The organism is Streptomyces sp. NPDC047974 (assembly GCF_040653375.1).
GTDB lineage: Bacteria > Actinomycetota > Actinomycetes > Streptomycetales > Streptomycetaceae > Streptomyces.
This window is the reverse complement of sequence record NZ_JBEZNU010000011.1, coordinates 120,687-176,379: the sequence shown is the minus strand read 5'-3', so window position 1 is coordinate 176,379 and position 55,693 is coordinate 120,687. Positions and strand designations below refer to the sequence as shown.

Here is a 55,693-nt window from a genome sequence, read left to right as displayed (position 1 = left end):
GCCCCGGACGATTCGGCGGGGGACGTGACGGGCGAGGAGCTGAGCGCCCCCTCGGACACGCCGGCGCACGCCGCCCCGGCGCGCCCGCTGGACGCGATAGACCGGGACATCCTGCGACTGCTCCAGACGGACGGCCGCGCCTCGGTGCGCTCCGTGGCCGAGCGGGTGCACGTCTCCCGTGCCAACGCGTACGCGCGGATCAACCGGCTCATCGACGACGGCGTGATCCGCGGCTTCAGCGCCCGCGTCAACCACGAGCGGGCCGGCCACGGCGCCTCCGCCTACATCACGCTCAAGATCGTCCAGAACTCCTGGCGCACGGTCCGCGAGCAGCTCAAGGCGCTCCCGGGGGCCGCGCACATCGCGCTGGTCAGCGGGGACTTCGACGTCCTGCTGCTGGTCCACACCCCGGACAACAGGACCCTGCGCGAACTGGTCCTCACCCGCCTCCAGGCGATCCCGGAGGTCCTGTCCACCCGCACCCTGCTGGTCTTCGACGAGATGGACCTGAACGCCGACCCGAGGCCCTGAGGACCGAACCGGGCCCCTGAGGACCGACCCGGGGCCCCGGAGGACCGACCCGAGCCCCTGAACGCCGACTCAGGGCCCCGAGGACCGACGCAGGCCCGGAGGACCGATCCGAGGCCCGGAGGACCGGCCCGGGGCCCCGAAGACCTACGCAGGCCCCGAAGACCGACCCGAGGCCCGGAGGACCGGCCCGGCGCCCTGAACGCCGGCTCAGGGCGCCGAACGCCGCCCCGGGGCCCCGCGGGCCGCGCACGGGCACACGAAAGGGGGCCCCGGGGCACGTGGGACCCCGAAGCCCCCTTCCAGGGCCTCTCAGGACGCCTCAGCGGGCCTTCCGCAGCCCGTCGAAGGCGAGGTGGACGACGGTCTCGGCGAGCTGCTCGCGCTCCGTCTGGTCCGGATGCGGCCGGTACCACTCCACCAGCGAGTTGATCATGCCGAAGAGGAGCCGGGTCGCGAGCCGGATGTCCACGTCGGACCGCAGGTCGCCCTCGGCGGCGGCCGCCCCGAGCAGCTCGGCCACCCGGTGGTCGAACTCCCTGCGCCGCTCCATCGCCCACCGCTCGGTCGCGGTGTTGCCCCGCACCCGCAGCAGCAGCGTCACGTACGGCAGCTCCGCTATCAGCACCTCGACGGTCCGCCGGGTCACGTACTCGACCCGCTCCACCGCCCGCCCGCGCACCGCGCCCGGCTCCTCCAGGATCCCGAAGAGCCCGTCGAGCGCCCGGCTGACCGCCCGCCGCAGCAGCTCCTCCTTGCCCGTGACGTGGTGGTAGATCGAGGACTTCGAGATCCCCGCCGCCTTGGACAGGTGCTCCATGGAGGTGCCGTCGTAGCCGCGCTCGTTGAAGACCCGCACGGCGACCGAGAGCAGCGTCTCGGGGGTGTAGGTGTCGCGTCTGGCGGTGGTCATGTCACTCGCCACCCATCTCGTCGTAGGTCCGGCGGAAGAGCGCCAGGGAGGGTGCGTAGCGCCCCGTGGGCACGCGCGCGTGCAGCTCGTCGAGGACTTCGTGCGCCCACGCGGCGCCGAGCCGGCGCCGCCATTCGAAAGGCCCGGCCGGGTAGTTGACGCCCAGCCGCATCGCGGTGTCGATGTCCTCGGCGGTGGCGACGCCCTTGGCGACGGCGTCGGCGGCGAGGTCGATCAGCATGGCCACCGTGCGGGCGACGATCATGCCGGGGACGTCCCCGATGACGCTGACCTGCTTCCCGAGCGCCTGGAACAGGCCGATCGCCCCGCGCAGCGTCTCCCAGCCGGTGGCCTCGGAGGTCGAGAGCGCCATCCTGGTCGCCGCCCGGTAGTCGAGGGCGAGGTCGAAGTAGACGACGTCGCGGAACTCGATCGAGGTCTGGCCGTCGGCGAGCACCAGCTGCCCCCCGCTCGGGAGCAGGATGCGGGTGCCGTTGTCCTCCTCCGTCTCGTGGACGGTGATCCCGGCCTCGCGGGCCAGGGCGATCAGCTCGCGGGCGGGGCCGAGGTCGCCCTCCACGGTGATCTCGGCGGGCGCCTCGGCCGGCGGGGCCAGATGGGGCGACGGACGCTCCACGCCCTCCGCGTACGAGAACCAGCCGTGGCCCGTCTTCCGCCCGAGGCGCCCCGACTCGACCAGCCTGCGCTGCGACAGCGACGGCGTGAACTTCGGGTCCTGGAAGAAGGAGTCCCACACGGACCGGGTCACGGCCTCGTTGACGTCCTGCCCGATCAGGTCGGTGAGCTCGAACGGGCCCATCCGGAAGCCGCCGCACTCGCGCAGCACCGCGTCGATGGTCGCCGGATCGGCGCCGCCCTCCTCGTACACGCGGAAGGCCTCCGCGTAGAAGGGCCGGGCGATCCGGTTGACGATGAAGCCGGGGGTGTCGGCGCAGCGCACCGGCGTCTTGCCCCAGGCCGTCATGGTCCGGTACGCGCGCGTGGCGGCGGTCTCGTCGGTGGCGAAGCCGCGGACGACCTCGACGAGGGGGAGCAGCGGCGCCGGGTTGAAGAAGTGCAGGCCGACGAAGCGGCCGGGCAGCCGCAGGCGCCCGGCGATGGCGGTGACGGAGAGCGAGGAGGTGTTGGTGGCGAGGACGGTGTCGTCGCCGACGGCCTCCTCCAGGTCGGCGAAGAGCCGCTGCTTGACCGCCAGGTCCTCGACGATCGCCTCGACGACGAGGGCCGCGTCGGCGAGCTCCGCCAGGTCGGCGGCGGCGTGCAGACGCCCGGCGGCGGCCTCGCGGTCGGCGGCGTCCATCCGCCCCTTCTCGACCAGCCGGTCCAGGCGGGCGCCGATCGCGGCGACGGCCTCGGCGGCGCGTCCGGGCGCGCTGTCGTAGAGCCGCACGGGATGGCCGGCGGCCAGCGCCACCTGCGCGATGCCCTGACCCATGGTGCCGGTGCCGACGACGGCGACGGTCCGGTCCCGTCCGATCGCCTCGCCCGCGGTCCTCGTGTCGTCCATCGTGGCGCTCCCCCTGACGGTCCCGTTGGCCTGCGCTGCGGTGCCCGTGCCGGCGCCGCGCTCGGTGCTCGTGCCGGCGTCCGTGCCGGCACCCGTGTCGGCGCTCGTGTCCGCGCCCGTGTCGGCGCTCGTGTGGGCGCTCATAGGAGTGATCCTCCCCGATGGGTTTTCCACAGGATCGGCGGACCCCCTTGTCCCGACCGATCGTTCGGTTACTCTAACTCCGTACGCGTCTCCCTGCCCAGCTCGACGAGGAGTTGGTCCATCCATGGCCACCGCCCAGCCGACCACCGACGTTCTGGCCGAGAAGCACCGGTCCACACTCGATCAGGCCCTCGCCACCATTCGCACCCGCGCCTACTGGTCGCCGTACCCCGAGCATCCGAAGGCGTACGGCGCGGACGGCTCGCTGGACGCGGCCGCCGGACTCGCCGCCCACGAGGCGGTGCTGAACGGCCGCTTCGAGCTCGACCAGCCCGGCACCGACGGCTGGACGGGCGGCGAGATCTCGCCGTACGGCCCCGCGCTCGGCATCGAGTACCCGCACGCGGACGTCGACGTCCTGCTGCCCGCGATGCGCGCCGGCCTGCCCGCCTGGCGCGACGCCGGGCCGGAGACGCGCGCCCTGGTCTGCCTGGAGATCCTGGCCCGGATCTCGGCCCGTACCCACGAGTTCGCCCACGCGGTCATGCACACCAGCGGCCAGGCGTTCATGATGGCGTTCCAGGCCGGCGGCCCGCACGCGCAGGACCGCGGCCTGGAGGCGGTGGCGTACGCGTACGAGGAGCAGACCCGCACGCCCGCCGGCCGGGCCGCCTGGTCCAAGCCGCAGGGCAAGCGGGACCCGCTGGAGCTGTCCAAGGAGTTCACCCCGGTCGGCCGCGGCGTCGCCCTGGTCATCGGCTGCAACACCTTCCCGACGTGGAACGGCTACCCGGGCCTCTTCGCCTCCCTGGCGACGGGCAACGCGGTCCTGGTGAAGCCCCACCCGCGCGCGGTCCTCCCGCTGGCGCTGACCGTGAAGGTCGCCCGCGAGGTCCTCGCCGAGTCCGGCTTCGACCCGAACCTCGTGGCGCTGGCCACCGAGCGTCCGGGCGAGGGCATCGCCAAGGCCCTCGCGGTCCGCCCGGAGATCCGGATCATCGACTACACCGGCTCCACCGAGTTCGGCGACTGGCTGGAGGCCAACGCCCGCCAGGCGCAGGTCTACACCGAGAAGGCCGGCGTCAACACCGTCCTGATCGACTCCACCGACGACTACAAGGGCATGCTGTCCAACCTGGCGTTCTCGCTGTCCCTGTACAGCGGCCAGATGTGCACCACCCCGCAGAACCTGCTGATCCCCCGCGACGGCATCGCCACCGACCAGGGCGCCAAGTCCTACGACGAGGTGGTGGCCGACCTGGCCGCCGCCGTCGGCGGCCTCCTCGGCGACGACGCCCGGGCCAACGCCCTGCTCGGCGCCCTGGTGAACCCGGACGTGAAGGCCCGCCTGGAGGCGGCCGCCGGTCTCGGCGAGGTCGCCCTGGCCTCCCGCGAGGTCGCCAACCCGGACTTCCCGGAGGCGGTCGTCCGCACCCCCGTCATGGTCAAGCTGGACGGCTCCAAGCCGGACGCGGAGGCCGCGTACCTCTCCGAGTGCTTCGGCCCGGTCTCCTTCGCCGTCTCGGTCGACTCCACGGCCGACGGCCTGGAGCTGCTGCGGCGCACGATCCGCGACAAGGGCGCGATGACGGTCGGCGCGTACACCACCTCCGCCGACACCGAGCGGGCCGTCGAGGAGATCTGCCTGGACGAGTCGGCGCAGCTCTCGCTCAACCTCACGGGCGGGGTGTACGTGAACCAGACGGCCGCCTTCTCCGACTTCCACGGCTCGGGCGGCAACCCGGCGGCGAACGCGGCGCTGTGCGACGGCGCCTTCGTCTCCAACCGCTTCCGGGTGGTCGAGGTGCGCCGCCAGGCCTGATCCGGCGGCCCGCCCGGGGTGCCGGTCCCTACTCGGGGGCCGGCACGTCGGCGTAGCGCTGGACCCAGGCGTGCATGGCGATCGCGGCGGCCGCCCCGGCGTTGATCGACCGGGTGGAGCCGAACTGGGCGATCGAGCAGACCTTCGCCACGTGACGGCGGGCCTCCTCGGTCAGCCCGGGCCCCTCCTGCCCGAAGAGCAGCACACAGCGGCGGGGCAGCACGGTCCGCTCCAGCGGCACCGAGCCCGGCAGGTTGTCGATGCCGATGATCGGCAGGTCCTCGGCCGCCGCCCAGGCGGTGAGCGCCTCGGTGTCGGGGTGGTGCCGCACGTGCTGGTAGCGGTCGGTGACCATGGCGCCGCGCCGGTTCCAGCGGCGGCGGCCCACGATGTGCACCTCCTTGGCCAGGAAGGCGTTGGCGGTGCGCACCACGGACCCGATGTTGAAGTCGTGGCCCCAGTTCTCCACGGCCACGTGGAAGTCGTGCCGGCGGGTGTCGAGGTCGGCGACGATCGCCTCCCGCGTCCAGTACCGGTAGGCGTCGACGACGTTGCGCCGGTCGCCCCCGGCCAGCAGTTCGCGGTCGAGGCGAGGGTCCTCGGGCCACGGCTCGGGGTGCGGGCCGACGCCGACCTCGGGGCCGTACCCCTCGTCGTACTGGAGCGGCTCGGCCCCGGCCGGGACGGGGTGTTCTTCGGTGGTGCTCACCCGACGAGGGTACGGGGAGCGGCCTCGCCGCCCGTCTCCCCGCCCGGCTCCCCACCCGGCTCCTCGTCCCGCGCGGGGCGCTGCGGGGGCAGCTCCGCCGCGGCGGGCCTCCGCCGCAGCAGCCGGTCCCGGCCCCGGGTCACGCGCGCGCCCAGCCACACCAGGAAGACGGTGGGCAGGAAGACGGCGTCGGCGGCGATCATCGCCAGCGAGAAGGCCGGCAGCCCGAGCAGGAGCGCGATGCCCGCGTGCTCCAGCATCATCGCGACGAGCAGGACGTTCTTCACCTTGCGCTTGAACAGCGTGAACGGGAAGGCGACCTGCACGATCACCGTTCCGTAGCTGAGCAGCATGACCATGATCCCGCTGGAGGCGAGGAGCTCGGAGAGCCCCGGCCAGGGCGTGAAGTAGTCCAGGTGCAGCGGGTAGTAGAGCGCGGTGCCGTCCTGCCAGCGCGAGCCCTGGATCTTGTACCAGCCGGCGGTGGCGTAGATCAGGCAGACCTCGGCCATGAGGACCACGAGGGCCGCGTTGTGGGCGAGGTTCGCGAGCACGTCCAGGAGGACGCGGGGCTCGCCGGGCGCGTACTGCTCGACCAGCCACCACAGGCCCTGCCCGAGCCAGAGCACCCAGAGCAGCACGTACAGCCACCACTCGCCGGTGACCGGGCTGAACCAGGTCGCGGCGACCAGGAACCCGCCGAGGACGATCCACAGGACGGGGCCCGCGAGCTCGGTCCGCCGGCCGCCCTCCTCGCCCCGGGCCGCCCCGCGGGCGGCCCGCCGGGCGTCCAGCGACCACACCTGGCCGCAGCGCAGCAGCGTGAGGTAGATCGAGACGAGGTGCACCACGTTGTCGCCGCCGTCGCCGAGGAAGACGGACCGGTTCTGCAGCGACAGCGCGCCGACCATGAAGACCACCGACACGGCCCGGGTGTGCCAGCCGAGCAGCAGCAGCACGGCGGCGACGACGGCCAGGCCGTAGACCACCTCGAACCAGAGCCGGCCGTCGGACCACATCAGGACCGTGAACGCGCGGTTGTCGGCGATCAGCCGGCGGGCCAGCTCGAACGACCAGGGGCCGTCGGGGCCGTACATCTCGTGCCGGTGCGGGAACTCCCGCACCAGGAAGAACAGCCAGGTCAGCGAGAAGCCGATCCGGACGATCGCGGTCTGGTACGGGCCCAGCGCGCGCGAGGTGACGGTCTGCGCCGCCCGCGCGAGCCTGCGGTCGAAGGGCACGCGCGCCGGGGCCGCGGCCGGTGCGGGGCTGGGGGCGGTCATCGGCGGGACTCCGTGCGACTGGGGGCGGTCATCGGCTCGTCTCCGTACGGCTGCGGTCGGCGTCGGTGATCTTCCACCAGGGCATCAGCCGGAACGAGGGCTCGGTGGAGCGCTTCTCGGTGCTCCAGTGCGGGGCGGCCACGGGCGTCACGGTGCGGCGGAGCTGGATCCGCTCCACCCTGCCGCCGACGTCCGCGCGGGCCCCGGGCCCCTCGATGCGCGTCAGCACGATCCTGCGCATGTACTCCTCCGAGAGCCGGCCCCGCATGCCCTTGGGGCGGCCCTCGTCGTCGTGCGCGTTGCCGTACCAGTCGATGGCCCGGCGCAGCAGGTTCTGCTGGGTGTGGCTCGGGAAGACGCTGCCGCGGACGTCCTCGACGTCCTGGGCGGTGAGGTCGATCCAGCCGGTGGTGCGGCGGGCGCCGTCGGCGCCGGAGACCTCGGCGCGGACCTGCACCGAGACGTTCTGCTGGAGCGGGTTGGGCGCGAAGAGCTTCCAGTTCTGCTCGAACTCGGGATAGATCCAGTCGTCGACGGCCTGGCCGTGCTGCTTGGTGACCGTGTTCGAGGGCGCCACGTGCAGGAAGACCATGGCCAGGTGCAGGCAGGCGAGCACCGCCACGGAGGCCAGCGCGACCGCCGCCACCACCTGGTACGGCATGGACAGCGCCAGGATCCCTCCGGCCGGCCGCCGCTCCGCGCTGCCGTCGATGTGCGCGCTCATCCCACCCCGATCCCGGGCTTCCCGACCCGATCCCGTCCCACCGGTGACCCGCTCGTCTGCGCCCCGATCGGAGCAGGCGGTTATCCACAGGGTTGACACCATACGGGCCGCCGACCCACCATTGAAGTCATTCAACCGAACGATCGGTCGGTAGGGGGTCCGATGACCGCAGGGACGGCAGGGACGGCAGTGACCGTGGAAGCGCCCGGCACACACGCCGCGGACGCGGCGGCGCAGGCCGCCCGCGAGGCGGTGTTCGACGCCGCGGTCGCAGCCGACGAGCGCATCGAGCCGCGCGACTGGATGCCGGAGGCCTACCGCGCCTCCCTCGTCCGCCAGATCGCGCAGCACGCCCACTCCGAGATCATCGGCATGCAGCCCGAGGCCAACTGGATCACCCGCGCGCCCTCGCTGCGCCGCAAGGCCATCCTCATGGCCAAGGTCCAGGACGAGGCCGGCCACGGCCTGTACCTCTACAGCGCCGCCGAGACCCTCGGCGTCAGCCGCGACGAGCTCCTCGACAAGCTCCACAGCGGCCGCCAGAAGTACTCCTCGATCTTCAACTACCCCACCCTCACCTGGGCCGACGTCGGCGCCATCGGCTGGCTCGTCGACGGCGCCGCCATCACCAACCAGGTCCCCATCTGCCGCTGCTCCTACGGCCCCTACGCCCGGGCCATGGTCCGCGTCTGCAAGGAGGAGTCCTTCCACCAGCGACAGGGGTACGAAGCCCTGCTCGCCCTCTCCCGCGGCACCGAGGCCCAGCACGCCATGGCCCAGGACGCGGTGGACCGCTGGTGGTGGCCTTCCCTGATGATGTTCGGCCCGCCGGACGACGAATCGACCCACACCGCACAGGCGATGGCGTGGAAGATCAAGCGCCACACCAACGACGAGCTGCGCCAGCGCTTCGTCGACATCGCCGCCCCACAGGCGGAGTCCCTCGGCCTCACCCTCCCCGACCCCGACCTGAAGTGGAACGAGGAGCGCGGGCACTACGACTTCGGCCCCATCGACTGGGCCGAGTTCTGGGACGTGCTGAAGGGCAACGGCCCCTGCAACGACCAGCGGATCAACCAGCGCCGCCAGGCCCACGAGGACGGCGCCTGGGTCAGAGAGGCCGCCGCGGCCTACGCGCGCAAGCACACCGGACAGCACGGGGAGGCACAGGCATGAGCAGCGACACTTGGCCCCTGTGGGAGGTGTTCGTGCGCTCCCGCCGAGGGCTCTCCCACACCCACGCCGGCAGCCTCCACGCCCCCGACGCGGAGATGGCCCTGCGCAACGCCCGGGACCTCTACACCCGCCGGATGGAAGGCGTCTCCCTCTGGGTCGTGCCCTCCGCCGCCATCACCGCCTCCTCCCCGGACGAGAAGGACCCCTTCTTCGAGCCGGCCGCCGACAAGCCCTACCGGCACCCGACCTTCTACGAAATCCCGGAGGGGGTGAAGCACCTGTGACCACCACCGACACCACCGTCACCGCAGCGGCCCTCGCCCTCGGCGACGACGCCCTCGTCCTCGCCCAGCGCCTGGGGGAGTGGGCCGGCAGCGCCCCCGTCCTGGAGGAGGAGGTCGCCCTCGCCAACATCGCGCTCGACCTCCTCGGCCAGGCCCGCGTCCTCCTCTCCCTCGCCGGCGACGAGGACGAACTCGCCTTCCTCCGCGAAGAGCGCGACTTCCGCAACGTCCAGCTGGTCGAGCAGCCCAACGGCGACTTCGCCCACACCATCGCCCGCCAGCTGTACTTCTCCACCTACCAGCGACTCCTGTACGCGACGCTGGCCGCCGACGACAGCCCGCTGACCGGACTCGCCGCCAAGGCCGTCAAGGAAGTCGCCTACCACCAGGACCACGCCGAGCACTGGACCCTCCGCCTCGGCGACGGCACCGACGAGAGCCACCGCCGCATGCAGACCGCCTGCGACGCCCTCTGGCGATACACCGGCGAGCTCTTCCAGCCCCTCGACGGCCTCGCCCTCGACACCACCGCCCTCGAAGCCGCCTGGCTGGACTCCGTCACCGAGGTCCTCACCCGCGCCGGCCTCACCGTCCCCACCGGCCCCCGCACCGGCGCCTGGCGCGCCGGCGCCGGCCGCCAGGGCCTCCACACCGAGCACTTCGGCCGGATGCTCGCCGAGATGCAGCACCTCCACCGCAGCCACCCGGGGGCGACATGGTGACCGCCACCGCCACCCCCCTGGAGGCGGAGCTGGCCCGGGTCGCCGGCGCCGTCCTCGACCCCGAGCTGCCCGTCCTCACCCTCGCCGAACTCGGCGTGCTCCGCGGCGTCCACGTCACCGGCCCCGGCCGCGTCGAGGTCGCCCTCACCCCCACCTACACCGGCTGCCCCGCCGTGGAGACGATGTCCACCGACATCGAGCACGCCCTCCACGAGCACGGCATCCCCGAGGTCACCGTCGTCACCGTCCTCGCCCCCGCCTGGACCACCGACGACATCAGCGAGGAAGGCCGCCGCAAACTCACCGAGTTCGGCATCGCCCCGCCCCGCCCCCAGGGCCCCGCCGGCGGACCCGTCGCCCTCACCCTGGCCATCCGCTGCCCCCACTGCGGCTCCACGGACACCGAGCTCCTCAGCCGCTTCTCCTCCACCGCCTGCAAGGCCCTGCGCCGCTGCGCCGCCTGCCGCGAACCCTTCGACCACTTCAAGGAGCTGTAGATGTTCCATCCGCTCCCGGTCAGCCGGGTCGAGCGGCTCACCGACGACTCCGTGGCCGTCACCTTCGCGGTCCCCGACGAACTCCACGAGACCTTCCGGCACCGCCCCGGCCAGCACCTCGCCCTGCGCCGCACCGACGAGTCCGGCGAGGAGATCCGCCGCACCTACTCGATCTGCTCCGCCGCCGCCCCGGCCGGCGAGCGGCCCGAACTCCGCGTCGGCATCCGCCTCGTCGACGGCGGCGCCTTCTCCACCTGGGCCCTCAAGGAACTCACCCCCGGCCACACCGTCGACGTCATGGCCCCCACCGGCCGCTTCGTCCTCGACCCGCGCCCCGGACACTTCGCCGCCATCGCCGGCGGCAGCGGCATCACCCCGGTGCTCTCCATGGCCGCCACCCTCCTCGACCGCGAACCCGAGGCCCGGTTCTGCCTGATCCGCAGCGACCGCACCGCCGCCTCCACGATGTTCCTCGACGAGGTCGCCGACCTGAAGGACCGCCACCCCGAACGCTTCCAGCTCGTCACCGTCCTCTCCCGCGAGGAACAGCAGGCGGGCCTCCCCTCCGGCCGCCTCGACCAGGAGCGGCTCGCCGCCCTCCTGCCCGCCCTCCTCCCGGTCGGCGCCATCGACGGCTGGTTCCTCTGCGGCCCCCTCGGCCTCGTCCAGGGCGCCGAGCGCGCCCTGCGCGGCCTCGGCGTCGATCGCGCCCGCGTCCACCAGGAGATCTTCCACGTCGACGACGGCTCGGGCCCCGCGCCCGTCCCCACCGCCGACACCCCCGCCCACGCCACCCTCACGGCCACCCTCCACGGCCGCTCCGGCACCTGGCCCGTCGAGCGCGGCGAAAGCCTCCTCGACACCGTCCTGCGCGCCCGCGCCGACGCCCCCTACGCCTGCAAGGGCGGAGTCTGCGGCACCTGCCGCGCCTTCGTCGTCGGCGGCGAGGTCCGCATGGACCGCAACTTCGCCCTCGAACCCGAAGAGACCGACGCCGGGTACGTCCTGGCCTGCCAGTCCCACCCGGCCACCCCCGACGTGGAGCTGGACTTCGACCGCTGAGCCCATTCCCTTCCGCTAGAACCTGTTCTATCTTGACGGCCCGTCAGGCGCGTGCGCCCGGCGGGCCGCCCGGACGAGCAACGGACAGCGACGGAAGGACAGGGCCATGGACTTCACGTTCACCGAGGAGCAGCAGGCGGCCGCGGAGACGGCCCGGGCCGTCTTCGCCGACGTCGCCCCCGACGCCGTACCCAGCCCCGCCCTCACCCCGACCGCCGTCGCCGACGACCTCGACCGCCCGCTGTGGCGGCGGCTCGCCGCCACGGACCTCCTCGGCCTCCTCGTCGGCCCCGAGCACGGCGGCACCGGCCTCGACCCGATCGCCCTCTGCCTCGTCCTGCGCGAATCCGCCCGCGTCCTGGCCCGCGTCCCCCTCCTGGAGACCGCCGCCGTCACCCACGTCCTCGGACACCACGCCCCGGCCGCCACCGCCGCCGCACTCCTGCCCGAGGTCACCGCCGGCCGACTGGTCCTCACCGCCGCCGCCCACGGCACCACCGGCCACGAACCCGCCGAGCTGTCCGTCTCCGCCCGCGCCGACGGCGACCACTGGATCCTCGACGGCACCACCGACCACGTCCCCTGGGCCCACCCGGCCGACCTGACCGCCGTCCCCGCGCACACCGCCGACGGCCGCACGGTCCTCGCCCTGCTCCCCCGCGACCACGCGGGCCTCACCCTCGACGCCCAGTACGGCACCCACGGCGAACGCCTCGCCCGGCTACGGCTCGACGGCGCCCGCCTCCCCGCCGACCGCGTCCTCGACGCCGCCGACGCCTGGCCCGCGCTGCGCGCCCTGCTCACCACCGGCATCTGCGCGCTCGCCCTCGGCCTCGGCGAGCAGGTCCTCACCATGACGAGCCAGTACACCGGGAAGCGCGAACAGTTCGGCCACCCCGTGGCCACCTTCCAGGCCGTCGCCGTCCAGGCCGCCGACCGCTACATCGACCTCCGCGCGATGGAGGCCACCCTGTGGCAGGCCGCCTGGCGCGTCAGCACCGCAGCCGAAGCGGCCCTGCCCGTCGAGGCGGACCTCGCCGTGGCCAAGATCTGGGCGGCGGAAGGGGTCCGCCGCGTCGTCCAGACCGCCCAGCACCTGCACGGCGGCTTCGGGGCCGACACCGACTACCCGCTGCACCGCTACCACGCCTGGGCGAAGTACCTCGAACTCTCCCTGGGCCCGGCCGCCGCCCACGAGGAGACCCTGGGCGACCTCATCGCCACCCACCCCCTGGCCTGACCGACACCGACAGAGCCGAGGCACCTCACTCCAGGTGCCTCAGCCGGCCCAGTCGCCCCAGGCGTCCCAGCCGCCTCAGCCTTCTCAGGCGACGAACCCGGGCCCGCCGTCCGCGACCACGGGCCGCCCGGCGCCTTCCCAGGCCACCATCCCGCCGTCCACGTTCACCGCGTCGTAGCCCTGCTGCACCAGGTACTGCGTCACCTGGGCCGACCGGCCGCCGACCCGGCACATCACATAGGCGCGACCGCGCTCGGCGAGCACCTCTCCGACCTCCGCGAACCGGGCCACGAAGTCACTCATCGGCACGTGGACCGCGCCCTCGACCCGGCCGGCCGCCCACTCGTCGTCCTCCCGCACGTCGAGCACCAGGGCATCGGCGGGGACGGACGCGGCGGGCACCGACGGCAGCGGGGCGAAACTCATGGGACGACCTTCTCTCGTATACGGCGGAACCGCCTCGACCTCGAAAAAAACCTACTGCACCAGCGCGGCCAGCTCGGCCTCGCGCTCGGACACCTGACCGCGCAGCTGCTCGGCGATCTCCTCAAGCAGCCGGTCCGGGTCCTCCGGCGCCAGCCGCAGCATGGAGCCGATGGCGCTGTCCTCCAGCTCGCGTGCCAGCGCGGACAGCAGGTCCTTGCGCTGCGCCAGCCACTCGAGGCGCGCGTAGAGCTCCTCGCTCTCGCTGAGCCGCTCCTCGGCCGGCACCGGGCCCGCCTCCCACTCCTCGGCGAGCTCGCGCAGCAGCGCCTCGTCGCCCCGCGCGTAGGCCGCGTTCACGCGGGTGATGAACTCCTCCCGCCGCTTCCGCTCGTCCTCCTCCCGCGCCAGGTCGGGGTGGGCCTTGCGGGCGAGCTCACGGTAGAGCCGCCGCACCTCCTCGCTGGGCCGCACCCGCTGCGGCGGCCGCACCGGCCGCTCGGTCAGCATCGCGGCCGCCTCGGCGGAGAGCCCGTCGGAGTCGATCCAGTCGTCGAAGAGCACCTCGACCCCCGGCAGCGGCAGCACCGCGGCCCGCGCCTCGCGCGCCAGCCGCAGATCCTCCGGATCACCGCTCTTCTCGGCCCGCGCCTCGGCGATCGACGCGTCCAGCTCGTCGAGCCGCGCGTACATCGGCCCCAGCTTCTCGTGATGCAGCCGCGAGAAGTTCTCCACCTCGACCCGGAAGGTCTCGACGGCGATCTCGAACTCGATCAACGCCTGCTCGGCCACCCGAACGGCCCGCTCCAGCCGAGCCTCGGCCCGCTCCTCGGACCCGGCCTCCGCCCCCGACCCCGACCCCGTCTCCGGGTCCGTCTCCGGGTCCCGGTCCGAGCCCGACGCCTGCCGCGGCTCCCCCTGCGCACCCGGCACCGGCTCACGGCCCTGGTCAGGCTCGCGGCCCTGGTCCTGCTCCCGGCCCTGGTCCTGGTCCTCGCTCACGTTCACGCCCGCCCACGTCCTCGTTCCGGCCCGACCCCTCAAGCGTAGGTCCTCACAAGGGGGGGGCCTCCCCCCCCTCCCTCCCCCTCCCTCCCCTCCCCCTCGTTGCCCCCTCCGTCGCCCCTCAGACGCCCAGTTCCGCCGCCATGCGGCCGGTGCGGATCGCCGTGAGCAGGTCGGCGTGGTCCGCGGTGGTGCGGTCGGCGTAGGCGACCGCGAAGGCGGCGACGGCCTCGTCGAACTCCTCGTTCTTGCCGCAGTAGCCGGCTATCAGGCGCGGGTCGGCGCTGTGGGCGTGGGCGCGGGCGAGGAGCGCACCGGTCATGCGGCCGTAGTCGTCGACCTGGTCGGCGGTGAGCGCGGCGGGGTCGACGCTGCCCTTGCGGTTGCGGAACTGGCGCACCTGGAAGGGGCGCCCGTCGACCGTGGTCCAGCCGAGCAGGATGTCGCTTACGACCTGCATGCGCTTCTGCCCGAGGACGACGCGCCGGCCCTCGTGGCCGGGGTCGGGGACGGTGAACCCGGCGGGCAGGTGGGGCAGGAGGACGGACGGCCGGGCTTCCTTCACCTGGAGGACGAGCGGTTCGCCGCGGTGGTCGAGGAGCAGGACGACATAGGAGCGGGTGCCGACGCTGCCGGTGCCGACGACCCGGAAGGCGACGTCGTGGACGGCGTACCGGGCGAGGAGCGGCCGACGGTCCTCGGAGACGGTCTCCAGGTACTCCCCGAGGGCGGCGGTGACGGCCGCGGCCTCGGCGTCGGGCACCCGGCGCAGGACCGGCGGCGCGTCGACGAAGCGGCGTCCGCCGCCGGCGGTCTCGGTGACGGCCTCGGTGGAGCGGGCGGCGAACCGGGCGCTGGTGTTGTTACGGGCCTTGGCGGAGACCCGTTCCAGGGTGCCGAGGAGGTCGCGGGCGTCGGTGTGGGAGACGAGCTCCTCGTCGGGTATCGCGTTCCAGGCGTCGAGGGCGGGGAGCCGGGCGAGGAGCCGCATGGTGCGCCGGTAGGCGCCGACGGTGTCGAAGGCGGCGGCCCGGCAGGTGTCCTCGTCGGCGCCGACGACGCGGCCGGCCAGGACGAGGGAGGTGGCGAGCCGCTTGAGGTCCCATTCCCAGGGGCCGACGACGGTCTCGTCGAAGTCGTTGAGGTCCATCACGAGCCGGCCGCGGGCGTCGCCGTAGAGGCCGAAGTTGGCGGCGTGGGCGTCGCCGCAGAGCTGTGCGGCGACGCCGGTGACGGGGGTGCCGGCGAGGTCGTGGGCCATGAGGCCGGCGGAGCCGCGCAGGAAGGCGAAGGGGTTGGCGGCCATGCGGCCGACGCGGATGGGGGTGAGCTCGGGGACCCGGCCGCGGCTGGACTCCTCGACGGCGCGGACCGCGTCGGGGCGGTCGGCGGGGAGGGTGAGCTCGGCGTGGGAGGCGCGGGGGACGGTGGTGCGCAGTTGCTTGCCGCGCTCCTTGGCGGAGTGCTCCGCGCTGCCGCGCCGTACGAATCCGGGCACGTGCGGGATGCGCTCCGTGTCCGTAACGCCACGCTGTCCGGGCACGACGGCCTGGATCTCGCCCATGGGACGACCTCCCCCGATGACTGGCCGGACAGTGCGTCCGACGACTTCCGGAGCTGACGGTACAGCCGGTCTTGATCGCCCGTCTCCCCCTGTGGACAACTACCTGTGGACAACCATTGAGCAGCAGGTCAGAAGGGTCCGGGAGGGGTTCAGACCGCGATGGCCTCCCCCATTTCCTCCTCCATTTCCTCCTTCGCTTCTTCGCTCCTCTCCTCCTTCTTCGTCTCCTCCTTCGTCTCCTCCTTCGTCTCCGCCTCCAGGGCCGCGGCGTTCCGCGCGGCCTCCGTGCGGCCCGCGAGGGTGACGAGGGCGATTCCGGCGAGGAGCCAGAGGGTGAGGACGAGGAGGTGGCCGCCGAGGGCGTGTCCGTCGAAGTAGACGTGGCTGCGGATGCCCTCGACGAGGCCGGCGCCGTTCCAGAAGGCGTGAAGGGAGCCGAAGAAACCGGGCTGGAGCTCGGGGCGGTAGATGCCGCCGGAGCTCGTGAAGTTGAGCATGACGAAGAGGACCATCACGCCGAGCGTGGTCCAGCGGCGCAGGTAGGTGTGGAGACCGACGCCGATGAGGAGGATGCCGGCGGCGTAGAGCCAGGAGAGTGCCCAGACGCCGGCGAGTCCGTGGTCGACGAGGTGGAAGACGGGGCCGGCGAAGAGGGTGCCGATGAGGCTGACGACGAGGGCGGTGCCGACGGCGAGGAGGCCGCGGATCCGCAGGGGGAGGGCGGCTCCGGCGGCGCCGATGACGGCGACGGAGGCGTAGGCGCCGATGCTCACGGCGACGAGGAGGAAGAAGACGCCCTGGCCGGTGGGGTCGCCGGGGGCGGTGGGGGCGAGGTCGGTGACCTTGAGGGGGGCGTCCTGTCCGGCGGCGACCTCGGTGAAGACCTTCTCGACGGCCATGGCGCTGGTGTCGGAGGAGGCGGAGGCGACGAGGAGTTCGGGGTGGTCGCCGGGGATGTAGGCGCCGTAGCTGTCCTGGTGGAGGAGAGCGTCGGCGGCGGTGGCGCGGTCGGGGACGGTGCGGACGTCGAGGGCGCCGTCGGCCTTGTCGTGGAGGGTCTGGGCGAGGACCTGGGTGGCGGGTCCGGAGCCGACGACGTCGACGCGGAGGTCGTGGGGCTGGGGGGCGTGGAAGGCGCCGAGGTAGGCGAGGCCCATGCCCAGGCACATGAGGAGGGGGGTGAGGAGGTGCCCGAGGACATGCCGCAGGGCGGCGTTGGTGGGGTTCGGTCCTGTGGACACCGTGACCTCCGTAGACAGACAGCCGAGAAGGGATGGTTGGCTTTTACAACCAAAGAACCGTTGTACTATACAACTGAAACCGCACGCCGGGCCAGCTCGCCGAGGGAGCCCCCATGTCCGACGCCCCGACCGAGGCCCCCACCGAGGCCCCCACCGAGGCCCCCACCGCAGGCTCAGCCGCCTCTGACGACGCGACGCGCGAGGCCTCGCTGGACGTCATCCAGCGCGAGCTGACCGCCTTCGCGCGCCGGGCACGGGCCGCCGCGGCCCGCGTCCACCCGGAGATCCCCCTGGTCTCGTACACGCTCCTGTCCCACATCGAGGACCGGCGCGGCTGCCGCGCCACGGATCTCGCGGCGCACTACCTGCTGGACAAGTCGACGGTCAGCCGCCAACTGGCCGGCCTGGAGAAGCTGGGTCTGGTGGAGCGCCGACCCGCCCCCGAGGACCACCGGGTGCAGGTGCTGCACCCGACGGAGGCCGGTCTCGCGGTGCTCGCCACCGCGCAGGCGAACCGTCGCGCCGCCTATCAGGAACGCCTGAAGGACTGGTCCGGCGAGGACCTCGACCGGTTCGCCGGCTATCTGCTCCGCTACAACGCCGCGGGCCCGGCCGGCCTGCCCGACCCCGACTGACCCCGACCGGCCCCGGCTGAGCCCGTCCGGCCCCGTCCGGCCCCGACCGGCCCAGGCCGACCCCGCCAGGCGGCTACAGCCCCGCGTCGCGGGCCAGCAGCGCCGCCTGGACCCGGTTCTCGCACTGGAGTTTGGCGAGGATCCGGCTGACGTAGGTCTTCACGGTCGCCTCGCTCATGTGCAGCCGGCGTCCCGCGTCGGCGTTGGAGAGGCCCTCGCCGAGGACCGCGAGGACCTCGCGCTCCTTCTCGCCGAGCGCGGCGATCCGGCCGCGGGCCTCCTCGGCGCGGGCGGTCTCACGCCCGGAGGCGAGCCGCTCGACGACGTGCCGGGTCGCCGCCGGCGAGAGGTAGGCGTCGCCCGCGGCCGCGGCCCGTACGGCTCCGATCAGTTCGGCGGGGGCGGTGTCCTTCAGCAGGAAGCCGGCGCTGCCGTGCTCCAGTGCCCGCAGCACGTTCTCCCGCTCGCCGAAGGTCGTCAGGATGATCACCCGGGCCGCCGGTGCGGCCCTGCGCAGCTCCGGGAGGGCGGAGAGGCCGTCGAGGACCGGCATCTGGATGTCGAGCAGGACGACGTCGGCGGCGTGCGCCCGGGCCGCGTCGACGGCCTCGCGGCCGTTCGCCGCCTCCGCGACCACGTGGATGTCCGGATCGGAGTTGAGGATCATCCGGATTCCCGCCCTGATCAGCGGCTCGTCGTCGGCGACCACGACCCTGACGGCCCGTCCGGACCGTCCCGTCCGCTCTGACAGCACTGCGCCTCCCCCAACGCTTCGGTACGGGCCGCCGAGGCGCTACTGCCTCACGACGTACGACTTCTTCTCGATCAGCTTGCCGTCCTTGAAGCAGAACCGGAAAACGGGCTCCTCCTCGAAGGCCTCGCCCATCTCGGTGGAGAGCACGACGAGGCACTCGGCGCCCTCCGGTCTGGCGGGCCCGCCCTTGCCGGTGACGCCGAGCACGCCGAGGGAGCCGGCGTCGGGGAGCGAGGACCGGACGTCGTCCTCGGCCGTACCGACCACGATCGACTCGTACCTCTCGGGCGTGACCATGGAGTCCTGGAAGGATCCGACGAGGTGGTAGAGGCCGAAGCCGGCGGCCACGAGCAGGACGACGAGCGCCGCGAAGGCGATGCCGCAGCCGAGCGCGATCGACGCCCCGGTGCTCCGCGTCTTGCCTCCGTGCAGCGCCATCGCCAACTCCCGTTCCGTGAAGGTCCAGTCGGGTTCTCCGGCCGGTACTGAACGACCCTTCCTTCCGAAGGGCTTCGTCGACTGCTGCCGGAAGTCGTCGGCCGCATCGACGAAAGGCGCCGATTCGCCGGTCGGCGCGGAGCCGTACGGCAGCATCCCCGCGACCCGGAATCCACCGCCGTCGGCGGGGCCCGCGTGGCACATGCCGCCGACGAGCCGGGCGCGTTCCTCCAGTCCGGCCAGTCCCTGGCCGCCGCTGACGACGCCCTTCGCGGGGCCGGCGGCCGGCTCCTCGTTGAAGATCTCGACGACGAACGTGTCGGGCTCGTAGCGCAGTTCGACGCTGATCGGGGCGCCCGGCGCGTACTTGTAGGCGTTGGTGAGCGCCTCCTGCGCCATGCGGTACGCGGCGTGCCCCGCGGCCGGCTCCAGGGGCCGCTCGTCGCCGATCCGCCGCAGCTCCACGCGGGTCCCGGCGGCGCGCGCCGAGGCGACGAGCCCTTCGATGCCGGCGATCCCCCGGGCCGCCCGCCCGCTCTCGTCCCCGGCGGCCACCGGCCCGGTGTCGGGGTCGGGGGCCTCGGTGCCGTCCCGGAGTATGCCGACGACCTCCCGCAGTTCGTGCATGGCGGTCACGGACGCGTTCCGGAGCACGCCGACGACCTCGCGCTGCCGCTCGTTCAGCTCGCGGTCCACCTCCAGGGCGCCGGTGTGCACGGCGATCAGGGCGAGTTGGTGGCCGAGGCTGTCGTGCATGTCCTGGGCGATGCGCTGCCGCTCCCGCAGCCGGGCGTTCCGCCCGATCATCGCCCGCTCGCTGACCAGCCGTACGTTGCGCTCCTGGAGCGCGTGGAGGAGGGTCCGGCGCTGGGCCCAGTAGCGGTGGGCGAGTCCGGGCGCGAGCGTGGTCCCCAGGTAGTAGAGGGTCGCCATGAACGCGAGGGTCAGCAGCCGCTGCTTGTCCCAGCCGACGAGCAGGGTGGCGCCGACGTTGAGGACGTAGGCGGCGATGTACGCGTGCAGGGCCCGGCCGACTCCGGCGATGTGACCGCCGGCGGACCAGCCGAGGACGAGCAGCAGCGGGCCGAGGCCGGGGACGACGGGAGCGAACCCGGCGGTGACGACGAGCACACTGGCGGGGAACCGGCGGCGCAGCAGCGACAGCACGGCCGCGGCGAACGCGACCCCGGCGAGCTGGGCGCCCTCGCCGCCGAGCAGTTCCTCGGTGCCGGCGGCGAGCAGCGCGACGACGGCGGTGAGGGCCGCCTCCCCGACGGTCCTGCGCGGCGACCATTCCCCGGCGGGCACGAGCCATCTCCACGCGGCGGCCACCCTGGCCCCGATCCCGATCCCGATCCCGGCCTCCGGCTTCGCCGCCGTCCCCACCCTCGTCGCTTCCACGCCGGCACCCTAAACAGCGCGGGCGGGCCGGAGCGTCCCTCTTTCGTCGCGACCCCGAACGACGAAAGACGAGGCGTCACCTCCACCGCGTCCGTGCCGATGCCCGTGCCGATGTCCGTATCGATGTCCGCGTCCGTGCCCGGACAACGCGGAAGCCCCGTAGGTCTGGGACCTACGGGGCTTCCGTCTGGTGCGCGAGGGGGGAGTTGAACCCCCACGCCCTTTCGGGCACTGGAACCTGAATCCAGCGCGTCTGCCTATTCCGCCACCCGCGCATTGGGTGGTCTCCCGGTCTCTCACCTTTCGGTGCGAGCGCCTGGCGACATCTGAAGATTAGCACGTCGCAGACGGTGGATTCACATCCGTTGTTTCGGCCCCCCTCGGGCCGAACAGATGGAGAGGGAGGAGGAGGGAGAGACCCCGACGCCCCCACCGCGGAGACGGAGCGACGAAGACGGAGCGACGAAGCGGACGAAGCGAGGAACCGGAGACGGCGACAGCGACGGCGACAGCGACAGCGACAGCGAGGCCACCCACGAAGAGAAGAAGGAGACCGGGAGAAGAAGGAGAGAAGGGACACAGGGGAGAGAGCGGAGAGAAAGGGGAGAGAGGGGAGAGACAGGGGAGAAGCGGGAGGTTGCGGCGCCGACGGCCCCGTCCTGCGGGACGGCTCACCTCCTCCGCCCCTCCTGTCGGACAGTCTCGTGCGGGACACTGTCCACAGGCCCCCTCTACGATCCCTGGGGGGAGGGCCTGTGAGAGGTGACACTCGTCCACAGGGCAGAGAAGGGGAACCAGCCGATTTCCCGACGCGTGGATACGATCAGTAAGCAGTACCAGGACGGCAACGACGGAGGAGGTGCCCCATGGGAGTCCTGAAGCGTTTCGAGCAGCGTCTCGAAGGTCTGGTCAACGGCACCTTCGCCAAGGTGTTCAAGTCCGAGGTCCAGCCGGTCGAGATCGCCGGCGCGCTCCAGCGCGAGTGCGACAACAACGCGCAGATCTGGAACCGCGAGCGGACCGTCGTCCCCAACGACTTCATCGTGGAGCTCAGCGCGCCCGACTACGAGCGCCTGAGCCCCTACTCGGGACAGCTGGGCGACGAGCTCGCCGGGCTGGTCCGTGACTACGCCAAGCAGCAGCGGTACACCTTCATGGGACCGATCAAGGTCCACCTGGAGAAGGCCGACGACCTCGACACCGGTCTGTACCGGGTGCGCAGCCGTACGCTCGCGTCGAGCACGTCCCAGCCGCAGCCGCACCCGGGGCAGCAGCCCCAGCAGCAGCCCCGCCCGCACCAGGGGCAGGGCGGCTACGGGTACCCGCCGCAGGGTGCCCCGCCCGGCGCGCCGCCGATGCCCGCCTCGCCGCCCCCCGGCGGCGCGGGTCACCGGCCCGCGGCCGGCGGCGGCCGTCCCGCGGCACCCGGTGGCGCCCAGGTGCGCCGCTGGATCGAGATCAACGGCAACCGCCACCAGATCTCGCGCCCGACCCTGGTCCTCGGCCGCAGCACCGACGCGGACGTGAGGATCGACGATCCCGGCGTCTCCCGCCGGCACTGCGAGATCCGGACCGGAACGCCCTCGACGATCCAGGATCTCGGATCCACCAACGGCATCGTGGTGGACGGGCAGCACACCACCCGCGCTACGCTCCGCGACGGCTCGCGGATCGTCGTGGGCAGCACCACCATCGTTTACCGGCAAGCCGAAGGGTGAAGCGGGGGCAATGTCAGAGCTGACCCTGACGGTCATGCGGTTGGGTTTCCTGGCCGTTCTGTGGCTGTTCGTCATCGTGGCCGTCCAGGTCATCCGCAGTGACCTCTTCGGCACGCGGGTGACCCAGCGCGGTTCGCGCCGCCAGGAGGCGCGCACCCAGCAGAGCGGGCGCCAGGCCGCTCCGCCGCCGCAGCGCGGCCAGCAGCAGGCGCCGCCGTCCGGCGGTGGCCGGTCGCGGCGCGGCGCCCCGACGAAGCTGGTCGTCTCCGAGGGCACCCTCACGGGCACCACCGTCGCCCTGCAGGGCCAGACGATCACCCTGGGCCGGGCGCACGACTCGACGATCGTGCTGGACGACGACTACGCGTCCAGCCGGCACGCCCGGATCTACCCCGACCGGGACGGCCAGTGGATCGTCGAGGACCTCGGGTCCACGAACGGCACGTACCTCGACCGGAGCCGCCTCACCACCGCGACGCCGATCCCGCTGGGGGCGCCGATCCGCATCGGCAAGACCGTCATCGAGCTGCGGAAGTAGTACGACAATGAGCGAGCTGACCGGAGCGACCGGAGGGTGGGCAGTGTGGGTCGAGACCGGCTGTACCCCGATGCAGCGGCGACAGGGCAGGTGGGCATGAGTCTCTCCCTGCGATTCGCCGCGGGCTCGCACAAGGGCATGATCCGCGAGGGCAACGAGGACTCCGGCTACGCCGGTCCGCGTCTCCTCGCGATCGCCGACGGCATGGGCGGCCAGGCCGCCGGCGAGGTCGCCTCCTCCGAGGTGATCTCCACGCTCGTCGTCCTCGACGACGACATCCCCGGCTCCGACATCCTCACCTCGCTCGGTACGGCGGTGCAGCGCGCCAACGACCAGCTCCGGATGATGGTCGAGGAGGACCCGCAGCTGGAGGGCATGGGCACCACGCTCACCGCCCTGCTGTGGACCGGTCAGCGCCTCGGCCTCGTGCACGTCGGCGACTCCCGCGCGTACCTGCTGCGCGACGGCGTCCTCACTCAGATCACCCAGGACCACACCTGGGTCCAGCGGCTCGTCGACGAGGGCCGGATCACCGAGGAGGAGGCCACCACCCACCCGCAGCGCTCGCTCCTGATGCGCGCGCTCGGCAGTGGCGACCACGTCGAGCCCGACCTCTCCATCCGTGAGGTCCGTGCCGGCGACCGGTACCTGATCTGCTCCGACGGCCTGTCCGGCGTGGTGTCCCACCAGACGCTGGAGGACACCCTCGCCAGCTACCAGGGCCCGCAGGAGACCGTGCAGGAGCTGATCCAGCTCGCGCTGCGCGGCGGCGGCCCCGACAACATCACGGTGATCGTCGCCGACGTCCTCGACGTCGACGGCGGCGACACCCTCGCCGGCCACCTCAGCGACACCCCGGTCGTCGTCGGCGCGGTCGCCGAGAACCAGCAGCAGCTGAACGACGGCGGCGCGATGCAGACCCCGGCCGGCCGCGCCTCCGGGCTCGGCCGCCCCGCCCCGCACCACCAGCCGCCCGCCGGCGGCTTCGGCCCGCCCGGCAGCGGCGACGACCACGGCTACGGCGGACCGCCGCACGGCGCCTTCGACTCGTACAGCGAGGACGACTTCGTCAAGCCTCGGCGCAAGCGGCGGTGGATCGGGCGCACCCTGATCCTCGTCCTCGCCCTCGGCGTCCTCGCCGGCGGCGCGTACGGCGGCTGGCGCTGGACCCAGACCCAGTACTACGTGGGCTCCAACGACGAGCACGTGGCGCTGTACCGGGGCATCAGCCAGGACCTCGCGTGGGTGAAGCTCTCGGAGGTCGAGAAGGACCACCCCGAGATCGAACTCAAGTACCTCCCCGCCTACCAGCGGAAGCAGGTCGAGGACACCATCGCGGGCGGCAGCCTCGCCAAGGCCCAGACGAAGATCTCCGAGCTGTCCGTGCAGGCCTCGGCCTGCAAGAAGACCGAAGAGCGCCGCGTGGCCAAGGAGAAGGCCGACAAGGAGAAGGCCGCCGCCGAGGCCGAGAAGCCGGCCGACGGCGCGGACGCCAAGCCCGGAGCCCAGCCCACCGCGGCCGCGCCGAGCCCCGGCCCGACCCTCACCGCCGAGGAGCAGAAGCTGGCCTCGAACTGCGGCAAGCAGTAAGACCCGTAGGGGGCCTTTCACCACCATGAGCGTTGTCACCAACACGACCACCATCGGCGCGATCGAGGCGCCGAGCCGCCGCAACACCGAGCTGGCGCTCCTCGGCTTCGCCGTCGCCATCCCGGTGTTCGCGTACCTGAACGTGGGGCTCGCGCTGGACGGCGAGGTCCCCGCGGGCATGCTCGGGTACGGGCTCGGCCTCGCGCTCCTCGCGACCGTCGCCCACCTCGTCGTACGCAAGTGGGCGCCGTACGCGGACCCGCTGCTGCTGCCGCTGGCGACCCTGCTCAACGGCATGGGGCTGGTGCTGATCTGGCGGCTCGACCAGTCGCCGCGGCTGATCGACCTGGCGAAGCGCCAGTACGGGGCGTTCAGCGCGTCCGCACCGAACCAGATGATGTACTCCGCGATCGGCATCGCCATGTTCGTGGGTGTGCTGCTGATCCTCAAGGACCACCGTGTCCTGCAGCGCTACACGTACATCTCCATGGTCGTGGCGCTCCTGCTGCTCCTGCTGCCGCTCGTCCCCGGCCTCGGCACCGACGTCTTCGGCGCCAAGATCTGGATCCGCATCGGCGGCTTCTCCATCCAGCCCGGTGAGTTCGCCAAGCTCGTCCTCGCCGTGTTCTTCTCCGGCTACCTGATGGTGAAGCGGGACGCGCTGGCGCTGGCCAGCCGCCGCTTCATGGGCCTGTACCTGCCGCGCGGCCGTGACCTCGGCCCGATCCTGACGATCTGGGCGGTCAGCCTCCTCATCCTGGTCTTCGAGAACGACCTCGGTACGTCGCTGCTGTTCTTCGGCATGTTCGTGATCATGCTGTACGTGGCCACCGAGCGGACCAGCTGGATCGTCATGGGTCTGCTGATGGCCGTCGCGGGAGCGGTGGCCGTCGGCTCCACGGCCGGCCACGTGCAGTCCCGCGTGGCGGCCTGGCTCGACCCCTTCGAGTGCCTCAAGACGGCGCCCGAGGGTTCGAACATGGCGTACGCCTGCGACCAGATGACCCAGGTCCTCATGTCCTTCGGCTCGGGCGGCATCCTCGGCACCGGTCTCGGCCAGGGCAACTCCGACCTGATCCAGTTCGCCGCCAACTCCGACTTCATCTTCGCCACCGTCGGCGAGGAGCTCGGCCTGGCCGGCGTCATGGTCTTCCTGCTGATCTACGGCCTGATCATCGAGCGCGGCATCCGCACCGCCCTCGCCGCCCGCGACCCGTTCGGCAAGCTGCTCGCAATGGGCCTGTCCGGCGCCTTCGCGCTGCAGGTGTTCGTCGTCGCCGGCGGTGTGATGGGCCTCATCCCGCTCACCGGTATGACGATGCCGTTCCTCGCGTACGGCGGTTCGTCCGTGATCGCCAACTGGGCCCTGATCGGCATCCTGATCCGGATCAGCGACACCGCGCGCCGTCCCGCGCCCGCCCCCGCTCCGAACCCCGACGCCGAGATGACCCAGGTGGTCCGTCCGTGAACAAGCCGCTGCGCCGGGTCGCGATCTTCTGCGGCCTGCTCGTCCTCGCCCTGCTCCTGCGCGACAACTGGCTCCAGTTCGTCCGCGCCGACGAGCTGAACGCGCACCCGAAGAACCGCCGGGTCCAGATCGAGCGCTACTCGAACGAGCGGGGCAACATCATCGTCGACGGAAAGCCGATCACCGGCTCCGTCGACTCCGGGGACGAGTACTTCACGTACAAGCGGACCTACGTCGACGGCCCCATGTGGGCCCCCGTCACCGGGTACGCCTCCCAGGCGTACGACGCCAACCAGATCGAGAAGATCGAGGACGGCATCCTCACCGGCAACGACGACCGGCTCTTCTTCGACCGCACCCTGTCGATGTTCACCGGGGAGAAGAAGAAGGGCGGCGACGTCGTCACCACCCTCAACGGCGCCGCGCAGAAGGCCGCCTTCGAAGGCCTGGGGAAGAACACCGGCGCCGTCGTCGCGATCGAGCCGTCGACCGGCAAGATCCTCGCGCTGGCGTCCACCCCCTCGTACGACCCGTCGTCCTTCGCCGGCTACTCGGGCACGGACGAGAAGGCCTGGGTCGCGCTGGAGAAGGACAAGAACAAGCCGAAGCAGAACCGCGCCCTGCGCGAGATCTACCCCCCCGGCTCCGTCTTCAAGGTCGTGACCGCCGCCGCCGCGCTGGAGGCCGGCAAGGTCAAGGACATCGACGCGGCGACCGACACCCCCGAGGGCTGGAAGATCCCGCTCTCCACGCTGCCGATGAAGAACCACTCGGGCGGCTGTGCCAACGCCAGCCTCAACGAGGCCCTGCGGATCTCCTGCAACTCGGTCTTCGCCAAGCTCGGCGACGACGTCGGCCGCGACAAGATGGTGGAGACGGCCGAGAAGTTCGGCTTCAACGCCGAGCAGTTCACCCCGGTCCGTTCCTCCGCCTCGGTCTACGACAAGAACGCCGACCGCGGTGGCAACGCGCTCTCCTCCATCGGCCAGTTCAACACCGCGACGACCCCGCTCCAGATGGCGATGGTCACGGCGGCGATCGCGAACGACGGCAAGCTGATGAAGCCGTACATGATCGACCAGCTGCGCGCCCCGAACCTGGACGTGATCAAGCAGAACGAGCCGGAGGAGATGAGCCAGCCGGTCTCCCCGGAGAACGCCCAGAAGCTCCAGGCGATGATGGAGAACGTCGTCTCGAACGGCACCGGCAGCAAGGCCGACCTGAAGATGGACGGCGTGAAGGTCGGCGGCAAGACCGGTACCGCGCAGCACGGCGAGAAGAACGCCAAGCGGCCGTACGCCTGGTTCATCTCGTACGCCAAGACCGACCAGGGCTCCCCGGTCGCCGTCGCCGTGATCGTCGAGGACGCCAAGGGCCTCGGCCGTGAGGACATCAGCGGTGGCGGTCTCGCCGCACCGATCGCGAAGGCGGTCATGAAGGCGGTTCTGAAGAGCCGCGGCTGATCTTGCGAAGGGCCGGTGCCCGCCAGGTACCGGTCAGGTATCAGCTGCCCTCCGCGCGCGGTCCGGCTCTTCGGGGCCGGTACCGTATGCGCGGACAGCACACACCGCCGGACCACCCCAGGGTGCGGTCGGGACAGACGGAGAGGGCTGGATTAGCTATGGAAGAGCCGCGTCGCCTCGGCGGCCGGTACGAGCTGGGCTCGGTGCTCGGCCGCGGTGGCATGGCCGAGGTGTACCTCGCCCAGGACACCCGGCTCGGCCGCACCGTCGCCGTGAAGACGCTGCGGGCCGACCTGGCCCGTGACCCGTCCTTCCAGGCCCGGTTCCGCCGCGAGGCACAGTCCGCCGCCTCCCTGAACCACCCGGCGATCGTCGCCGTCTACGACACCGGCGAGGACTACGTCGACGGGGTCTCCATCCCGTACATCGTCATGGAGTACGTCGACGGCTCGACGCTCCGTGAGCTGCTCCACTCGGGCCGCAAGCTGCTGCCCGAGCGGACGCTGGAGATGACCGTCGGCATCCTCCAGGCCCTGGAGTACTCGCACCGCGCCGGCATCGTGCACCGCGACATCAAGCCCGCGAACGTGATGCTGACCCGTACGGGCCAGGTCAAGGTCATGGACTTCGGCATCGCGCGCGCCATGGGCGACGCGGGCATGACCATGACGCAGACCGCGGCGGTCATCGGCACCGCCCAGTACCTCTCGCCGGAGCAGGCCAAGGGCGAGCAGGTCGACGCGCGCTCCGACCTGTACTCCACCGGCTGCCTGCTCTACGAGCTGCTGACCGTCCGGCCGCCGTTCATCGGCGACTCCCCCGTGGCCGTGGCCTACCAGCACGTCCGCGAGGAGCCACAGCCGCCGAGCAACTTCGACGCCGAGATCACGCCCGAGATGGACGCCATCGTCCTCAAGGCACTGGTCAAGGACCCCGACTACCGCTACCAGTCCGCCGACGAGATGCGCGCGGACATCGAGGCGTGCCTCGACGGGCAGCCGGTCGCGGCCGCCGCGGCGATGGGCATGGCGGGCGCCCCGGCATACAACGGCTACGGCTATCCGCCGGAGGACCAGCCGACGACGGCGCTGCGCCAGACCGACCCGGCCGGCCAGACGACGATGATGCCGCCCGTCCAGCAGGACGGCGGCTACGGCGGTGGGTACGGCGGGCACGACGGTTACGACGACCGTCCGGACCGCCGCCGGGGCGGCGGCCAGAAGAAGTCGAACGCCTCGACGATCCTGCTCGCGCTCTGCGGCGTCCTGGTCCTGGTCGGCGCGATCTTCATCGCGAAGTACCTCATGGACACCAACGACACCCCGCAGCAGACGCTGGTGCCGCCGCTCGTCGGCCAGACGATGCCCGAGGCGCAGAAGTCGGCGACCAATGCCCAGGTGCAGCTGGTGGAGGCGGGCAAGGAGCGCTGCGACCAGCCCACGGGCGCCATCTGCCGCCAGGACCCGGCCTCCGACGGCGCCTCCAAGATGGCGATCAGCGGCACGATCCAGGTGTGGGTCTCCGAGGGCGCGCCGCTCGTCGAGGTCCCGGACGTGCAGGAGCAGTCGCTCCAGCGGGCGAAGGAGACCCTGGAGGGCAAGGGCTTCAAGGTCAAGGTCGAGGAGGAGGAGTCCGAGGAGGACCCCGGCACCGTCCTGCGGCAGAACCCGCAGAACGGCACCAAGGCCGAGAAGAACTCCGAGGTGACCCTCACCGTCGCCAAGCAGAAGCTGACGCAGCTGCCGGACGTGCGGAACCGCGACATCAGCCTGGCGCTCCAGCAGCTGAACGGCCTCCAGTTCACCAACGTGAAGCAGGAGGAGGTCGACAGCGACCAGCCCAAGGGCATGGTCCTGGAGCAGACCCCGGCCGGCCCGAGCAACCAGCCGCTGGACGTCGAGATCAAGCTGAAGGTCTCCAAGGGCCCGCAGGCGACCCCGATCACGATCCCCGGCGATCTCGTCGGGAAGACGCTGAAGGAGGTCCGGGACTGGTTCCAGGGCCAGGGCGTCACGGTCGTGGTGTCCGGTGTCGACAAGGACGACGCCCGGGTCCTGCAGTCGATGCCCGCCGCGGGCCAGACGGTCAACAAGGGCGGCTCGATCACCCTGTTCACCGCCGACGTGAACGGCGGTGGGGGCAACCCCGGCGGCCAGCAGGACGGCGGCCAGCAGGACGGTGGCAACGGCGACGGCAACATCGGCGGCTGGTTCGACTAGCCGGCCGGCCCGAGCGAACGGGGAGAGCCCCGGAGTCCGACACAGGACTCCGGGGCTCTCCCCGTTCCGGGCGCTTCCGTGCCGGGCTCCGTCAGCGGAGCTCGGCCGGCGGGGTGCGGTCCGCGTCGACCTTCTCCGTGCGGGCCAGCTCGCCCCAGACGATGAAGCGGTAGTCGGAGGTGTACATCGGGGTGCAGGTGGTGAGGGTGATGTACCGGCCGGGTGCCTTCTTGCCGGACTCCTCGGGGACCGGCTGGAGGACGTCCACGTTGTACTTCGTGGTCTCCGGGAGCGTCTTGTAGACCTTGTAGACGTACCAGGTGTCCTTGGACTCGAAGACGATCGGATCGCCGTTCTTCAGCTTGTGGATGTTGTGGAACTTGGCGCCGTGGCCGTCCCGGTGGGCGGCGAGGGTGAAGTTGCCCTGCTTGTCCTGCGGGAGGGCGGACTTCACCGGGTCGGTGTAGTAGCCGGCGACGCCGTTGTTGAGGACGGTGCTCTCGGTGCCCCGCTTCACCAGGATCTCGTCGCCGCCGAACGCGGGGACGTGGAGGAAGCCGAGGCCCCCCTTGGTGTCGAGGGCGCCGGGGCCCTGGTCGGCCCATTCGCCGCGGACCTGCGCGCCTTCCTTGTCGGCGGCACGGTCGGCGAGGACGTTCGTCCACCACAGCGAGTAGACGACGAAGAGTCCGAGCACGAGGCCGGCTGTGATGAGGAGTTCGCCGAAGACGCTGATGAGCCCGGCGATCCGGTTGCGCGCGCGTGACACTGGGTCGGCCCTCGTCCCTTCTGGAGGTGTGGGGTCTCAGCCTACGAGCGCGGTCGGCTTTCCCTTGCTGCGCGGGCGTTCCTCGACCAGCTTTCCCCAGACGATCATGCGGTAGGTGCTGGTGAACTCGGGCGTGCAGGTGGTCAGGGTGATGTAGCGGCCGGGCTCGGTGAAGCCGGAGCCCTTGGGGACCGGGTCGATGACGGCGATGTTCGAGGGCGCGGTCTGCGGGAGGATGCTCGCCATCTCGTACGTGTAGTAGGCGTCCTGGGTCTCGACCACGATGGGGTCGCCGGGCTTGAGGCGGTTGATGTACCGGAACGGTTCGCCGTGGGTGTTGCGGTGGCCGGCGACCGCGAAGTTGCCCTGCTTGTCGGAGGGCATGGCGGTCTTGAGCTTGCCCTCGCCGTAGTGGCCGACCATGCCCTTGTCGAGGACCTTGGGCTTGCTGATGCCCTCGGCGACGGGGACGACGACGTCCAGCTTGGGGATGTGCATGATGGCGAAGCCCTCGCCGGGGGCGAAGACGTCCGGCTTGTTCTCGCCCTTGGCCCAGGTGTCCTCGATGCGCTCCTTGGCCTGGTCGGTCTCCTGGCCGGCGAGGACGTTCGTCCACCACAGCTGGTAGGCGACGAAGAGGAGCATGACCACGCCGAGGGTGATGAACAGCTCGCCGACGACGACGCCGACGCTGTCCTTGGCGGCCTTCGCCTCCCGGGCGGCGCGGCGGGCCTCGACCCGCGAGAGGGGACGCGCGGCGGGCGTTCCGGCGGTGGTCCCGGTGGCCGGTCCGGCCGCCGGGCGGCCCTTGCCGCGGCCCTGCTTGGCGGCGGCCCGCCGCCGCTCGGCCCGCCCGGGCCCGGGGAGGGCCTCCACGGACCTCGGAGCCTCCTCCGCGACCTCGGGCGCCTCCCGGGTCCCTTCGGCCTCGTACGGCTCGTGTACGGGCTCGTGGACGGCTTCCCGCGGGGGTTCGTAGACCGGCGCCTGCGGCTGCGGCTGCGGCTCGTACGAGGACTGCTCCGGGGAGGGATACGGGTACGGGTACGGGCCCTGCTGCTCGTAGCCGTACCCGCCCTGCTCGTACCCGCCCTGCTGCTCGTACGGGCCCTGCTGCCCATACGGGCGCTGCTGCTCGTAGGCGCTCTGGTCGTAGGCGCTCTGGTCGTACGGGCTCTGGTCGTACGGGCCCTGCCCGGGCGCCCGGCCCCCGTGGTCCTCGGGTATCGGCTCGGCGCCGGGCTGCCCGGAGGCCCGGAACCACGGCGAGCCCGTCGTCACGCGACGGCCTTGCCCACCACCGGCGCGAGCCCCGCCGACCGGCCGACCGCTCCCTCGTCTCCGCACTGCACCAGCCAGTTGGCGAGCATCAGGTGGCCGTGCTCGGTGAGCACCGACTCGGGGTGGAACTGGACGCCTTCGACGGGCAGTTCGCGGTGGCGGAGGCCCATGATGATGCCGTCCTCGGTCCGCGCGGTCACTTCGAGCTCGGCGGGCAGGTCGGCCGGCTCCGCGGCGAGCGAGTGGTAGCGGGTGGCGGTGAACGGCGAGGGGAGGCCGGCGAAGACGCCCTTGCCCTCGTGGACCACGGGCGAGGTCTTGCCGTGCAGCAGCTCGGGGGCGCGGTCGACGACGCCGCCGTAGGCCACGGCCATCGACTGCATGCCGAGGCAGACGCCGAAGACCGGGACACCGGTGGCGGCGCAGTGCCGCACCATGTCGATGCAGACGCCGGCCTGCTCGGGGGCGCCGGGACCGGGGGACAGCAGCACGCCGTCGAAGCCGTCCTGGGCGTGGCTCAGCTCCACCTCGTCGTTGCGGAGCACCTCGCACTCGGCGCCGAGCTGGTAGAGGTACTGCACGAGGTTGAAGACGAAGCTGTCGTAGTTGTCGACGACGAGAATTCGCGCGCTCACTGGCCGTCCACCGTCACATCGTTGAACGGAAGCAGAGGCTCCGCCCAGGGGAACACGTACTGGAAGAGGACGTAGACGACCGCGAGGACCAGCACGACCGAGATCAGCGCCTTCACCCAGGCGTTGCCCGGCAGATGCCGCCAGATCCATCCGTACATGACGTCCGACCGCCCCTTCCGTTCGTTACGGGCACCAGAGTACGGGGCGAGGCCCCCGTCGGGGGGAAGCTGTCCGAAGCCTGTGGACGACCGGTCCCGAACCGGGCTACGCGGCGGGCTTGGCCTGGTGGAGGTCGACCGCGCCCGCGTAGCCGGGCAGGGTGACGTCCTTGTGGTCGTCGACCTTCCAGCCGAGTCCGTAGGCCTTCACGTACAGCTGGTAGTTCTGGAGCGCGGGGGAGTCCGCGAGGGCCTTGTCGAGCTTCCCGCGGTCGCCGACGGCGGTGATCTTGTACGGGGGCGAGTAGACGCGGCCCTGGAGGATCAGGGTGTTGCCGACGCAGCGGACCGCGCTGGTGGAGATGAGCCGCTGGTCCATGACGCGGATGCCCTCGGCGCCGCCCTCCCACAGGGCGTTGACCACGGCCTGGAGGTCCTGCTGGTGGATGACCAGGTCGTTGGCCTGCGGTTCGGGGTAGCCGGGGGCGGCCTGGGCGCCGGGCGGGGCGTCGTTCAGCGTGACGGTGAGGCCGGGGCCGGAGATCTCGGTGGTGCCGGCGGCGGTCTCCAGCGCCTTGAGGCGGCGGTCCTCGGCGGCCGTGGAGCCGTCGTCGCGGGCGGCGAGGGCGTCGACCCGGTCGCGCAGGAGGGCGGTGGACTCGTCGAGGCCCGCGTTCTTGTGGCTGCGTTCCTCGATGAGGTCGGAGAGCCTCAGCAGGGAGGCGTCCGTGCGGATGTTGGTGCCCTTGGCGGTGTTGAAGCTCGTGACGAAGAGCAGCCCCGCGAGGGCGAAGACGCCCAGGGTGAGGAGTCGGACGGGACGCCAGCGACCGGGCCCGCCCGGTCCGACGGGGGGCTCGCCCGGAGTGTCGGCGGAATTGCTCAACGTACCCTGATCCCCTTCTGCGCCGCGGAACCACTACGCTAACGGACGCCCGGGGGGCGCAGTCGACCTGCTACGTCACATCCCGGCGACAGCCACAGTTCCCTGCGCGGTCACGCAGCGCATCGACAGGAGAGTCCCTCGTGCCGAAGTCACGGATCCGCAAGAAGGCCGACTACACGCCCCCGCCGGCGAAGCAGGCCGCCAACATCAAGCTGACGAACCGCAGCTGGGTCGCCCCGGTGATGCTGGCCCTGTTCGCCATCGGTCTGGTGTGGATCGTGGTCTTCTACGTCACCGACGGTTCGCTTCCGGTCGAGTCGATCCGGAACTGGAACATCGTGGTCGGCTTCGGCTTCATCGCCGCCGGCTTCGGTGTCTCCACGCAGTGGAAGTGAGCGACTTAGCGGCGCTTAGCGGGTCTTCCCGGCTGCCGTCAAGCTCACCCCTGAGTTTATCCACAGCGTTGTGCACAGCACTGGATAACTTAGGAAGATCTGTGGATAACTCGCACCGGATTGACGCCGGTATGACCGCGAACACCTGTCCACAGCGAGCTGGAGCCCCCTACCTCTTGGGATAAATCCCAGGTCAGAGGCAGGGGGCTCGGTCGTACCCACCCCGGTGGGGAGAACCCGCCACACACTGTGGATAACTCTGGGGAAAGCTCGCTTCCCCAGCTCGTCCACAGGCTCAGGCGCTCAGGTGAGCGCCATGGTCCGGCCCACCACGACACCCACGTCGACGAGCAGCACCAGGGCGCAGGCGCCGTACTGGACGAGCTCCCGGCGGCTCCGGGGCGCCCGCACGAGCACGTACGTCACCAGGGCGCCGGCCACGAGTCCACCGACGTGCGCCTCCCAGGAGATCCCCGGACGGGTGAACGTCATCACCAGGGACAGGGCCACGAAGAGGGTCACGGGCCCCATGTCGTGGCGCCGCCGGCGGGCCAGCACCGCCCAGGCTCCGATGAGGCCGTAGACGATGCCCGAGGCGCCCAGCGAGGGCTGGTTCGGGGCCGCGACCACGTAGGCGAGGACCGAGCCGGACAGCCCGGAGAGCAGGCACAGGAGCGCGTACCGGGACCGGCCGAGCTCCGGCTCGACGATCCCGCCGATCACCCACAGGCCCAGCAGGTTGAAGAGGATGTGCAAGGGCTCCTGATGCAGGACCGTGGAGGTGAGCAGCCGGTACCACTCGCCGTCCGCGACCCCGACGACCTCGCCGAGCAGCGGGTTGTACGCGTACCCGATGAGCACGAGCTCATCGACGAACCGGTCGCCGAGGAGCAGCACGAGCCCGTACACCAGCACGCAGATCCCGATGAGGATCTTGGTGACCAGGCGGTCGTCGGTCCTGACCCGGCCGCCCGCGAGCGTCCTCGCCTGGTTGGCGCCGGCGGCGTGCCCGGTGCCGGAACCGCTGCGGACGCAGTCGGGGCACTGGAAGCCGACGGAGGCGGAGATCATGCACTCCGGGCAGATGGGCTTCTCGCAGCGCGTGCAGCGGATGCCCGTCTCGGTGCCGGGATGGCGGTAGCAGTGCGGCGGTCCGGACTGCGCGTCCATGGGCTCGGTCCCCTCCTTCCCGGTCAGCGCTGCTCGATCACCACGGACTCGACCACGACGTCGGTCAGCGGCCGCTGGGTCTGCGGGTCGGTGGTGACCTGCGCGATGGCGTCGACGACGGCGCGGCTCTTCGCGTCCACGACCTCGCCGAAGATGGTGTGCTTGCGGTTCAGCCAGGTCGCGGGGCCGACCGTGATGAAGAACTGGGAGCCGTTGGTGCCCGGCCCGGCGTTGGCCATCGCCAGCAGGTACGGCCGGTCGAACCAGAGCTCCGGGTGGAACTCGTCGGCGAACTCGTATCCGGGTCCGCCCGTGCCCGTCCCCAGCGGGTCGCCGCCCTGGATCATGAAGTTCCCGATGACCCGGTGGAAGACCGTGCCGTCGTAGAGGGGATCGGTGGAGACCCGTCCGGTGCCGGGGTGGGTCCACTCGCGCCCGCCCGAGGCGAGCTCCGTGAAGTTCCGCACCGTCTTCGGCGCGTGGAACGGCAGCAGGCGCACCTCGATGTCGCCCGCGCTGGTCTTGAGGATCGCGTACGGCATGGCCACGGTCCGCCTTCCCTCCCTGGTCGTGCGTCACACCGCGGAACGGATCGCCTCACGCGTCCGCGGCCCTGGCGAGTCGATCCTCGCACGGCGCAGCGGCCGGGCACGGCCCGCCCGCATCCCCCGCATGCCCCGGATGCCCGCACCGCATGCCGTACTTCGCTCCGGAAGGCATGATGCCGAAAAGGATGGAAAGGTGAAAAACCGACATCGCTCGCCATCGAGGAGGAGGAACCCGTGACTCGCATGGACAGCGTGCGCGCCGCTACGGATTCGGCGAAGGAAAGCGTCCTGCACGCCGCGGACGTGGTGGCGCCGTACGCCGGCACGGCCAAGGACCAGGCCGCGCACTATGCGCACGAGGCGCGGGTGCGGCTCGCACCCAAGGTGTCGAGCGCCGCTCGGCAGGCACGCGCGCAGGCGCGTGTGCAGTACGCCGCGCATGTGGCGCCGCACGTGCCGCCGCGGGTCGACGACGCCGCGCATCGCGCTGCGGCTCGGACCCGCTCGGTCGCCCATCAGGTGGCCGACTACACCGTTCCGCGTGTCGAGCACGCGGTCGCCGCGACCGGTCCCGTCCTTGAGGAGGCCGGGTCGCGTTCCACTGCCGCCTGGGCCGCGCTGCGCGGTCAGGTGACGCCGGACGACGTCCGGAAGATCATGAGGAAGCAGGAGCGCCGGGCCAGGGCCGGGCGTCTCGTCAAGGGTCTCGCCGTGCTGGGCCTGCTCATCGGCGGCGCGTTCGCCGCCTGGAAGTGGTGGGACAGGCAGGCCAATCCCGACTGGCTGGTCGAGCCGCCGGCGCCCACGGAGGTGGACGAGGGCTCGGGCATGCCGTCCGCGTCGGGCGGTCTCCCGGGCGGGGAGTCCGAGGCCGGTACGCGGGTGGTCGCGGAGTCCGGGAACGTGGTGGAGGCCGAGACCGGGGACGGGTCCGGGATCGAGGCGGGGCCGGAGACCGAGTCCACGGAGCCCGACGAGCGCCGCTGACCTGGGACCGTTCCGTCCGTTCCCTCTGTTCCCTCTGTCCCGTGCGTTCCGTCCGCGCTGTCCGTGCTGTCCGTGCTGTCCGTGCTGTCCGGAGGTGACTCCGGCGCGGGGTGCGGGGAGGGAGAAGTCGTGCTCTCCCCGCACCCTAGGCGGCCGTCGCGAGCGCCAGCCGGGTCAGCTCGGCCGGGTCGCTCGCGAGCGGCGCGGCCGAGCGGAGCGTGCGGGAGGCGGGAGCGGAGCCGTGGGCCTCGGCGCCGATGCGCTGCTTGATGGTGGGCGGCAGCGAGCCGCGGCGCAGCGTCGCCCAGGGCTCCGCCCGCCTCTGTGCCACGACCGTCACGGCGCGCTCGGCGGTGACGGGGGCGGCGGGGGCGGCCGGCTCCTCGGGCTGGGTCACGGGGGCCTGGCCCTGGGCGGCGGCGGGGGCCGCCAGGCCGACGGAGGCGAGCAGGGCGAAGAGGACGGAGATGAAGGCGGTCCAGAACTGCTTGACCTTGGCGGTGGCCATGGCCCCTCACTTTCGCTGGTGCGGCGTTCTCGGATGGTTCATTTCGGGTTGCGCGCTTTACATACCTTTCTCATGATCTGTATGCGCACCCGGATCCGGCGGAGCGACGCCGCGTCCGCGCAGTTCTTCCGATGAACACCACCCGTCCGGATCAACGGGAGTCCGCGATGCACGGCCGACGTGCCCTCCGGCGGCCCGTCACGCGCCCGCTCCCCGTGAATCCCGCCGCAATTCGGTGATCCACGTCACACCACGTCACAGTCGTCGCCCGCCCGGTGTCCTGTGGTCGACCCCCTGAAGGGGCCGGTCCGGGAGAAGTCCGGGCGGTCCGGGCGGTCCGGGACGAAGGAGACGACGCCATGGGCGGGAACACCGAAGTGGTCGTGATCGGCGGCGGATACGCCGGTGTCATGGCGGCCAACCGGCTCAGCGGACGCGCGGACGTGCACGTGACGGTGGTCAACCCCCGTCCGTCCTTCGTCCCCCGGCTCCGCCTCCACCAGCTGGTCGGCGGCAGCCACCCGGCCGTCGTCCGTTACGAGGAGGTGCTGGCCGAGCGCGTCCGGCTCGTCGTCGACTCCGTGGCCCGGATCGACGCCCACGCGCGCGTGGTCACCCTGGAGTCGGGCGGCACGGTCGGCTACGACCGCCTCGTCTACGCCGTCGGCTCCACCGGCGCCCGCCCGGAGGTGCCCGGCGTCGCCGACCACGCCCACCAGGTCGCCGAGCTGGAGTCGGCCGAGCGGCTGCGCGCCGCCGTCGCCGAGCTGCCCGCCGGGGTCCCGGTCACCGTCGTCGGCGCCGGCCCGACCGGCATCGAGACGGCCGCCGAGATCGCCGAGGGCGGCCGCCCGGTGACGCTGGTCTGCGGCGGCGTCCTCGGCCCGTATCTGCACCCCAGGGCCCGCCGCTCGGCCGTCCGCCGGCTCGCCGCCCTCGGGGTCACCGTGCTCGACGGCCCCGGTACGAAGGTGACCGAGGTGACGGCGGAGGAGGTCCGGCTCGCCGACGGCCGTGTGGTGGGCGGCGGGCTCGCCGTCTGGACCGCCGGCTTCGGCGTCCCGGACCTGGCGGTGCGCAGCGGACTGAGCGCCGACGCCGCCGGACGCCTGCTCACCGACGAGACGCTGACCAGCGTGGACGACGAGCGGATCGTCGCGGCCGGGGACTGCGCGGCCCCCTCGGACCTGCCCTTCCGGATGAGCGCCTACGTGGCCGGCTGCCTCGGCGCGCACGCGGCCGACACGGTGCTGGCCCGGATCGACGGCCGCCGCCCCGAGCCGGTGGACATGGCGTTCAACGCGATGTGCCTCAGCTTCGGCCGGCGCACGGCGATCTTCCAAATCGCACACAAGGACGACCGCGCGATGGGAATCTACGTCGGCGGACGTGCGGGGGCGAAGCTGAAGGAACTCGCCTGCGCGTTCAGCGTCAAGCACCTGACCGAAGAGGCCCGCAAGCCCGGTGCGCACTCCTGGCCCAAGGACGGCAAGCACCGGCCCCGGCTCCTCCAGGCGCGCGCGGTCCGCACGACGGACGCCCCCGAGCACGCGGTCTGATCCGGCGGACCGAGAACGGGGAGACCGAAGCATGACCGGCGAGCACACCACGGACCCGGCGACCGAGACCTTCGTCGCCCACCGGAACCTGCTGTTCACGGTGGCGTACGAGATGCTCGGCTCGGCCGCCGACGCCGAGGACGTCCTCCAGGAGACCTGGCTGCGCTGGACCGGCGTCGACCTCGCCCAGGTCCGCGACCAGCGGGCGTACCTCGTCCGCATCACCACCCGCCAGGCCCTCAACCGCCTGCGGACCGTCCAGCGGCGGCGGGAGGCGTACGTCGGGCAGTGGCTGCCCGAGCCGCTGCTCACCACGCCGGACGTCGCCGAGGACGTCGAGCTGAGCGAGTCGGTGTCCATGGCGATGATGCTGGTCCTGGAGACCCTCACGCCGACCGAGCGGGCCGTCTTCGTGCTCCGCGAGGTCTTCGAGGTGGGGTACGAGGAGATCGCGGCGGCCGTCGACAAGACCCCGGCCGCCGTCCGCCAGATCGCCCACCGGGCCCGCAAGCACGTCGACGCCCGGCGCCCCCGCGCCGCGGTCCCGGCCCGGCAGGCGCGGGCGGTCGTGGACTCCTTCCGGCGGGCCCTGGAGACCCGCGACCCGCAGGAGTTCCTGGACCTGCTCGCCCCCGACGTCGTCCTCGTCAGCGACGGCGGCGGGATCAAGCGGGCCGCGCTCCGGCCGGTCGTCGGCGCCGACAAGGTCACCCGCTTCTACCTGGGCGGCACCCACAAGCACGACGTCACGGTCACCACCGAGCCCACCTTCGTCAACGGCGCCCCGGCACTCGCCGTGCGCGTCGACGGCGAGCTGGACGGCGTGATGGCGCTGCGCGTCGAGGACGGCCTGATCAGCGGCCTCTACTACGTCCGCAACCCCGAGAAGCTCGCCCACATCCTGGCCGAGACCTCCCTCACCCTCCACTGAGCCCACCACCCACCCCCGGCAACCGGAAAGGACCCGGAGATGCCCGGACAGACCACCCCCGCGGCGGGGAGCCCCCGCCCCGCCTTCCACCGGACCGTCAGGGTCGCGGTCGGACTCCAGACCCTGGCCCTGTTCTTCCAGGCGGGCACCGCCGGAGCCCTGCTCGTCTCCCCGACGGGCGCGCTCCTGCACGACGTCGGCTCGCGGGTGATGTACGGCGCCTCGATGCTCTACCTGGTGGCCGCGGTGGTGGCCTGGCGCCCGGGCGGCGCCGGGCCACGGCCGATCCTGTACGCCTCCGGGCTCCTGGTCCTCGCCTCGGTCCAGGTCGCCCTGGGCATCGCCCACCTGCCGGCGTTCCACGTGCCCCTGGGCATCGCGATGGTGGTCCTCAGCACCCTCGACCTGGTCACGTCGACCGCGGCCAGGACGGCTCCGCGCGGGGCCCGGATCGCGGGGGCCCCGCACCCGGTCGCCGACCGGTAGACCGGGCGGCTCGTCGGCCCGGCGGCGCGGGGCGGCGGGGCGGGGCGGCGGCGCGGGGCGGCGGCGCGTTCGGGGTCAGGCCAGCGCGGCGGCCGCGGCCTCGGCGAAGGCCTGCGGGTTGTCCAGCATGATGTTGTGCCCGCAGTCCGGGATCTCGACCACGCCGACGCCCGCCGCCGCGAGCTCCGCCGCACCCGGCAGGGGGCCGTCGGCCCGCGGGAGCAGGAAGGTCCGCGGGATCTCCAGGTCCCGCAGCAGCTCCCGCATCACCGGGTCCGAGCCGCGGACCAGCTGGACGGCGCTGCGGTGCAGGGCCTCGCGGCCCGCGAGCCGCATGGTCGACCACCAGTGCGCGCCGGCCGCGTCCCGTACCTCCGCCCAGCCGCCGGCCAGGAACTCCTCCTCGGTGTAGGCGGCGATCCCGGTGCTGCCGACGGCGCCGTGCTTCGGCTCGGCGGCGTCGAGGTTGGCATCGACGAGCACCAGCTTCGACACCAGCCGCGGGTGACGGGCGGCCAGCACGACGGCCACCGAGCCGCCCATGCTGTGCGCGATCACCTCGGCCCCGGCGACACCGGCGGCGGTCAGCGCCAGGGCGAGCGCGTCGGCGTGCGATTCCAGCGAGTAGTCGAAGTCCGTGGGCCGGTCGCTGATGCCGTGCCCGAGCAGGTCGATCAGCAGCGAGCGGTGCCCGGCGAGCAGCGGGTGCACCGCCGTCTCCGTCCAGTACGCCGGCGAGGTGGCGCCGAGCCCGTGTACGTAGACACGGACCGGCTCGGCCCCCGGCAGCTCGACCCAGCGGATCAGGTCGCCTCGGGGGGTCACGGCGGCGGTGCGCACAGTCTGCTCTCCTGACGTCGGTTCACGTGGCGTACGGACGTACGGGTGTACGCGCGTACGGGTGTACAGGGCAAGTCTGTGCCGCGGTGCGTCAGGAAGCGATCCCCTCATAGGCGATCACGTGATCGATGTTCGCCCGTACGAGGTACTCGCCCGGCACCGAGTTGCGCTCCCCGTACCGCTCCGCCAGTTCGCCGCCCATGTACCGGCCTCCGATCCTGGTCGCCCACGTCCTCAGCTCCGCCGGGTCCTGGGTGAACCGCGCCGTGCATTCGAGCATCACGTACGCGTACGGCGCCTCCATGTCGTCCACGCAGAGCGCGAACCGCGGCTCCCGCCGCAGGGCGTGGGCCTTCAGCGAGGCGTGCCAGGTCGTGAAGAGCACCTCGGTACGGCCGTCGGCGGTGTCGTCCAGGAGGAACCACACCGGGGTGACGTGCGGCCGGCCGTCCTTGCGGTGGGTGGCCAGCTTGCCGGTGCGGGTGCCGGTCAGGACGAACGCCCGCCACTCTTCCCCGGTCATCGGACGCATGGACGGAACTCCTTTCGTACGGGGCCGGCCGCGCCGAGGCTCCGCCGGGGGGGGGATCCGGCGGAGCCTCGGCGCGGCCTCCCTGGTCAGGCGGTGGGGGGATCCGGCGGCCGGGGTCAGTCGGCCAGGGGGAAGAAGTCGATCAGCATCATGTCGCGGATGCCCCGCTCGGCACCTTCCGCCGGGGTGATCGCCGAGACTCCGTGGAACACCCGGCGGTCGTCGATGACGATCGACTCGAAGGGCTCGAGCAGGGTGGTGCGGAAGATCGGCTGCTTGTCCCGGTCGTAGAGCTGCGACTCGCCGCCCGCCACGTCCTCGCGGTTGATGAGCACCTGGGCCACGAAGTGGTGGCCGTCCTCGTGGATGCCCTCCGGGGCGGGCATGGAGGACTCGTCGCGGCCCGCGATGATCCGGATCTGGTGCACGCCGACGCCCGCGGTGGCACGGTCGATCTCCCCGGGCAGGTTGTCGAGGAAGGCGAGCACGATCCGCCGGAGCACATCGGAGGAGGCCACCGTGTCGGCGAGCGGCTCGAAGCGCCGCTCCACGCCGCCGAACAGGGAGTTCACCTCGGCCGACTGCTCGAACACGGCGGAGTCGGTCGGCACCAGCTGGTCGTTGGCCAGGCGGAAGCGACCGTATCTGCGCTGACGGAAGGTCGCCCCGTCCGGCAGGTAGGCGTCCACGGGCAGATCCGCCCAGGACCTGATGAAGTCCTTGAGCGCCCGTTCCGGGCAGCCGGAGAGCGCGTCGCCGAGCAGAGCGGGGGACGAGTGGTGGAACGGGATGGTCTCGATGGCAACGGACATGCCAGGTACTCCTGTCGGTGAGTCGGTCGGTCGGTCGATCGGTCGGTCGATCGGTCAGCCGGGGTGGGGAAGGACGGGGAACGGGCAGGAACGGGCGGGGAACGGGCCGGGCGCTAGCGCCCGGCGGCCGCCGACAGCAGGGCGTCCGGCGCCTCGGCGGCGTCCTGCGGCGCGTCGGCCGGCACCCCGGCCACCCGGAACCCGGTCGCGGCGGCGACGACGGCCGCCTCGACCTCGGCGCTGCCTGCCCCGCGGAACCGGAACCGCCCGCCGACGTGCTCGTAGTACGCGTCCGCCAGCGGCAGCACCTCGCCGACCTCCAGCAGCGCCTCCGCGTACAGTCCGGGGACCCGCCCGGTCATGGAGGTCACCTCGGTGATCCGGCAGGGCCGGGCCTCCGGGGCCGGGACGATCAGGAAGCCGCCGACCTCCCCGCTCGCGCCGGGCTCCCCCTCCGGGATGGGCCGCTGGAGCTGGAGCTGGAACGCCGCGTCCATCAGGTCGTACCCGTGGACCTCACGCCAGACGAAGGGGATCTCGGCCCCGCCCACGCGCGCCCCGACCTCCAGGAAGCTGCACCGGGGGGTTCCGGAGGAACGGTCGACGAACACCTCCAGGTGGAAGACGAGCGGCTCGTCGGACAGGGCGCGCAGATAGCCGGCCGCGGCCTCCCTGATCGCCTGGTTGACGGCCTCGTCGTCCTCCTCGACCGAGCCGAGGAAGTCCCCCGACCGGAAGCCGAGGCAGGTGTTGACGTACCGGGAGGCCCGGACGTGCCGGATCTCCTCGCCGGTGAACACGCCGTCCACGTGGTAGATGAGCCCGGGGTGGAAGCGCTGGACCATCATCGGCCCGTCGTCGAGGCGCAGGGAGGCGAGCTCCTCGGGGCCGTCGAGCTTGGCGACGCCCTCGCTCGAACTCCCCATGACCGGCTTGACGATGACCGGCCAGCCGAACCTGCCGGCGAAGTCGAGGACCGTGGCCTCGTCGGTCGCGAGCTCGAACTCCGGCAGCTCCAGGCCGGCCTCCGCGACGGCGGAGGCCATCAGGTACTTGTCCCGGAACTTCGCGAGCTGCGCGGTCCGCTGCCCGGGGCAGTCCCACTCCTCGCGCAGGGCCGCCGCGATCAGCAGGTCGTCCTCCTTGAGGGCGACGATCCGCTCGGGCCTGCCGTGCCGCACGGCCAGCACCCGTACCGCGGCGCGCACCGCCTCCAGGTCGTCCGTGCGCTCGACGGTCACGACGTCCCCGGCCGCCTCCGGCACGGAGGGCAGGCCCACCTCGGTGGAGATGTACGAGACGTGGTGCGTGGTGTGGTCCAGGTACTCGGCGTAGCGGGCGTACCGCTCGCGCCAGCGGTTGATGACGACGATGTGCGGGAGGCCCCGCGCCGCGGTGGTGGTCACGCCCCGCCCTCGCCCTCGATCTCGTACATGCCGTCGCCGTCGAGGTAGTGGATCGTGCCGATGTCGCGCATGACGACCTCCTCGATCTCGTGGAAGAGGCGGACGAAGCCGACGTAGGTGCTGTCGTTGACGGTGGGGACGACCGTGCCGCCCAGCGGGACGAACTGCGAGAGGTCGTGGAAGCTCTCGAGCCGCTCGATGTCCTCCAGGTGCCGCAGCGACTTCAGCGGGCCGGCCTTGGCGGCGACCAGGCCGACCGAGGCGAACCAGCGCTTGATCTCGTACGGGTCGTCGCAGCGCTCCGCGAAGCGCTCGGGGTTCGTGAACGCCTCGACGGTCCAGTCGAAGGGGGACTCGCCGGTGGCGTGCTGCACGTAGTGCGGGAGGTCGCCACCGCAGATGCGGGCGCCCATCTCGATCAGCACCGGGCCCTCGGCGGTGAACTTGAGCTCGATGTGGGAGGGGCCGTGCTTGATGCCGAGGGCGTCGAGCACCTCGAAGGCGTACGGCACGAGCTGGTCCTGCACCTCGCCGTGGCGCGGCATCAGGTGGACGGAGTTGCTGATGTCGTGGACGCCGTTCACGGAGATGCGCGAGGTGGCGATGATGTCGGTGACGTGGTGGCGGCCGTCGCGGCTGACGGTGTTGACCATGTACTCGCCGCCGAAGAGGTGCTCCTGGGCGACCACGCCTTCGTTGACCTCGGAGAACACATTGGCCGCGCCGGTGAGTTCGCGGAAGGCCCGCGCGCTCTCCTCCGGGGTCGAGCAGAAGTGGACGCCGTCGTTGGCGGCGCTCTTGACCGGCTTGACGACGATCCGGCGGCCCAGTTCCCGGTGCCAGTCGGCGAGCTCCTCGGCACTGGTGGCGAGGATCTGCCGGGCGCCGCGCACTCCGGCGGCCTTGATGGTCTCGATCATCGTGAACTTGTCGCGACGGGCGGCGCTGTGCCGGGTGCCGTTGGTCGGCAGGCCCATCGCCTCGCTGAGCCGGTCGGCGAACTCGACGCCGAACTCGCTGCCGGAGAAGACGGCGACCGGCTGGTAGGCGCCCACGGCCCGGATCGTCTCGTCGAGGTCGCCGAGGTGGACGATGTTGTCCTCGTAGAGGGAGAGGTCGAGGGAGCCGGCGAAGGCCGGGGGGATCTCGGCGGTGCTCTGGACCCGGATGCACCGGTATCCGGCCTTCTCGAACTCCGGCGGGAAGAAGCGCGCGGGCGCGAAGGCGTCGACGATCGCGACGTAACCCTTGATGGTCACGGGAACTCCTTGCTGGGGTGGAATCCCCACGCAGCTGCACGTGGGTGGGAGGTGGCGGGTGGGGGGTGGGGGGCGTGGGGTGGGGGGTGGGTCAGGACGCGGACTCGGCGAGGGCCCGCGGCGCCGGCTCCGCGGCCGGCTCGGCCCGCTTGGCGCTCCAGGCGCTGCCCGCGAGGGCCAGGACGGAGAGGGCGGCACCGGCGGCGCCGATGATCACGAAGGCCCACATCGGGCTCATCGCGTCCTGGACGGTGCCGGAGAGCGGGGCCCCGATGCTGTTGCCGAGGGTGAGAGCGGCGCTGTAGCAGCCCATGACCACTCCGCGGGCGCCGGCCGGCGCCAGTCCGCTGGCCGCGCTGGCCGTCGAGGCGAAGGCGGGCGAGCACAGGGCGGCGGGCAGGACCATGGCCAGGCACAGCCAGCGCCAGTCGCCGGTGGCGAAGCCGCCCACGACGGTGGTCAGGCCGACCAGGCCGGAGATCAGGGCGAAGGACGGAGGGTTCTTCAGCGTGCCGTAGATCAGCGCGCCGATCAGGGAGCACAGACCGCAGACGGTGAGGACCAGTCCCGACCACTCCACCTGTCCGGCCTCGCGCAGACCGCCGACGATCGCGACCTCGTAGCCGGCGGTGGCCAGGGTGGTGGCGGTGGTGGCCATGAGCACCGGGACGAGGGCCGGGCTGAACCAGGTCCTGAAGGGCACCTTCGCCGGCTTGGCGGAGGGGGTGTCCGTGCCCTTGACCTCATCCCTGACCTGCGGGTTCAGCAGCCACAGGCCGATTCCGGCGAGGGACACGATCAGGCCGAGACCGCGCATCGACACATCGCTGGAGATGGCGGTGGCGATGGTGACGCCGAGCGCCGGGCCGACCATGTACGAGATGTTGGAGGTCATCGCGTCCAGCGCGAAGGCCGTGTGCCGCTGCTCCTCCGGGACGGCCACGGCGAGCCTCAGCCGGACGATCGCGAAGCCGGGGAGGTTGAGCAGGCCGCAGGCCACCGCGGAGACGGCGAGCGCCTCGTACGGGAGGGCGGGTCCGAGGCCCCAGAAGAGCGCCTGGCCGGCCACCGAAACGGCGAGCACCCGGCGTACTCCGTAGCGGTCCATCAGCTTGCCCTGGACCGGGCCGCCGATGGCGACGCCGACCGTCCAGAGGGCGATCACCAGGCCGGAGGCCCCGAAGCCGCGGCCGAGGCCGAGGACGACGCCGAGGTTCATCACGACGGGGATCGCGACGACGGCGATCTTCGCGAAGAAGCCGAGCACCATGAGCGGGCCGATGCCCGGGAGGGCGACGACCTTTCTGTAGCCGTCCATGCGCATGTCAGCGGTTCCGTTCCTCGGTGCCGGCACCGGTGTCGGTCGGGGCGTCCGCCACACCGATGGCCACCGCGATCTGCCGCAGGAAGGACCGGTCCGTGAAGGCGTGGCGCTGCCAGAGGGATTCGAGCTTCGCGGGCAGGGCCGCCCGGTCCTCCAGCTCGCAGGTGATGACGATGTTGGGGTGCTCGACCCCGTCGATCGTGAGGGTCTGGGTCCGTACGACGTCCAGCTCGCGGGTCACGTCGGAGACGAACTCCGGGGACAGCTCGCGGACCGGGAACTGGAGGCACACCCGCTTGATGCCCTCGCGCGGCTCGGGGTGCCCGGGCCAGGTGCCGTCGAGGATCGACAGCAGCACGTCGTAGGTGTTGAAGTCGGTGGACGCGATGCACGGGGTGGTCGTGCCGGTCACCCGGGGGTTGATCTCCAGGATCTGGTAGACCCCGTCCTCGTAGATCATGTCGAGGCCCACGGCCCCGGAGAAGCCGACCTCGCGGCAGAGGCCCTTCAGCTTCTCGGCCACCGGCGCGAAGTCCCGGTCGTGCGGCTCGCGCGGAGCCACGTAACGCAGCCGGCCGAAGTTGAAGACCGGACCGAGTTCGGCCGGTCCCTGCCACACCCGGGGCTGGACCACGTACTCGCCGTCGGCGCCGACCACCTCGACCGAGCAGATCTCACCGGAGACGCACTGCTCCAGGATGAAATTGCCGTGGTGCTCGCCTTCGGACAGGTGGCGTTCGAGGGCCGCCTCGTCGGGAATGGAGACCATTCCGGCGCCCATGCAGTCCCAGAGCGGCTTGCTGATCAGCGGATATCCCATGTCGGATATCTGGATCATTACCGCGTCCGTATAGGCGGGAATCGCCAGGCCCCGGCCGGCGAGGACGTCGTTGTCGACGAGCAGCCCCGGCGGGGTGTCGAGACCGTGCTGCTCCAGGAGGCGCTTGGTCTCCCACTTGTTGCCGGTGAGGGTGACCGCGTCCAGGCTGTGGGCGGTCATCGGGATGCCGACCGTCTGGAGACGGCGCTTCACCACCGCGTCGCGCAGGGCGTTCTCGTCGGCGATGGACAGGGAGACGACACCGTCGGCGCCCCAGTCGATGACCTTCTTGGCAAGTTCGTCCGCGGAGATGTCACCGGGGATCTTCTCGGATTCCCCGGGAAAGTCCTCGGGGCCGCATTCTCCGTCGGTGTAGAAGAGCTTGGCCTCGATGCCATCCTTCTGGAAACGCCCTTCGAGCGCCGTCAGAAAGGGTTTTGTCTGCTGGATCTCAATAGAACGCAGGAAAGCGATTCTGCGCATGATTCACCCCTTCGGGGAATTTTCAGAAGTCGCGCGACGCGTGCCGTCCAGCGCGATGAGAAGACTCTCGCAGCAGGCGCGGGCCGGGTGGAGAGATACTCGGTGTCCCAATGTGGACAGACCAGAAGAGGTTCTCGACAAATGGAGCGTTCAGGGACACAAAGCCCCGATGGCACGGCTCAGTTGGCGCCGGAATCGCTGACCGTCTACGCGTGGGTGTTGCGCAGCGGTGTGCTTCGCGACTCCGACCTGACCGCGGCGGAAAACGAACTCGGGCTTTCCGGAACCGAGTTGACCCGCGCGCGGGACAACCTACTCGAACTCGGCCTGCTGCTGCCCGCCGGCTGCGGAGACGGCCTGATACCGACGGATCCCACGATCGCCGAGATGGCGGTCCGGGCCCCGCTGGAGCAGGAGATCCGCCGCCGGCAGCAGGAGCTGGTGGACATCCACACCCGGCTGCGCCCCCTGGCGCCGCTGTTCACGCAGCACGAGCGCACGGGGCGGCGCGCCGACGGGGTGCGCACCTTCGGCGAGGCGGACGACGTCCGGCGGGAACTGTCCCTGATGACCCGGCTGTGCACCGAGGAGATGGTGAGCATCCAGCCGGGCGGCGGCCGCAGCTCCGACACGCTGCGCGGCATCATCGAGGAGAGCCTGTCGATGCTGGACCGCGGGGTCCGGCTGCGCACGCTCTACCAGCACACGGCCCGGGCCAGTCTGAGCACGCAGATGTACGTGCGCACGGTGTCGGCGGCCGGTGCGGAGATCCGTACCACCGCCGAGGCGTTCGACCGGATCATCATCTTCGACCGGGAGACGGCGTTCGTGCCGCAGCAGCGGACGGCGGGCGGGCCGCAGGGCGCCTCGGTCGTCACGGACCCGACGGTGGTGGGCTTCCTGTACCGGATGTTCGAGAGCCTGTGGGAGTCCGGCCGCCCCTTCGACGCGATCCAGCCAGATCCGCCACAGCCCCCGGAGGCGCTGAGGCTCACGATCCTGCGGCTGATGGCGGCCGGCCTGAAGGACGAGACGATCGCCAAGCGGCTGGGGATGGCCACCCGCACTTTGCGCCGTCATGTGAAGGACGTCACGGACGAATTGGGTGCGGAAAGCCGATTCCAGGCGGGTTACAAAGCCCACCAGCTGGGACTCCGACTTGACACGGACGGGGGCGAATAGCCTCTCCATGGGGGGCAACAGCTCTATGATCCAGCCAAGTTGACCGTAACTAACCGTTCACCACACAGGCAGGCGGGCTACCCTTCGCCCCGTTTCGCGTGATGATCGCCACTCTCACCGGAGTCAGCCATGCAACCGCAGCAGTCAGTGACGCCCATCCTCAGCGCAAAGGCTCGTGCGGCATACGTCAATCTGCTGTGCCGGGATTCGCAGCGAAGACGCGTGCCGACCCTTTCCGGAAACGGTCCGGACTCGGCGGAAGCGGACGAGGACCGGGAGGTGCTCCAAGAGCTGCTCTCGATGGGCATGCTGGACGCGGATGATTCAGTTCCGGACAAACTGACCGCCGTGGACCCGGGAATCGTCGAGGCCCGTCTCGGCGCGCAGCTGCGCTCCTCCGCGCTGATGATGCTGGAGGAGGCGCGCAGCCTCACGGAGCTGCTCCGCCCGCTGATCGCCGAGTCCCGTCCGGCCTCGGGCGCGTCGGACGGTGTGCCGATCGTACGGATCGAGGGCAAGGCCGCCATCAGCTCGATCGTCAACGAATCGGTGCAGCAGTGCGCGGAGGAGCTGTTCACCGCGCAGCCCGGCGGCCCCCGGCCGCAGGCCACCCTGCACGCGATCCGCCGGCAGACCGCTGCGCTGCTCGACCGCGGGGTCAAGGTGCGGACCCTGTACCAGCACACCGCCTGGCACGACGGCCCCACCCGGGACTACGTGAGCGAGATATCCGCGCTCGGCGCGCAGATCCGGACGCTCGACGAGTTCTTCGACCGGCTGATCATCGTGGACCGCGCCCTCGCGGTCATCCCCGCCAACACCGCCCGCGACCAGGCCGTCGTCGTACGGGATCCGGCCGTGGTGCGGTTCCTGGCCGAGGTGTTCGAGCGGAACTGGCAGCGCGCCAAACCCTTCCAGGGCTCCCGCACACCGAACGAATCCAGCCAGTTGAGCGGAGCGCTGCGGGAGACCATCATCCGCTGCCTCATCCATGGCGACAGCGACAACGCGATCGCGAAGCGCATCGGGCTCAGCACCCGCGCGTACGCCTCCCACCTGGCGAAACTCAAGGCGGACCTCGAAGCGGAGACCCGCTTCCAGCTCGGCTACCGGCTGGGCCAGCTCGCCGGATCGCAGACCTCCGCCCCCGAGGAGCCGGCACCGGCACACGAGACGGGCGGGGCGTGAGGCGATCTGCTGATCGCCTCACGCCCCGCCCGTGGTGGTGGGGGGGGGACAGCTACATCACGGCGGCCTTCGTGGCGGCGGCCTTCGTGGCCGCGGGCTGCGTGGCAGCGGGTTGCGTGGCAGCGGGCTGCGGCACGGCGTCCGTCCCGGTGGCCGGCGCGACGTCCTTCGTCCCGCCCGTCCGGCCCGGGCCGCGGACCAGGGCCAGGGCGTGGTAGCCGACCAGGGTGACCAGGGTGCCGAGCGCGATGCCGCTGATGGAGAAGGTGTCGGTGACCTGGAGGTTGACCCCGCCGATGCCGAGCACCGACCCGGCCGCGATCGGGACCAGGTTGACCGGGTCCGAGAAGTCCACGCGGGCCCTGATCCAGATCTTGGCGCCGAGCAGGCCGATCATCCCGTAGAGCACCACGGTGATGCCGCCGAGCACCGCGCCCGGGGTGGCGGCGACCAGCGCGCCGAACTTCGGGCACAGGCCGAAGACCAGGGCCGCCGCGGCCGCCATCCAGTACGCGGCGGTCGAGTAGACGCGGGTCGCGGCCATCACGCCGATGTTCTCCGCGTACGTGGTCGTCGGCGCGCCGCCGACCGCCGAGGAGACCACGGTGCCGAGACCGTCGCCGAGGATGCCGCGGCCGAGGACCGGGTCGAGGTCCCTGCCGGTCATCTCGGAGACGGCCTTGAAGTGACCGGTGTTCTCGGCGAGCAGCGCGATGACACCCGGCAGGACGAGCAGGATCGCCGAGGTGCTGAAGCTCGGCGCGTGCATGGTGGGCAGCCCGAACCAGGCGGCGTCGGCGACCGCGTCGAGCTGGACCCGCGCGTGGGTGGTGACCTCTCCGGTGGGGCCGGGCGCGGTGATCTGCCCGAGGGTCCGGTCGAGCACCCAGGAGAGCGCGTAGCCGAAGACGAGGCCGACGAGCACCGCGAGCCGGCTCCAGAACCCGCGCAGCAGGACCCCGGCGGCGATCACGACGGCCATGGTGGCGAGCGCCGTCCACTGGTCCTGGGGCCAGTAGATGTCGGCCACCACCGGGGCCAGGTTGAGTCCGATCAGCAGCACCACGGCGCCCGCGACCACCGGCGGGAAGGCCTTGTTCACCAGGCCGGGCCCGGCGAAGTGGACGAGCAGGCCGACCGCGGCGAGGACCAGGCCCGCGACGAGGATGGCGCCGGTCACGGTCGCCGAGCTGCCGCCGGCCGCCCGGATCGCGGCGACCGCGCCGACGAAGGACGCGCTCGTGCCGAGGTAGCTCGGGATCTTGCCCTGCACCACGAGCAGGAACACCACGGTCGCGATGCCCGACATCATGATCGCGAGGTTGGGGTCGAGCCCCATCACGACGGGGAACACGAAGGTCGCACCGAACATCGCGACGACGTGCTGGGCCCCGAGGCCCACCGTGCGCGGCCAGGAGAGCCGCTCGTCCGGCATGACGGCCGCGCCGGGCCGCGGGGCCCGGCCGTCACCGTGCAGCCGCCAGCCAATGCCGAGGATCCGCTGGAGCGGACCCTGCGTTCCCTTCATGGTCGTTCCTCCGGTCGCTGACGTTCGATAGGGATGGGTTCGATGGGGGTGGGGCGGGGGCGGGGGCAGGGGCGAGGGGCGCGGGGGGTGCGAGGGGGGTGGGGGACGCGCCGCGCGCGGGAGAGGCGGGTCAGACCCCGACGTGGGCGGTGATCCCCGCCAGGGCCTCGTCGGCCCGTACGTCGGCCCGGTCGGGGCCGTCCGCGGTGGCGATCACGTGGCCGAGCCGGGTGCGGACGCCGCCCGCCGGACCGTCGTGCCCGCCGCCCACGCGGGCGCCGAGGTCCACGTACGAGCGGGCGGCCGCCACGTACGGGCTGGAGAGCATTCCGCGCAGTCCGTGGAAGACCCCGTGCCGGGCGGTGGTGATGTAGCGGAGGGCGGCGGGCCGGAGCCCGTGGGGGCTGATCTCCGGCCGCTCGCCCAGGACGACCTGGAGGTACACCCTGGCCACGCTGACCCCGGTGGCGTGCTCGATCAGCTGCGTGACCGGCCCCTCCGGGGCGGCGGTGCCGACGGTGAGGAGCCGCGGCCCGTCCGCCGTCAGCTTGAGCGCCGTGTGCGCGAGCCCGTCGCGCAGGCCGAGCGCGGCCAGGCCGCGCTCCACCACGGACAGGAGCGCGAAGGTGGTGGCGTCCGGCAGGCCGGAGGGCAGGGTGTACCCGGCCGCCCGCCGCACCGGGCCGTCCTCGTCGGCGGACCGCAGCATCGCCAGGTGCCCGAACCGGCCGGCCCGTGACACGGACTCGACGCGGTACTCGGTCCCCTCCAGGTACTCCTGGATGAGCGCCACCGGCGCGGGGTCGGTCCCGTGGACCGGGTCCTCGCGCCGTGCGAGGACGCGCCGCACGGCCTCCGGGAGGTCGCGCGCGTTCCACACGACGGCCGCGCCCGCCGCACTGGGACTCTCGGCGGGCCGCACCACGACCGGGTATCCGAGGCCCGCGGCCCGGCGCCGCGTCTCGGCCGCCCCGGGCAGGCGGACGGCCAGGGTGCGCGGGCCCGGCACCCCGTGGGCCAGCAGGATCTGCGCCGTCCGCCGGCGGTCGCGGACGGCGGCCGCCGCGCCCGGGGGGTGACCGGGAAGCCCGAGCACCTCGGCCACCGAGGCGGCCAGCGGGGCCAGGGGCTCCCCGCCGGCCGCCACCCCGCCGATGCCCTGCCGGAGGCAGTACTCGGCGAGCCGGCCGACGGCCTGTGCGGGCCGTCGGAAATCGGCCACGACGACACCCGCGTAAGCCGACCGCTCGGCCCCGGCGCGGTGTGTCGCGAGGTGGACCGGGACGCCCAGCGACCGCGCCGCCGTCAGCAGGCTCTGTGCCGTCGCTCCCGCACCGCCGAGCAGCAGGACAGACCTGCTCATTGCGTCAGTTCCCGTACGCCCGGCTGAACTTGCCGGTGATGTACGCGCCGGAGCGGACGGGCTCGTGGCGGGCGGGGTTGTCCGGGCCCGTGCAGGTGGGGATGCACTCGATGAGCGCGTCGTACGCGGGCTGGTGGAAGAACGGCACCGAGTACCGCTCCTGTCCGGCCAGTTCACGCGGCGGGTTGACCACCCGGTGGACCGTGCTGACCCACCGGTTGTTCGTCCAGATCGCCATCAGGTCGCCGATGTTCACGACGAACGAGCCCTCGATGTACGGGACGTCGAGCCACTCGCCCGCCTTGTCGAGGACCTGGAGACCGCCGGCGCCCTGGTCCTGGTAGAGGATCGTCAGGCTGCCCCAGTCGCTGTGGACGCCCTTGCGCAGCTGGCCGGGGGCCGGGGGCTCGGGCTGCGCCGGGTAGTAGTTCGCGGTCAGGTTGGTCATGTGGTTCTCGATCTTGTCCTCGAACCAGTCCCCGGGCAGGCCGAGGGCGAGGGCGAACAGCCGCATGATGTCGTCGGCGAGCACCTCCATCGCCGCGTAGTAGCTCCGGTACGCCTCGGCGAATCCGGGCAGCGCGGGCCACTGGTTCGGGGTGGCGAGGGCCTCGTCGGCGTCGGCCGGCAGGGCCCGCCGCCCGTCCGGCTCGCCCAGCCGGTTGACCGTGAAGGTCTCGGAGATGTCCGGAAGGGCGCGCTCCTGCTCGACCTCGGCATCGGCGTTGGAGGCGGCCAGGCTGCCCTTGCGCCCGAAGCCCCGCATCAGCGGGTCGGCCGGGTCGGCCAGCACGCCGTTCTTGACCTCCGCGGGCAGCGCGAAGAACTCGCGGGTGGCCCGGTACATCTCGGCGATGGTGGACTCCGCGACGCCGTGCCCGACGATCACGAGGAAGCCGCTGGTGCGGCACACCTCGTCGATCACCGAGGCGAGCCGGCCGTCCGCCGCCTCGCTCGTCCTCGCCGAGCTCAGGTCGATGACCGGGACGTAGCCGTCCACCACGGTCACTTCGGCGGCCGTGCCGGCCGCGCTCTCCATGTTCAGTACCGACATGGCTTCATCTCTCCCTCAACCCCACCGCGGCGGCGGGGGCTCCCAGTCCCGTACGAGCTCCAGGAAGCCGGCCGCGTCGCCGACGGAGGCGAGGGTCCCGACCTCCTGCTCGCGCAGGAATCCGCTGGACGACATGCGGCAGATCATGCGGTGCATGCGGTCCCAGTAGCCTTCGACGTTCAGCAGCGCCATGGGCTTGCCGTGCCGGCCGAGGATCAGCCAGGCCCAGACCTCGAGGATCTCCTCGACGGTGCCCACGCCGCCCGGCAGCGCCACGAAGGCGTCGGCCAGGTCGGCCATCTTCTGCTTGCGCTGGTGCATGGTGTCGACGACGTGCAGTTCGGTCAGGCCCTGATGGGCGACCTCCGCGTCGACGAGGTGCTTGGGGATCACTCCCGTGACCCGGCCGCCGGCGGCGAGGGCGGAGTCGGCGACCACACCCATGAGGCCGGCCGCGCCCCCGCCGTAGACGATGTCGTGTCCTGCCGCGACCAGTTCCTTGGCGAAGAGGGCGGCAGCCTCCTCATAGACGGCCCGGTTTCCCAGGGCCGATCCCGCGTAGACCGTGACGCGCACGGCCACCTCCTATTTCCCGGTGTTCCGGTCAGGGGCTGACGCGCCCGAACTTCTCGAACGCCTCGTGGGTCAGCGGCATGAGCCGGGCGAACTCCGCCTCCATCTGCTCCGCGACGACCTCGATCTCGCGCTGCGGGTGGGAGACGTACGCGGCGTCCGCGCGATTGGTGCGCAGGCCCAGGAAATGCATGAGGGAACGGGCGTTGCACGTGGCGTAGACGGTGGAGAAGGTCGCGACCGGCAGCACCATGCGCGCCAGCTCACGGGATATGCCCGCGTCGAGCATGCGCTGGTACTCGCGGAAGGCCGACCGGTACGCCTCGCTGGTGGCCTCGCTCATCAGCTCGTAATCCTGCTCGCTGCCCGACACGTAACGGTAGTGGCCGGGCTTTCCCTCCTGCTTGAGCGCGCGGTCGCGGTCCGGCACGTAGAAGACGTTCTTGAGGTCCTTGTAACGGGCGCTTTCCTCGTTGAACGACCACATTCGGTGCCGCATCATGTGGCGGATCGCGAAGATCGGCGCGTGGACCAGGAAGGTCATGGAATTGTGCTCGAAGGGGCTGCCGTGCCGGCTGCGCATCAAATACCGGATGAGACCGCCGATGTATTCTTCGCCGCGCTCCTCCCGGTGCGCCTCCTCGCCGGCGGTGGAGACCCTGGCCGCCCGTACGACGCCCAGGTCGGACGCGGTGTGGTCGACGAGCTCCACGGAGATCTGGCTGCGGAGCTCGATCTCGGGGCCGAGGAGGGCGGTGGTGGCGGTCTCGGTCTCGAGGGCGGGGCTGATCGTCATGGTGTGTCCTCCGGGTGACTGGACAGGTGTGTGGGGGAAATATCGGCTGGAGCTCGGCTTTCCGGCCGCCTCGCTCAGTCCCAGCCGTGGTCCGCGGGCGTGTCGGTGGTCACCACCACGGGGGTGGACGAGACGACCGGCTCGCCGGCGGCCGCGATCCCGCCCGAGGCGAGGACGGCGAGACCGGCGGCGGTGGCGATCGCCGCGGTCCGCACGATGCGGCGGGCGGCGGAGGTCTTCGTCGTCAGGGCGGTGATCGACATGCTCAGGGCTCCTGTTCCCGGTGCGTGGGCGGCTCGTCCGCTCACGACTTCATTCTTGGAAATCGACAGGAGCCGAATAAGGTCAGACTTGTGCAGTGCACAAGTCTGAATCCACTGCGGGAACATGCAGCAGACGGCATTCCGCTTGCACATCTGCACGGCACACATGACAAAGCCCCGTGCCCGCCGTTGACATGAAGTCGACGGCGGGCACGGGGCCGGGCGGATCGGCGCCCCTATCGGTCAATTCCGCAGAACACCCTCCCGCTTCCGAGCGGAATACCGGATTCTGCGGGGACATTCTCCCGGGGACCGGTCCGGTCCCGGTCGTGGACCTCCCGGACGGCGGTCGTGGCGGTGACCACCGCGGCCCGCGCCAGGCTGAGCGCCTCGCGCGCGGAGTCGAGGTCGCGCTCGGGCAGTCGTACGACGACGTCGGTGGCGCACTCGATGAGGTGCAGCGCCGCCCGGGCCAGCCGGTCATCACAGGGAAAACCCTGCTGGACCGCCTTGTGGGCGGTCTCCAGCAGCTGAGCGGCGCTCAGCGCGCTCTCCTTCGTGTCCAACTCTCTGACCTCCCTGGGGAAAGGGACACACTTCTGGCCAGAGAGACTGTGGGCCCGCCCGACGGGCCGGCATAAGGGTCACAGGAGTGCAGCTGCACGGACCTGCACCCAGGGGACGCGCGGAGCCGCGGCCGGCCGAGACTGCGGCGCAACCAGGACAGAGACACCAAAAATGCCCCCCGAAACTGCGTTCCCGCAGGTCGGAGGGCATTCTTCCGGTGGAGCCTAGGGGAGTCGAACCCCTGACATCTGCCATGCAAAGACAGCGCTCTACCAACTGAGCTAAGGCCCCGGAACGAGAA

The 55,693-nt window shown here is 71.9% G+C and carries 56 protein-coding genes and 2 tRNA genes (1 of these 58 running past the window's edge); 23 read left to right on the top strand and 35 right to left on the bottom strand.

Annotated features, from left to right (window positions below; genetic code table 11):
- Positions 1-531, top strand: partial view of an Lrp/AsnC family transcriptional regulator gene (locus tag AB0E19_RS18240; protein ID WP_362180574.1) — the 3' portion only. 36 nt of this gene lie to the left of the window's left edge; the window shows 531 of its 567 coding nt (coding positions 37-567); its start codon lies off the left edge, out of view; the stop codon is at positions 529-531.
- Positions 532-850: 319 nt separating this feature from the next.
- Here AB0E19_RS18240 and AB0E19_RS18235 read toward each other — a convergent pair whose 3' ends face one another.
- A complete protein-coding gene (locus AB0E19_RS18235) occupies positions 851-1,441 on the bottom strand; it encodes a TetR/AcrR family transcriptional regulator (protein ID WP_362180571.1) in 591 nt (196 codons plus the stop codon).
- Between the two features lies 1 nt (position 1,442).
- Entirely contained in the window at positions 1,443-2,969 is a 1,527-nt protein-coding gene (locus AB0E19_RS18230; protein WP_362180704.1) for a 3-hydroxyacyl-CoA dehydrogenase, read from the bottom strand.
- Positions 2,970-3,237: 268 nt separating this feature from the next.
- Here AB0E19_RS18230 and paaN point away from each other — a divergent pair, with 268 nt between their 5' ends.
- Positions 3,238-4,935: a phenylacetic acid degradation protein PaaN gene (gene paaN / locus AB0E19_RS18225; protein WP_362180568.1), complete on the top strand. Its 1,698-nt coding sequence runs from the start codon at positions 3,238-3,240 to the stop codon at positions 4,933-4,935.
- A gap of 28 nt (positions 4,936-4,963) precedes the next feature.
- Here paaN and AB0E19_RS18220 read toward each other — a convergent pair whose 3' ends face one another.
- From AB0E19_RS18220 to AB0E19_RS18210, 3 genes are read right to left on the bottom strand one after another with little or no spacing between them, the layout of a single operon-like run.
- Positions 4,964-5,644, bottom strand: coding sequence for a TrmH family RNA methyltransferase (locus AB0E19_RS18220; protein ID WP_362180565.1), 681 nt, complete (start codon positions 5,642-5,644; stop codon positions 4,964-4,966).
- Entirely contained in the window at positions 5,641-6,927 is a 1,287-nt protein-coding gene (locus AB0E19_RS18215) for an HTTM domain-containing protein (protein WP_362180562.1), read from the bottom strand. The genes AB0E19_RS18220 and AB0E19_RS18215 overlap by 4 nt, the downstream gene beginning before the upstream one ends.
- Positions 6,928-6,955: 28 nt before the next feature.
- Positions 6,956-7,651: a DUF5819 family protein gene (locus tag AB0E19_RS18210; protein ID WP_362180559.1), complete on the bottom strand. Its 696-nt coding sequence runs from the start codon at positions 7,649-7,651 to the stop codon at positions 6,956-6,958.
- 162 nt (positions 7,652-7,813) lie between these two features.
- On the opposite strand from AB0E19_RS18210, the gene paaA reads away from it, so the two are divergent.
- The 6 genes from paaA (at position 7,814) to AB0E19_RS18180 (ending at position 12,632) form a co-directional block, all read left to right on the top strand.
- On the top strand, positions 7,814-8,827 hold the full coding sequence (gene paaA / locus AB0E19_RS18205) for a 1,2-phenylacetyl-CoA epoxidase subunit PaaA (protein ID WP_362180556.1): 1,014 nt from the start codon (positions 7,814-7,816) through the stop codon (positions 8,825-8,827).
- Positions 8,824-9,111 carry a 1,2-phenylacetyl-CoA epoxidase subunit PaaB gene (gene paaB / locus AB0E19_RS18200; protein WP_030493720.1) on the top strand — a complete coding sequence of 96 codons (288 nt, stop codon included), beginning with the start codon at positions 8,824-8,826 and terminating at the stop codon, positions 9,109-9,111. The genes paaA and paaB overlap by 4 nt, the downstream gene beginning before the upstream one ends.
- Positions 9,108-9,833, top strand: a complete 726-nt coding sequence (paaC, locus tag AB0E19_RS18195; RefSeq protein ID WP_362180552.1) for a 1,2-phenylacetyl-CoA epoxidase subunit PaaC — start codon at positions 9,108-9,110, stop codon at positions 9,831-9,833. The genes paaB and paaC overlap by 4 nt, the downstream gene beginning before the upstream one ends.
- Positions 9,827-10,330, top strand: a complete 504-nt coding sequence (gene paaD, locus AB0E19_RS18190) for a 1,2-phenylacetyl-CoA epoxidase subunit PaaD (RefSeq protein ID WP_362180549.1) — start codon at positions 9,827-9,829, stop codon at positions 10,328-10,330. The genes paaC and paaD overlap by 7 nt, the downstream gene beginning before the upstream one ends.
- Positions 10,331-11,392: a 2Fe-2S iron-sulfur cluster-binding protein gene (locus AB0E19_RS18185; protein WP_362180546.1), complete on the top strand. Its 1,062-nt coding sequence runs from the start codon at positions 10,331-10,333 to the stop codon at positions 11,390-11,392.
- Between the two features lie 106 nt (positions 11,393-11,498).
- The gene (locus AB0E19_RS18180; RefSeq protein WP_362180543.1) at positions 11,499-12,632 is read left to right on the top strand and encodes an acyl-CoA dehydrogenase family protein; all 1,134 of its coding nucleotides are present in this window, start codon (positions 11,499-11,501) and stop codon (positions 12,630-12,632) included.
- Positions 12,633-12,716: 84 nt separating this feature from the next.
- Here the strand turns inward: AB0E19_RS18180 and AB0E19_RS18175 are convergent, their stop codons facing one another.
- The 4 genes from AB0E19_RS18175 to AB0E19_RS18160 form a co-directional block, all read right to left on the bottom strand.
- Positions 12,717-13,058, bottom strand: a complete 342-nt coding sequence (locus AB0E19_RS18175) for a rhodanese-like domain-containing protein (protein WP_189944798.1) — start codon at positions 13,056-13,058, stop codon at positions 12,717-12,719.
- A 51-nt stretch (positions 13,059-13,109) separates the two neighbouring features.
- A complete protein-coding gene (locus AB0E19_RS18170) occupies positions 13,110-13,865 on the bottom strand; it encodes a hypothetical protein (protein WP_362180701.1) in 756 nt (251 codons plus the stop codon).
- Between the two features lie 316 nt (positions 13,866-14,181).
- Complete coding sequence (locus tag AB0E19_RS18165) at positions 14,182-15,624, bottom strand: DUF2252 domain-containing protein (RefSeq protein ID WP_362180539.1); 1,443 nt, start codon at positions 15,622-15,624, stop codon at positions 14,182-14,184.
- A 149-nt stretch (positions 15,625-15,773) separates the two neighbouring features.
- The gene (locus AB0E19_RS18160; protein WP_362180536.1) at positions 15,774-16,865 is read right to left on the bottom strand and encodes a hypothetical protein; all 1,092 of its coding nucleotides are present in this window, start codon (positions 16,863-16,865) and stop codon (positions 15,774-15,776) included.
- Positions 16,866-16,978: 113 nt separating this feature from the next.
- Here AB0E19_RS18160 and AB0E19_RS18155 point away from each other — a divergent pair, with 113 nt between their 5' ends.
- Positions 16,979-17,500 (top strand): MarR family winged helix-turn-helix transcriptional regulator, encoded by a 522-nt coding sequence (locus AB0E19_RS18155; RefSeq protein WP_362180533.1) that lies wholly within the window; start codon positions 16,979-16,981, stop codon positions 17,498-17,500.
- 73 nt (positions 17,501-17,573) lie between these two features.
- Here the strand turns inward: AB0E19_RS18155 and AB0E19_RS18150 are convergent, their stop codons facing one another.
- The 3 genes from AB0E19_RS18150 to AB0E19_RS18140 form a co-directional block, all read right to left on the bottom strand.
- Entirely contained in the window at positions 17,574-18,254 is a 681-nt protein-coding gene (locus AB0E19_RS18150) for a response regulator transcription factor (protein ID WP_362180530.1), read from the bottom strand.
- A 39-nt stretch (positions 18,255-18,293) separates the two neighbouring features.
- Positions 18,294-20,093: a histidine kinase gene (locus AB0E19_RS18145; RefSeq protein ID WP_362180527.1), complete on the bottom strand. Its 1,800-nt coding sequence runs from the start codon at positions 20,091-20,093 to the stop codon at positions 18,294-18,296.
- A gap of 188 nt (positions 20,094-20,281) precedes the next feature.
- Positions 20,282-20,368 (bottom strand) — tRNA-Leu (locus tag AB0E19_RS18140).
- Positions 20,369-20,486: 118 nt separating this feature from the next.
- Between AB0E19_RS18140 and AB0E19_RS18135 the strand changes: the two genes are divergently transcribed.
- The 7 genes from AB0E19_RS18135 (at position 20,487) to pknB (ending at position 29,089) form a co-directional block, all read left to right on the top strand.
- A complete protein-coding gene (locus tag AB0E19_RS18135; protein ID WP_362180524.1) occupies positions 20,487-20,852 on the top strand; it encodes a hypothetical protein in 366 nt (121 codons plus the stop codon).
- Positions 20,853-20,959: 107 nt separating this feature from the next.
- Entirely contained in the window at positions 20,960-21,811 is an 852-nt protein-coding gene (locus tag AB0E19_RS18130; protein ID WP_362180520.1) for a DUF3662 and FHA domain-containing protein, read from the top strand.
- 10 nt (positions 21,812-21,821) lie between these two features.
- Complete coding sequence (locus AB0E19_RS18125) at positions 21,822-22,349, top strand: FHA domain-containing protein (protein WP_360602943.1); 528 nt, start codon at positions 21,822-21,824, stop codon at positions 22,347-22,349.
- A 96-nt stretch (positions 22,350-22,445) separates the two neighbouring features.
- The gene (locus AB0E19_RS18120; RefSeq protein ID WP_362180515.1) at positions 22,446-23,939 is read left to right on the top strand and encodes a Stp1/IreP family PP2C-type Ser/Thr phosphatase; all 1,494 of its coding nucleotides are present in this window, start codon (positions 22,446-22,448) and stop codon (positions 23,937-23,939) included.
- Between the two features lie 25 nt (positions 23,940-23,964).
- A complete protein-coding gene (locus tag AB0E19_RS18115; protein WP_362180511.1) occupies positions 23,965-25,407 on the top strand; it encodes an FtsW/RodA/SpoVE family cell cycle protein in 1,443 nt (480 codons plus the stop codon).
- Complete coding sequence (locus AB0E19_RS18110; RefSeq protein WP_362180508.1) at positions 25,404-26,870, top strand: penicillin-binding transpeptidase domain-containing protein; 1,467 nt, start codon at positions 25,404-25,406, stop codon at positions 26,868-26,870. The genes AB0E19_RS18115 and AB0E19_RS18110 overlap by 4 nt, the downstream gene beginning before the upstream one ends.
- A gap of 158 nt (positions 26,871-27,028) precedes the next feature.
- Entirely contained in the window at positions 27,029-29,089 is a 2,061-nt protein-coding gene (pknB, locus tag AB0E19_RS18105; RefSeq protein ID WP_362180505.1) for a Stk1 family PASTA domain-containing Ser/Thr kinase, read from the top strand.
- Between the two features lie 91 nt (positions 29,090-29,180).
- On the opposite strand, the gene AB0E19_RS18100 is transcribed toward pknB, so the two are convergent.
- From AB0E19_RS18100 to AB0E19_RS18080, 5 genes are all read right to left on the bottom strand, one after another.
- Positions 29,181-29,858 carry a class E sortase gene (locus AB0E19_RS18100; RefSeq protein ID WP_362180501.1) on the bottom strand — a complete coding sequence of 226 codons (678 nt, stop codon included), beginning with the start codon at positions 29,856-29,858 and terminating at the stop codon, positions 29,181-29,183.
- 36 nt (positions 29,859-29,894) lie between these two features.
- Complete coding sequence (locus AB0E19_RS18095) at positions 29,895-31,139, bottom strand: class E sortase (RefSeq protein WP_362180498.1); 1,245 nt, start codon at positions 31,137-31,139, stop codon at positions 29,895-29,897.
- A complete protein-coding gene (locus AB0E19_RS18090; protein ID WP_359527768.1) occupies positions 31,136-31,774 on the bottom strand; it encodes an aminodeoxychorismate/anthranilate synthase component II in 639 nt (212 codons plus the stop codon). Before AB0E19_RS18090 ends, AB0E19_RS18095 begins: the two co-directional genes overlap by 4 nt.
- Positions 31,771-31,932, bottom strand: coding sequence for a hypothetical protein (locus tag AB0E19_RS18085; protein ID WP_030493741.1), 162 nt, complete (start codon positions 31,930-31,932; stop codon positions 31,771-31,773). The genes AB0E19_RS18090 and AB0E19_RS18085 overlap by 4 nt, the downstream gene beginning before the upstream one ends.
- A gap of 106 nt (positions 31,933-32,038) precedes the next feature.
- Complete coding sequence (locus AB0E19_RS18080; RefSeq protein ID WP_362180493.1) at positions 32,039-32,818, bottom strand: DUF881 domain-containing protein; 780 nt, start codon at positions 32,816-32,818, stop codon at positions 32,039-32,041.
- Between the two features lie 140 nt (positions 32,819-32,958).
- Between AB0E19_RS18080 and crgA the strand changes: the two genes are divergently transcribed.
- Positions 32,959-33,213 carry a cell division protein CrgA gene (crgA, locus tag AB0E19_RS18075; RefSeq protein ID WP_169092879.1) on the top strand — a complete coding sequence of 85 codons (255 nt, stop codon included), beginning with the start codon at positions 32,959-32,961 and terminating at the stop codon, positions 33,211-33,213.
- 303 nt (positions 33,214-33,516) lie between these two features.
- On the opposite strand, the gene AB0E19_RS18070 is transcribed toward crgA, so the two are convergent.
- Positions 33,517-34,383: a rhomboid family intramembrane serine protease gene (locus AB0E19_RS18070; RefSeq protein WP_362180489.1), complete on the bottom strand. Its 867-nt coding sequence runs from the start codon at positions 34,381-34,383 to the stop codon at positions 33,517-33,519.
- A gap of 23 nt (positions 34,384-34,406) precedes the next feature.
- Positions 34,407-34,925, bottom strand: a complete 519-nt coding sequence (locus AB0E19_RS18065) for a peptidylprolyl isomerase (RefSeq protein WP_362180698.1) — start codon at positions 34,923-34,925, stop codon at positions 34,407-34,409.
- A 240-nt stretch (positions 34,926-35,165) separates the two neighbouring features.
- Here AB0E19_RS18065 and AB0E19_RS18060 point away from each other — a divergent pair, with 240 nt between their 5' ends.
- Positions 35,166-35,918 (top strand): DUF5324 family protein, encoded by a 753-nt coding sequence (locus tag AB0E19_RS18060; protein ID WP_362180486.1) that lies wholly within the window; start codon positions 35,166-35,168, stop codon positions 35,916-35,918.
- Positions 35,919-36,063: 145 nt separating this feature from the next.
- Here the strand turns inward: AB0E19_RS18060 and AB0E19_RS18055 are convergent, their stop codons facing one another.
- Positions 36,064-36,426 (bottom strand): DUF6344 domain-containing protein, encoded by a 363-nt coding sequence (locus tag AB0E19_RS18055; protein WP_362180483.1) that lies wholly within the window; start codon positions 36,424-36,426, stop codon positions 36,064-36,066.
- 359 nt (positions 36,427-36,785) lie between these two features.
- On the opposite strand from AB0E19_RS18055, the gene AB0E19_RS18050 reads away from it, so the two are divergent.
- Genes AB0E19_RS18050 through AB0E19_RS18040 form a run of 3 tightly spaced genes read left to right on the top strand, consistent with a single transcriptional unit; the run spans position 36,786 to position 39,402 of the window.
- The gene (locus AB0E19_RS18050; protein ID WP_362180480.1) at positions 36,786-37,985 is read left to right on the top strand and encodes an FAD-dependent oxidoreductase; all 1,200 of its coding nucleotides are present in this window, start codon (positions 36,786-36,788) and stop codon (positions 37,983-37,985) included.
- 31 nt (positions 37,986-38,016) lie between these two features.
- A complete protein-coding gene (locus tag AB0E19_RS18045) occupies positions 38,017-38,916 on the top strand; it encodes an RNA polymerase sigma-70 factor (RefSeq protein ID WP_362180477.1) in 900 nt (299 codons plus the stop codon).
- 39 nt (positions 38,917-38,955) lie between these two features.
- Complete coding sequence (locus AB0E19_RS18040; RefSeq protein ID WP_362180474.1) at positions 38,956-39,402, top strand: hypothetical protein; 447 nt, start codon at positions 38,956-38,958, stop codon at positions 39,400-39,402.
- Positions 39,403-39,477: 75 nt separating this feature from the next.
- Here the strand turns inward: AB0E19_RS18040 and AB0E19_RS18035 are convergent, their stop codons facing one another.
- The 7 genes from AB0E19_RS18035 to AB0E19_RS18005 all read right to left on the bottom strand — a co-directional run bounded on the left by AB0E19_RS18035 (position 39,478) and on the right by AB0E19_RS18005 (position 46,878).
- On the bottom strand, positions 39,478-40,242 hold the full coding sequence (locus tag AB0E19_RS18035) for an alpha/beta hydrolase (protein ID WP_362180471.1): 765 nt from the start codon (positions 40,240-40,242) through the stop codon (positions 39,478-39,480).
- Between the two features lie 91 nt (positions 40,243-40,333).
- A complete protein-coding gene (locus AB0E19_RS18030; protein ID WP_362180695.1) occupies positions 40,334-40,765 on the bottom strand; it encodes a PPOX class F420-dependent oxidoreductase in 432 nt (143 codons plus the stop codon).
- A 125-nt stretch (positions 40,766-40,890) separates the two neighbouring features.
- Positions 40,891-41,586 (bottom strand): 2OG-Fe dioxygenase family protein, encoded by a 696-nt coding sequence (locus tag AB0E19_RS18025; RefSeq protein ID WP_362180468.1) that lies wholly within the window; start codon positions 41,584-41,586, stop codon positions 40,891-40,893.
- Positions 41,587-41,699: 113 nt separating this feature from the next.
- Entirely contained in the window at positions 41,700-42,992 is a 1,293-nt protein-coding gene (locus AB0E19_RS18020) for a biotin carboxylase (protein ID WP_362180465.1), read from the bottom strand.
- Complete coding sequence (locus tag AB0E19_RS18015; protein WP_362180462.1) at positions 42,989-44,251, bottom strand: ATP-grasp domain-containing protein; 1,263 nt, start codon at positions 44,249-44,251, stop codon at positions 42,989-42,991. The genes AB0E19_RS18020 and AB0E19_RS18015 overlap by 4 nt, the downstream gene beginning before the upstream one ends.
- A gap of 91 nt (positions 44,252-44,342) precedes the next feature.
- Positions 44,343-45,569 (bottom strand): MFS transporter, encoded by a 1,227-nt coding sequence (locus AB0E19_RS18010; RefSeq protein WP_362180459.1) that lies wholly within the window; start codon positions 45,567-45,569, stop codon positions 44,343-44,345.
- Between the two features lie 7 nt (positions 45,570-45,576).
- Complete coding sequence (locus AB0E19_RS18005; RefSeq protein WP_362180457.1) at positions 45,577-46,878, bottom strand: ATP-grasp domain-containing protein; 1,302 nt, start codon at positions 46,876-46,878, stop codon at positions 45,577-45,579.
- Positions 46,879-47,019: 141 nt separating this feature from the next.
- Here AB0E19_RS18005 and AB0E19_RS18000 point away from each other — a divergent pair, with 141 nt between their 5' ends.
- Together AB0E19_RS18000 and AB0E19_RS17995 are read left to right on the top strand one after the other, a co-directional pair.
- Positions 47,020-48,060: a helix-turn-helix transcriptional regulator gene (locus AB0E19_RS18000; protein ID WP_362180454.1), complete on the top strand. Its 1,041-nt coding sequence runs from the start codon at positions 47,020-47,022 to the stop codon at positions 48,058-48,060.
- Positions 48,061-48,339: 279 nt separating this feature from the next.
- On the top strand, positions 48,340-49,248 hold the full coding sequence (locus AB0E19_RS17995) for a LuxR family transcriptional regulator (RefSeq protein WP_362180451.1): 909 nt from the start codon (positions 48,340-48,342) through the stop codon (positions 49,246-49,248).
- A gap of 52 nt (positions 49,249-49,300) precedes the next feature.
- On the opposite strand, the gene AB0E19_RS17990 is transcribed toward AB0E19_RS17995, so the two are convergent.
- The 8 genes from AB0E19_RS17990 to AB0E19_RS17955 all read right to left on the bottom strand — a co-directional run bounded on the left by AB0E19_RS17990 (position 49,301) and on the right by AB0E19_RS17955 (position 55,683).
- On the bottom strand, positions 49,301-50,776 hold the full coding sequence (locus AB0E19_RS17990; RefSeq protein ID WP_362180448.1) for a solute carrier family 23 protein: 1,476 nt from the start codon (positions 50,774-50,776) through the stop codon (positions 49,301-49,303).
- 130 nt (positions 50,777-50,906) lie between these two features.
- On the bottom strand, positions 50,907-52,139 hold the full coding sequence (locus AB0E19_RS17985) for an ATP-grasp domain-containing protein (protein WP_362180445.1): 1,233 nt from the start codon (positions 52,137-52,139) through the stop codon (positions 50,907-50,909).
- A 4-nt stretch (positions 52,140-52,143) separates the two neighbouring features.
- Positions 52,144-53,193, bottom strand: a complete 1,050-nt coding sequence (locus tag AB0E19_RS17980; protein ID WP_362180441.1) for a 2OG-Fe(II) oxygenase family protein — start codon at positions 53,191-53,193, stop codon at positions 52,144-52,146.
- Positions 53,194-53,208: 15 nt separating this feature from the next.
- Positions 53,209-53,769, bottom strand: coding sequence for a TIGR00730 family Rossman fold protein (locus tag AB0E19_RS17975; RefSeq protein ID WP_360604178.1), 561 nt, complete (start codon positions 53,767-53,769; stop codon positions 53,209-53,211).
- A gap of 28 nt (positions 53,770-53,797) precedes the next feature.
- Positions 53,798-54,562 (bottom strand): FAD-dependent thymidylate synthase, encoded by a 765-nt coding sequence (thyX, locus tag AB0E19_RS17970; RefSeq protein WP_362180436.1) that lies wholly within the window; start codon positions 54,560-54,562, stop codon positions 53,798-53,800.
- Between the two features lie 74 nt (positions 54,563-54,636).
- Positions 54,637-54,825 carry a hypothetical protein gene (locus AB0E19_RS17965; RefSeq protein ID WP_362180433.1) on the bottom strand — a complete coding sequence of 63 codons (189 nt, stop codon included), beginning with the start codon at positions 54,823-54,825 and terminating at the stop codon, positions 54,637-54,639.
- A gap of 236 nt (positions 54,826-55,061) precedes the next feature.
- Positions 55,062-55,391: a hypothetical protein gene (locus AB0E19_RS17960; protein WP_360604184.1), complete on the bottom strand. Its 330-nt coding sequence runs from the start codon at positions 55,389-55,391 to the stop codon at positions 55,062-55,064.
- A gap of 219 nt (positions 55,392-55,610) precedes the next feature.
- Positions 55,611-55,683: transfer RNA gene (locus AB0E19_RS17955), tRNA-Ala, on the bottom strand.
- Between the last annotated feature and the right edge of the window lie 10 nt (positions 55,684-55,693).

Bases quoted from the DNA above. Each gene is read 5' to 3' on its own strand.
- AB0E19_RS18025 (WP_362180468.1), bottom strand. From the start codon at position 41,586: ATGTCCGTTGCCATCGAGACCATCCCGTTCCACCACTCGTCCCCCGCT.
- AB0E19_RS18165 (WP_362180539.1), bottom strand. From the start codon at position 15,624: ATGGGCGAGATCCAGGCCGTCGTGCCCGGACAGCGTGGCGTTACGGAC.
- AB0E19_RS18070 (WP_362180489.1), bottom strand. From the start codon at position 34,383: ATGGACGCGCAGTCCGGACCGCCGCACTGCTACCGCCATCCCGGCACC.
- paaN (WP_362180568.1), top strand. From the start codon at position 3,238: ATGGCCACCGCCCAGCCGACCACCGACGTTCTGGCCGAGAAGCACCGG.
- AB0E19_RS18175 (WP_189944798.1), bottom strand. From the start codon at position 13,058: ATGAGTTTCGCCCCGCTGCCGTCGGTGCCCGCCGCGTCCGTCCCCGCC.
- AB0E19_RS18215 (WP_362180562.1), bottom strand. From the start codon at position 6,927: ATGACCGCCCCCAGCCCCGCACCGGCCGCGGCCCCGGCGCGCGTGCCC.
- AB0E19_RS18010 (WP_362180459.1), bottom strand. From the start codon at position 45,569: ATGGACGGCTACAGAAAGGTCGTCGCCCTCCCGGGCATCGGCCCGCTC.
- AB0E19_RS18055 (WP_362180483.1), bottom strand. From the start codon at position 36,426: ATGGCCACCGCCAAGGTCAAGCAGTTCTGGACCGCCTTCATCTCCGTC.
- pknB (WP_362180505.1), top strand. From the start codon at position 27,029: ATGGAAGAGCCGCGTCGCCTCGGCGGCCGGTACGAGCTGGGCTCGGTG.
- AB0E19_RS17990 (WP_362180448.1), bottom strand. From the start codon at position 50,776: ATGAAGGGAACGCAGGGTCCGCTCCAGCGGATCCTCGGCATTGGCTGG.
- AB0E19_RS18000 (WP_362180454.1), top strand. From the start codon at position 47,020: ATGGAGCGTTCAGGGACACAAAGCCCCGATGGCACGGCTCAGTTGGCG.
- AB0E19_RS18120 (WP_362180515.1), top strand. From the start codon at position 22,446: ATGAGTCTCTCCCTGCGATTCGCCGCGGGCTCGCACAAGGGCATGATC.
- paaA (WP_362180556.1), top strand. From the start codon at position 7,814: ATGACCGCAGGGACGGCAGGGACGGCAGTGACCGTGGAAGCGCCCGGC.
- AB0E19_RS17965 (WP_362180433.1), bottom strand. From the start codon at position 54,825: ATGTCGATCACCGCCCTGACGACGAAGACCTCCGCCGCCCGCCGCATC.
- AB0E19_RS18230 (WP_362180704.1), bottom strand. From the start codon at position 2,969: ATGGACGACACGAGGACCGCGGGCGAGGCGATCGGACGGGACCGGACC.
- AB0E19_RS18045 (WP_362180477.1), top strand. From the start codon at position 38,017: ATGACCGGCGAGCACACCACGGACCCGGCGACCGAGACCTTCGTCGCC.
- AB0E19_RS18125 (WP_360602943.1), top strand. From the start codon at position 21,822: ATGTCAGAGCTGACCCTGACGGTCATGCGGTTGGGTTTCCTGGCCGTT.
- AB0E19_RS17980 (WP_362180441.1), bottom strand. From the start codon at position 53,193: ATGTCGGTACTGAACATGGAGAGCGCGGCCGGCACGGCCGCCGAAGTG.
- AB0E19_RS18065 (WP_362180698.1), bottom strand. From the start codon at position 34,925: ATGCCGTACGCGATCCTCAAGACCAGCGCGGGCGACATCGAGGTGCGC.
- AB0E19_RS17985 (WP_362180445.1), bottom strand. From the start codon at position 52,139: ATGAGCAGGTCTGTCCTGCTGCTCGGCGGTGCGGGAGCGACGGCACAG.
- AB0E19_RS18155 (WP_362180533.1), top strand. From the start codon at position 16,979: ATGTCCGACGCCCCGACCGAGGCCCCCACCGAGGCCCCCACCGAGGCC.
- AB0E19_RS18050 (WP_362180480.1), top strand. From the start codon at position 36,786: ATGGGCGGGAACACCGAAGTGGTCGTGATCGGCGGCGGATACGCCGGT.
- AB0E19_RS18005 (WP_362180457.1), bottom strand. From the start codon at position 46,878: ATGCGCAGAATCGCTTTCCTGCGTTCTATTGAGATCCAGCAGACAAAA.
- thyX (WP_362180436.1), bottom strand. From the start codon at position 54,562: ATGACGATCAGCCCCGCCCTCGAGACCGAGACCGCCACCACCGCCCTC.
- paaB (WP_030493720.1), top strand. From the start codon at position 8,824: ATGAGCAGCGACACTTGGCCCCTGTGGGAGGTGTTCGTGCGCTCCCGC.
- AB0E19_RS18210 (WP_362180559.1), bottom strand. From the start codon at position 7,651: ATGAGCGCGCACATCGACGGCAGCGCGGAGCGGCGGCCGGCCGGAGGG.
- AB0E19_RS18115 (WP_362180511.1), top strand. From the start codon at position 23,965: ATGAGCGTTGTCACCAACACGACCACCATCGGCGCGATCGAGGCGCCG.
- AB0E19_RS18030 (WP_362180695.1), bottom strand. From the start codon at position 40,765: ATGACCGGGGAAGAGTGGCGGGCGTTCGTCCTGACCGGCACCCGCACC.
- AB0E19_RS18185 (WP_362180546.1), top strand. From the start codon at position 10,331: ATGTTCCATCCGCTCCCGGTCAGCCGGGTCGAGCGGCTCACCGACGAC.
- AB0E19_RS18235 (WP_362180571.1), bottom strand. From the start codon at position 1,441: ATGACCACCGCCAGACGCGACACCTACACCCCCGAGACGCTGCTCTCG.
- AB0E19_RS18180 (WP_362180543.1), top strand. From the start codon at position 11,499: ATGGACTTCACGTTCACCGAGGAGCAGCAGGCGGCCGCGGAGACGGCC.
- paaD (WP_362180549.1), top strand. From the start codon at position 9,827: ATGGTGACCGCCACCGCCACCCCCCTGGAGGCGGAGCTGGCCCGGGTC.
- AB0E19_RS18130 (WP_362180520.1), top strand. From the start codon at position 20,960: ATGGGAGTCCTGAAGCGTTTCGAGCAGCGTCTCGAAGGTCTGGTCAAC.
- AB0E19_RS18135 (WP_362180524.1), top strand. From the start codon at position 20,487: ATGGAGAGGGAGGAGGAGGGAGAGACCCCGACGCCCCCACCGCGGAGA.
- AB0E19_RS18040 (WP_362180474.1), top strand. From the start codon at position 38,956: ATGCCCGGACAGACCACCCCCGCGGCGGGGAGCCCCCGCCCCGCCTTC.
- AB0E19_RS18085 (WP_030493741.1), bottom strand. From the start codon at position 31,932: ATGTACGGATGGATCTGGCGGCATCTGCCGGGCAACGCCTGGGTGAAG.